This window comes from Candidatus Omnitrophota bacterium (assembly GCA_041649175.1).
In the GTDB taxonomy this organism is placed as follows: Bacteria; Omnitrophota; Gorgyraeia; order Zapsychrales; family JBAZNR01; genus JBAZNR01.
Window position 1 is genome coordinate 1038086 of sequence record JBAZNR010000001.1, and the last position, 57547, is coordinate 1095632.

Below are 57547 nucleotides of genomic sequence, written 5' to 3' on the forward strand. Positions count from 1 at the left end.
TTACATGGAACACCTCGTCCCAAATACGGAAATTTTGCTCCCGTTTATTGCAAGTCTGGCGTCGCGTGCTTCGCGCGTGATCTGGAATCTTCCAAACAAGTTTGGTCTTCCATTGAAGGTTATCCGGGAGATTATTTGTACCGGGATTTTTACCGCGATGTTGGATTTGACCTAGAATTTGAATATATCAAGCCCTATATCCATCCGGACGGAATTCGTATCAACACGGGTATTAAATATCACCGTATTACCGGTCCGACCAATGAGAAACAGGTTTATTTAAGAAAAGCGGCTCTGGATAAGGCCGCTGATCATGCCGGGAATTTCCTTTTTAACCGGCAAAAACAAGTTGAATATCTATATGATCTTCTCGGGAAAAAGCCTATTCTGGTCTCTCCGTATGACGCGGAACTTTACGGACATTGGTGGTTTGAAGGCCCGCAGTGGCTGGATTTTCTTATTCGCAAAATTCATTTTGACCAGGATACGCTGCGCATGGTAACGCCTTCAGAATATTTGGCGGAAAATCCGCGCAACCAGGTCGTAACTCCGTCGATGTCGAGCTGGGGCTACAAAGGTTATAGCGAAGTTTGGCTTCAGGGAACGAACGATTGGATCTATCGGCACTTGCATAAAGCATCACAACGCATGACAGAGTTGGCAAAGACGTATAGCAAAAATGGCACCGATGACCTGACAAAACGCGCCTTAAATCAAGCCTTGCGCGAACTGTTATTAGCGCAAAGTTCCGATTGGGCTTTTATTATGGCGACCGGAACGCATGTGGAATATGCCGTCAAACGCACCAAAGAACATTTGTTGCGTTTTACCAATATTTACGAAAGTGTCAAGGCTCATCGTGTTGATCCGATGTGGTTAAGCGACATCGAATATAAAGATAATATATTTCCAGAGATCGATTATCGAGTTCATCAGTAATGCCTGAAAATAATTTACCGATACACGTTGCCATCATTATGGACGGCAACGGCCGCTGGGCGAAGAAAAGAAATTTACCGAGAACCAGCGGGCATTTAGAAGGTGTCAAAAGAGTTGAAGAGATCACGCAAGTTGCCAATAACTTAGGCATCAAAGTCTTAACGCTGTATACGTTCTCGACAGAAAATTGGACGCGCCCGCAAGACGAAGTCTCGATGCTGATGCGCACGCTTATTTCAGCTTTAAACCGAAAAGTGGACGATCTAAATAAAGGCAATATTAAGTTGTCATGGATCGGAAAACAAGACGGTATTCCGGAAGAGGTCTTTAAGACCATTGAGCGTGCGATGGAGCTGACGAAGAAAAATACGGGGCTGATATTAAATCTTGCGTTTAATTATGGCAGCCGCGTCGAGATCCTTAACGCGGTTAAAGCGGTTGCGGCGCGCGTTAAAGAAAATGATCTGGCGGCCGCGCAGATCACGGAAGATATTTTTAGCCGGGAACTCTATACGAAAAACTTACCTGATCCCGATCTATTGATCCGGACTTCAGGGGAAAAACGTATCAGCAATTTTTTATTATGGCAGTTGTCTTACGCGGAATTTTATTTCACCGAAACACTTTGGCCGGATTTTAACGAGGCAGAATTCAAAAAAGCCTTGGATGATTTCAAAAACCGGGAACGCCGTTACGGAAACGTTCCTACAAATTAAATAAAAATGGTCATTAATCGAACGATCAGCGCAGTACTTCTTATTGTATTAGCCGCATTAGCGGTTGTTGTTGATTGGGTTTTTATCAGCGTGATCGTTTTTTTAACGGTCGGCGGCCTCTACGAATTCTTTTATCTGATCAAAAAGAAGGGAATTCCCATTTATAGCTATGTGGGAACATTCATAGGCGCCATGATCCCGCTTTCGATCTATACGCGTTTTGAACTTACAAAGAATTGGGAATTACTGTTTACGGTTTTGGCATTTTTGATCATTCTTTTTATGCAATTTACTCGGCATGATAATAGCAATGCGATCGCCGGGATTTCGACAACACTTTTCGGAGTTCTGTATATTTCTTGGTTCTTTAGTTTTTTGATCAAGATCAGATTCCTTTTGCCCGATATAGAAGGCGTTAAACTTTTGGCCTTTCTTATTTTGGTGACAAAGTCCGGTGATATCGGAGCTTATTTGATCGGCAACCGTTTTGGAAAACATCCGCTGTTGCCGCGCATTAGTCCTAATAAATCCGTAGAAGGTTGTTTGGGTGGATTGGCCTTTAGTCTTTTATGCGCCTTTGCGGCGAAGCCGTTTTTGCCGGCCTCCATTCATTTTCCTATTTGGAATATTTTCTTTATGGGGGCATTTTTTGGCGGAGTCGGCCAGTTGGGCGATTTGTCCGAATCGCTGATCAAGCGTGACTGCAATGTGAAAGATTCCGGGAAGTTATTCCCGGGTATGGGCGGTATCTTAGACGTGATCGATAGTTTGCTTTTCTCGGCACCGGCTTTTTATCTTTATATGAGCGCAGCATTAAGCACTATTAAGGGATGAAATTAATAAGAGTTGCGATATTAGGGTCAACCGGATCTATCGGGATCAATGCGCTAAAGGTTATTGAACGGTTTCCCGAACGATTTAAAGTTACGGCGTTAACGGCATACAATAATTTTGGCTTACTGGAAAAGCAAGTAAGGAAATTTGCTCCTTCTCATGTTGCGGTCGGCTCTTCGGGGCGTAAGTATTTCAAGAAACATCTGAATCTTAAAAAAGTAAAACTTTATGATGCGGATGAACAAATCTCTGAGATTGCCGCGCTCAAGGAAGTGGATATTGTTGTTTTGGCCATACGAGGAAGCGCGGCGTTGCTGCCGTTTTTAAGTGCGGCGCAAGCCGGCAAAAGGATCGCGCCGGCCAATAAGGAAGCCTTAGTTATCGCGGGCGGCCTTATTGTCAAGGAAGTAAAAAAGTACGGCGCATCCATTATTCCGATTGACAGCGAACAAAGTGCTATTTTTCAGTGTTTGCAAGGGCGCGGTAAAAATGAATTAAAGAAAATTTATCTGACGGCATCCGGCGGCCCTTTGTGCGATATCAAGAAAAATCGATTTAGCCGATTATCTGTTAGGGAAGTTTTGCGTCATCCGCGCTGGAAAATGGGAAAAAAGATCACGGTTGATTCCGCTACGCTCATGAACAAAGGATTTGAAGTTTTGGAAGCGCGCTGGCTTTTTGATGTTGATGTGAAGAATATTGACGTTGTTGTTCATCCCGAGGCCGTTATTCATTCCATGGTTGAATTTAACGATGGGTCGATCTTAGCGCAGTTAGGGATCACGGATATGCGGCTTCCTATTCAATATGCTTTGACGTATCCAGATCGGCTTGCCAGCGGCCTTAAACAAATTGATTTTTTCAAATTAGCAAAGCTGACATTTAAAAAACCGGATCTTAATAAATTTCCAGCGCTGTCATTGGCATTTTACGCGGCGAAAAAAGGCGAGACTTATCCGTGCGCGCTTAATGCCGCTAATGAAGAAGCCGTCGACGCGTTTCTTAACGGTTATTTGAATTTTTCGAAGATATACGGCGTTGTGGAGAAAGTAGTTTTAGCTCATCGTCCGGTCAAAGATCCCGGTTTGCATGATATTAACTTGGCAGATCAATGGGCGCGGGATAAAGCGAGAACACTTATATTTAGCGGCCGTTCACAGGCAAGAAAAAATAGTTAAAAGGATCAATAAATGAGTATTTTGATTTTCCTTATTGTCTTAAGCATTTTGATCATTGTTCATGAGCTTGGACACTTTGCGACCGCGAAATCTTTGGGTGTGAAAGTTGAGCGGTTTGCTGTTGGTTTCGGGCCTAAGTTATTTTCCTTTATGTTTCACGGAACTGAGTTTGCTGTTTGCCTTATTCCTCTGGGCGGCTATGTGAAGATGTCCGGCGATGAGCGCAGCGAACATAAAGGAGAAGCTCACGAATATTATTCGAAACCACCCGGCCACAGAGCCTTGATCGTTTTGATGGGCCCGGTGGTCAACTATGTTTTAGCTCTGGTGTGTTTTTATTTTGTTTTTTTATTCGGATATCCTACGCTTTCGGCGAAAGTTGGGGAATTGATCAAAGATTATCCGGCACAAAGCGCGGGCCTTGAGGTCAATGACCAGATCCTTCGTATTAATAATAAAGAGATCAAGAGCTGGGAAGACCTGCAGCAGTATATTTCTACCTCTAAAGAATCCGAATTGAATTTTGTTTTCTTAAGAGACGGAAAAGAGAAACAGCTTGTTGTTAAGCCGAGTGTTGAAGAACTTACCAATATTTTCGGGCAGAAAGAGCGAATTCGTGTTGTCGGTATTCGCCCTCAGGAAGAGATCATCGTTCTTAAACATGGAGCGGGAGAATCGGTTGTAAAATCATTCGAGCGGTTAGGGGAAATTACGGTTACGACGTATAAAGCGCTATATCGGATCGCGACAGGTGCGATGTCGGCTAAGGATTCCATGACGGGGCCGATCGGGATTTTTTATATTATTAAAAAAGCCGCCGAAATGGGGCTGTCTTATCTTTTATATGTCATGGCGATCATTAGCGCGAGTTTAGCAATTTTTAATCTCTTGCCGTTGCCGGTTTTAGACGGCGGGCATCTTTTTTTGCTTGGTATCGAAAAGGTGCGCGGCAAACCTTTGTCAAATAAAGCGGACGAGGCATTAAGCCGTGTTGGGCTTAGCCTGATCCTTTGCTTGGCTGCTTTTGTCTTTTATAGTGACCTGATCCGCTATGGTTGGTTGGATAAAATTATGGGGCTATGGCGACACTTAGGATTATAAAAAAACGGGGGACACATGGCAGATATCATTAAGCGCAAGGTGCAAGAACATCTTATTTCTAAGACTGATTTTTTGTCCGTTAAAGATAAGCTCAATGAGGATCAGCTGCGCGTTTTTGTTTTAAACGCCATTAATGAAGTATGCAAAAAAGAGGAAATGATCCTTACCGAAGACGAGCGTGTTTTACTGATCCGGGAATTGGTAAGCGCTGTTATCAGTTTTGGCCCTTTGCGTCCTTTGATGGAAGATAATTCTATTTCAGAGATCATGGTGAACGGCCCGCGCAAAATCTATATTCAGCGAAAAGGGCACATCGGGTTGGCGGATGCTCGCTTTGACGATGACCGCCATCTTTTGCATACAATTCAAAAGATCTTGGCGATATCCGGTTCCGGGCGCCGCGTGGATGAGTCATCTCCGTATGTGGATTTTTCCTTAAGCGATGGTTCTCGGGTCAATATTATTTTGCCGCCGGTTTCTTTATCGGGCCCGGTCATAACGATCCGAAAGTTTTCATCAGAGATCTCAAAGATAGAAGATCTTTTAGACCGTCAAATGCTCAATAAACAGATGGCCGAATTCTTGGTTGCGTCCATTAAGGCAAAGCTCAACATCGTTTTTTGCGGGGCAACGGGAACAGGTAAAACGACGACATTAAATGTTCTATCGCGGTATATTTCCGAAGACGAACGTGTGATCACTATTGAAGATACTGCTGAGCTTCAGCTTTTGCAGGAACATGTGGTAAAATTACAGTCTAAGCCGACTAATATTGAAGGCAAGGGGGCGATCAGCATTCGGGATCTTTTTATCAATTCGCTTCGTATGCGCCCGGACAGAATTATTATTGGAGAAGTCCGCGGGTCAGAAGCGCTAGACCTTATTCAGGCGATCACCAGCGGGCACACGGGGTCACTCGCCATTGTTCACGCGGATTCTCCCCAGGACTGTTTTAATCGCATGGTAACGATGATCTTGATCTCCGGAATTCAGCTTAGCGTTGATGAGATCCGTAAACAAATCGCTTCGGCAGTTGATCTCTTTGTGCACACCGAATTATTTTTAGACGGAAAAAGAAGGATCACTCATATCACCGATACGCGTTATTTAGCCGGAGAAAATAAAGTTGTCCTGGAAGATGTTTTTCATTTTCGTCAGCAATCCATTGAATCCGACAATCGCATTATTGGTGATTGGGTGATGAACAAAAAGAAACCCTCTTTTTACGAGAAATTTGTTAAAAGAAATGTTAAACTTCCCGATGGGTTTTTCGAATAGGTGAGGAGCCTTAAACGATGTTGTGGTCTAATTTCTTTATTCCGACGTTAAAAGAAGTTCCTTTAGGAACCGAAGCGGTCAGTCACCAGCTGTTGCTGCGCTCCGGCTTGGTGAATATGCTCACCTCCGGTGTTTATTCGTATCTACCGCTGGGCTTAAAAGTGCTTCGCCGCATTGAGAACATTATTCGCGAAGAAATGAATGCGGCCGGCGCGCAAGAATTATTCTTGCCATGTCTACAACCCATCGAACTTTGGCAAAAAACAGGCCGCGACAAAACACTGGCTGATGTTATGATCCGCTTTGAAGATAAACGCGGACGGGCAATGTGCCTTGGCCCGACGCATGAAGAGATCATTACGGAATTAGTTAAAAGTTTTGTGCAGTCGTATCGCCAGCTTCCGGTCGTGCTTTATCAGATCCAAACTAAGTTTCGTGACGAAATGCGTCCGCGTTTTGGGATCGTGCGCGCCTGTGAATTTATCATGAAAGACGCGTATAGTTTTGACCGCGATAAAAAGGGATTAGAAAAGAATTATAAGCTGATGTTTGAAGCGTATCAGAATATCTTTAAGCGTTGCGGCTTGGATGTGGTTACGATCGAGGCCGATTCGGGGGCGATGGGCGGTGATGTTTCGCATGAATTTATGGTTTTGGCCCCCATTGGAGAAGACGCTGTTTTGCTTTGTGAGGCGTGCGGTTTTACGGGCAGCGTTTCGGCAAGTCAAAATGAAGGGTTTGATTGTCCGAAATGCAAAATGGCAAAACTAGCCAAAAAAGTCGCTATTGAAATCGGCCACATTTTTCAGTTGGGAACAAAATATAGCCATGCGCAAGGGGCGCAATTCTTAGACGAAAGCGGAAAACAACAAGATATTATTATGGGTTGTTACGGCATTGGGGTCAGCCGTCTTATTGCGACCATTGTTGAGAAAAATAATGATAGTGCTGGTATTGTTTGGCCTAAAGGCGTTGCGCCGTTCGATGTGGAAATATTACCGGTCCAAGTCAGCGACAGCGGAATTATGGAATTAGCCGACGCGTATTATGAGAGTTTTAAACGGGACGGATTAGATGTTTTATTAGATGACCGCGACGATAGCGCCGGGAGAAAGTTTAATGACGCGGATTTGATCGGCATTCCCCTGCGCGTGGTGATCGGAAAACGGATGCGCTTGGAGGGAAAAGTCGAGATCAAAAACCGGCGTACGGGTGAAGTGGTCGTGGTGGATAAAGATCAAGCGTTGGAAAAAGTAAAAGAACTTATTACTCAGGCTTAAGAGATGATCGACGCATCGCTGGTTGAACGTGTTAAGGAAATTGCCGTGCCATTTTTAGAGCGGCTTAACGTTGAATTAGTGGATTTAACGGTTCGCAGCGAAAGCGGCCGCGTAGTTTTAGAGATCTTGGCCGATAAAACAAGCGGCGGTATTACGCTTGATGAATGTGCGCGGCTTAACCGGGATATTGGCGAAGCTCTTGAAAACGCGAATTTTATAACGAGCGGTTATGCGGTTGAAGTTTCATCACCAGGCCTGGATCGTCCGCTTAAGACAGCTAAAGATTTTTTGCGGGTTTCAAACAAGAAAATACATGTATTTCTTTCAGAGTCGGTTGCAGGTAAAATTGAGTATATCGGCCTTGTTAAGGGAGTTCAAAACGATTCGCTCATACTTGATGTTGGGCCTTGTGAGCTGAGTATTATGCTGAGCACGATCAATAGGGCTAAACAAATCATTAACGATTTTTAACAGAAGGGTTTGGGTATTATGGATAGTGAGTTGCTGGTCATTTTGGAACAGTTAGAGCGCGATAAAGGGATCGATAAAGAAATCCTTATTCAGGCGGTAGAAATGGCTGTTGCTTCGGCAGCAAAAAAAGTCTGTAGCGTCGATAAGGTAGAGGATATTAAAGTTGTCCTGGACCGCAAAACAGGAAAATTATCCGCGTTTGCCGGCGGCCAAGAGATCAAATCGAAAGATTTTGGCCGTATTGCCGCGCAAACAGCCAAGCAGGTCGTTATTCAAAAGATCCGCGAAGCCGAAAAAGATGTTGTCTTTAACGAATATCAGGCTCGCGTGGGGCAAATTGTCAGCGGCGGGGTTTATCGGTTTGAAAAAGGAAGCATTATTGTCGACCTAGGTAAAGCCGAAGGATTCATTCCCAAAAGCGAACAATCTATTAAAGAAGAATTTCGCCAGGGAGATCGCATCCGCGCCTATGTTTTGGATGTTAAAAAAGACCTTAAGGGTCCGCAGATCGTTTTGTCTCGGGCTCATCCGAATTTTGTCCGTAGGCTTTTTGAGCTTGAAGTTCCTGAAATTTATGAAGGCATTATTGAAGTGAAGTCTATTTCTCGCGACGCGGGCGAACGCACCAAGATCGCTGTTTATTCAAAAGATGAGAAAGTAGATTGCGTGGGAGCATGCGTAGGGATGCGCGGTGCCCGTGTTAAAAGTATTGTTTCCGAACTTCACGGAGAAAAGATCGATATTGTCCGGTATTCCGATGATATGAAAGAATATATTCAAGCGGCGCTTTCTCCGGCGGAGCTAAGCCAAATCATTTTAAACAAAGAGAATAAAAGAGCTCAAATTCTTGTTGCGGACGATCAGCTGTCTTTATCAATTGGAAAACATGGACAGAATGTGCGCTTGGCGTCCCGGCTTATCGGGTGGGAGCTGGATATTCGCTCAGCAGTTCAGGTCCAGGAAGAATCTGCTCGTGAAGTCGCGGAGGAAGCCATGGACCCCAAAGAAAGCGCGAAAGACGAGGGGCATTCGCTTTCGGAGTTGTCCGGTGTGGGAGAGAAACTTGTAGAGCTTTTAGAAAAGTCTGGATTTGACAGCTTGGAAAAGATTGCCGAGGCAACGATTGACGGCTTAACTGAGATTAAAGGCGTCGGCAAAGTGAAAGCTGAAAAGATCATTGAGCAGGCAAAAAAAATTATTAAAGGCAAGAAAGCCTAAAAGAAAGAGTTGTGTCAATGCGCGTATCGGATTTAGCCAAAGAATTAGGGGTCAATAGTGATGTTATTTTAGCCAAATTAAAATCACTTCATTTGAAAGCCAAAGATAGTAAACAAGAGATCAATGACGCGGTGATGGTGGTTTTGCGCCGCGAATTAGGCAAGGGAATACGGGTTTCGCCGAAAACGAAAGCGGTAGAAAAATCTGAGCCTGCCGCAAAGATATCAGCTAAAGAAAAAAAGATAAAACCCGAGCCTGTTAAAAAGGCGGAGTCGAAAGCTGTTTCTAAGAGCAAGAAATCGGAAAAAGAAGAAAAGCCTAAGAAAACATCAAAATTTACAAAAGTTATCACTGAAAAAAAAGCGGCTAAGTCATCCGTTAAAGCTTCCGAGAAAACCGTACCGACCGCAAAAACTTTGCCTCCTGTAAAAGAATCTCCGGCCGCAGAAAAGCCTCATGCAGTTCTTTCGGAAAAAGAAACCGCTCAAGTTGATAAGAAAATCGTTGAGGCTCCTCCAAAGCAGGAAGCCCCCAAGGCATTTGTTTCAAAACCATTTCCACCCCGATTTGATCCTAGGGCGAGGCGGCCGGCGTTTGTCGATTCAAAACCAAAGCCGGAGATCAAAGAAGAGCCAATAAAGCAACTCGGAGAACTTGAAATTCAGATCCCTATTAGCGTTAAGGATCTTGCTTTTAAAATTCAACAAAAACCCGGCGTTGTCCTAAAACATCTTTTGCAAATGGGGGTTTTTGCCAATATTAATCAGGCATTGGGTGAAGAAGTTATCCAAAAGCTTTCAACTGTCTTTGGGTTTACCTTATCTAAGGTGAAAACCCAGGAAGAGCAGCTATTAGATTTTCATCAAGTTCCGGAAGATCCCGCGCTTTTAAAGCCGCGGTCTCCCGTTGTAACGTTCATGGGGCATGTCGATCACGGTAAAACGTCTCTTTTGGATAAGATCCGAAAGAGTAAAGTGGTGGACCGGGAACATGGCGGCATTACTCAGCATATCGGTGCTTACTCTGTTAATATCGCGAAGGGGAAGATCACATTTCTTGATACGCCGGGCCATGAAGCTTTTACTTCAATGCGTGCGCGAGGAGCCTTGATCACCGATTTAGTTGTGTTAGTTGTCGCCGCCGACGAAGGCATTATGCCGCAAACAGAAGAAGCTATCAATCACGCGCGCGCGGCCAATGTTCCTATCATTGTCGCTTTAAGCAAGATAGATAAACGTAATGCGGATGTCGACCGTATTAAAAAAGAACTTGCCGACCATGGGCTCATGTCTGAAGATTGGGGAGGAAAAACAATTGTGGTCGGTGTTTCCGCAGTGACCGGAGAGGGCATTGATACTCTTTTAGAGATGATCTTACTTGAAGCAGAAGTCTTGGAGCTGAAGGCCAATCATGAAAAGAAGGCCTCCGGTATTGTGGTGGAAGCCCAGCTTAGCCATAATCGCGGTCCCGTCGCGACGGTGATCGTGCAAAATGGAACTTTACGCGAAAATGATATTGTTATTGTAGGGCCGCATTCGGGAAGAATTAAAGCTATGTTTGATGATCGGGAACGCTCTATCAAAGAGGCCGGCCCGGCACAGCCTGCGGAAATCCTAGGCCTTTCCGGAGTTCCGGAAGCGGGCGATATGTTCTATGCGGTCGATGATGAAAAGCAGGCCAAAGAGATTGTGTCCCGTCGTCAGGCGCAAATCAAAAACCAAAAGATGCAGCCTATTTCGCGTGTGACTTTGGAAGATCTGTCCGCGCAAATCCAAGCTGGAAAGATCAAAGAGCTTAATGTTATTATTAAAGCGGATGTGCAAGGTTCTTTGGAAGCGCTTAAAGTTTCTTTAGAGAAGATCCCTTCCGATGAAGTGAAATTGAAATTTATCCATATTGGGATCGGTGAGATCAATGCCTCGGATGTTATTCTTGCCGGGGCTTCTAACGCGATCATTATCGGTTTTCATGTGGAAGCAGAAACGCGGGCAAAAGAAGAATTAGAAAAACGCCCCGTCGACATCAGAACATATCGCATTATTTATGACGCCATCAATGATGTAAAAAATGCGCTGTCCGGATTATTGGAGCCAAAGACAAAAAAGAAAACTATCGGGCGAGTTGATATTCGCCAAGTCTTTAACTTGAGCAGATCAGGCATTGTGGCCGGATGTTTTGTGGCGAAAGGCAAAGTGCATCGTAAGGCGAATATCGATATCCTGCGTAACGGCGATCCGGTTTTCTCAGGAACCATTTCGTCTATCAAGCGCTTCAAGGATGATGTTCGCGAAGTAACCGAAGGATTTGAATGCGGAATTACCATTAACGGATTTACCGGCGTTGAGCCCGGTGACGTTATGGAAGTTTATGAATTAGAAAAAATCGCACGGACATTATGAAAAAAATAGTTTTTAGCGGTATGCGCCCCACCGGAAGATTGCATTTAGGGCACTTGGTTGGCGCATTGAGCAATTGGGTTAAGCTTCAGGAAGACCATCAATGTGTTTTTGGTATTGTGGATTGGCACGCCTTGATGGGCGAATACGAACAAAGCAGGGAGATTCCGGAAAATATTCTAGAAATGGCCATTGATTGGATGGCTTGCGGCATTGACCCTAAAAAATCTATTGTATTCGTTCAATCGCATGTTCCCGAACATCTGGAATTGTATATGTTTTTTTCCTGCCTAACGCCGCTAGGATGGCTTGAACGCAATCCAACTTACAAAGAACAGCTCAAAGAAATTACCACGCGTGACCTCCAAACGTACGGATTTTTGGGTTATCCTGTTTTGCAGGCGGCGGATATTTTGCTTTACAAAGCCAATGCGGTTCCCATCGGCGAAGACCAGCTTCCGCATGTTGAATTAACACGCGAGATCGCCAGAAAATTCAATCATTTATACAAAACGAATTTGTTTCCGGACTGTAAAGCGCTGTTAACGCAGTCACCGCGCCTTTTAGGTGTTGATAACCGCAAGATGAGCAAGAGTTATCAAAATGCGGTCAATCTTTCTGATGCGCCGGAAGTAGTCCGCAAAAAGATCCAAAGCATGATCACTGATCCTAAACGGATCAAGTTAACTGATCCGGGGCATCCGGATGTCTGCAATGTCTATGATTACTATAAAATATTTTCTCCCGATAAGAGTTCGGCCGTTCGCGAATGGTGTTCGGGCGCGCAAAAGGGCTGTACAGAATGCAAAAAGATATTAGCCGATGACATTCTGGAGCGGTTAAAACCTATTGAAGAAAAACGTAAAGCTTTAAGCGAGAATAAACGTCAGGTTATTGAGTTATTGGAAGATGGCGCAAGCCGTGCCCGCGCGATAGCGCAAAAAACCATGGCCGAGGTAAAAAAGGCGGTGTTTGGTTAAATGAGCGGTTATAAAGTCAAATTAGATATGTTCGAAGGCCCGTTAGACCTTCTTTTGTACCTTATTAAAAAAGATGAAGTGAACATTTACGATATTCCGATTGCTCAGGTGACTCAGCAGTATATGGAATATATCGAGATGATGAAGCTTCTTAATCTTGATGTCGTTGGAGACTTCATCGTGATGGCGGCAACACTTTTACAGATCAAGTCACGGATGCTTTTACCGCCGGATCCATCAACGGAAGAAAAGCCAGAAGAAGATCCACGCGATGAATTAGTGCGCCGGCTTTTGGAATATAAGAAGTTCAAGGAAATTGCCGACGATCTGCGCAGTAAAGAAGTTGCCCGACAGGATCTTTTTTCCCGTATCGTGGACCAAGAAAAAACCAAAGAACTTAAAGAAGACGCTAAGGAAACCTATTTTGAAGCCAGTCTTTTTGATCTGATTTCGGCGCTCACTCAGGTGTTAAAAACTGTTCCGCGTGAAGTATTTTACGAAGTCATGAAAGAGGAGTTTACCGTCGATAAGAAGATCCATGACATCTTGCATATGCTTTTAGACACATCGCGCATTTTATTGGTTGACCTTTTTAAAATGTCGAAAAGCCGTTTGGAAATCATTGTAACGTTCATTGCGGTCTTAGAGCTTATCCGGCTTAAAGAAATTTTAGTTTTGCAAAAGCGAGTTTTTGGCGATATTGAAGTGGTGCGCAATCGCGTTAATATCGCGGCTAATTCTGAACAGGATCCTAGCGAAGAAAATACTGAAGCAGATACCCAAGAACAGCCTGCCGAAGAGCAGCAAAAAGCCGAAGAGATTCAGCAAAACCAAGAAAGTCCTGCTCCTTCGCAGGATCAAGGACAAGATAATGTCGACGACGGATCCAAGACACAAACTGCTCCTGACCCAGGAAACTGAAGAAGACGCAGTTATCAGCCTGTCTTTACGCCCTGCCAAATTGACCGATTTTATCGGCCAGAAAGATTTAGTCGAAAGCCTTAAAGTCTCTATCCAGGCGGCTAAAGAACGTAGTGAGCCGATCGAGCATATGCTTTTTTCCGGCCCACCGGGCTTAGGGAAAACCTCTTTGGCGTATATCGTCGCCCACGAAATGAATGCCCGCATCACGGTAACATCCGGCCCAGCTATTGAACGCGCGGGAGACTTAATTGGGATCTTAACGAACTTAGAAAAAGGGGATATTCTTTTTATTGACGAGATCCATCGCCTTTCAAAAACAGTAGAAGAATTTATGTATCCGGCGATGGAGAATTTTCAAATTGATTTTGTGGTGGATAAAGGCCCTTATGCCAAAACGATCAAATTTAACTTAAAACCGTTTACGCTGATTGGAGCAACGACCCGTAGCGGGCTTTTAGCGTCTCCTTTACGTGACCGTTTCGGGATTTTTCATCATTTGGATTTTTATAACCCTCAGGAGTTATCGGTGATCGTTCGCAATTCTTCGCAAAAATTGAATTTAGCCATCGAACCTGACGCGGCTGAAGAGATCGCACGGCGCGCCCGGGGAACGCCGCGGGTAGCTAATCGACTGCTTCGTCGCGTACGGGATTACGCGCAAGTTAAAACAGAAAATAAAAAGATCAATAAAGCCGTCGTTGAAAAAGCGATGGGAACATTAAATATTGACGAAGCCGGGCTTGACGAATTCGATCGAAAATTCATTAAAGTCATTCAAGATTTCTATCGCGGAGGGCCGGTAGGTATTGAAACACTTGCGGCGACTCTTAACGAAGAGATCGATACCCTTGCTGATGTTGTAGAGCCGTTTTTGCTTAAAATAGGGTTTCTAAAACGGACATCGCGCGGGCGTGAATTAGGCGAAGCCGCTCTCAAATATCTTAAAAACCTTCCTCTCAAGGATTCAAAGCCCCCAAAAGAATCCTAAAACAATATTCTATAGAGTTTATTCGCAGATTTTGTATTGCAGAGGTAGATAAGATGGATACAGGAAAAGCTTTTATCTTGGTTGGCGCCGGATTGATTTTGCTGGGAATCTTTCTTTGTTTTTCCGGAAAAATTCCGTGGATAGGAAAATTGCCGGGAGATATTATCATCAAGAAAGAGAACTTTACATTTTACTTTCCGCTGGCGACGAGCATTTTGATCAGCATTGTTTTAAGTGTTTTCTTATTTCTATGGAACCGAAAATAACCCGACTTCTTACGATCTTTTGTTTTGTATTTATTTTAGCCACCGGCTATTTGCGGGCGGCGCCGGAGCCTACGTATGCCTCGAAAGCAGTTCGCGTGGCTATTTTGCAGGATAAAAAGGAATTTAAGTTGGCGATCCACGGGAAATTTTCGATTCACGATGATAAAGATCATCAAACTCTTTTCGAAGATCGATTATTGCGCAAGGCCAATGTCAAAGTGACCGAGTATGGTTTTTTGATCGGAGACATGCCTTATTCTCAAAGGAAGATTAGGATCATTTCCGCCAAAGATGCCACCATTGATATTGACGGGCGCCGTTATCGCGGAGAAATCGATATTTTGCGCGATAGCAACAATCGCCTTTTAGTCATCAACATTGTTGGCTTGGAGGACTACGTTAAAGGCGTCCTTTATCACGAGGTTTCGCACCACTGGCTTTTGGAGGCCTTGAAGGCTCAGGCTGTGGCCGCCAGGACTTATGCGCTTTATCGCATGGAGCTTTCCAAGAATAAAAGCTATGATTTAACAAGTGATATTTATTCGCAAGTTTACGGGGGAAAGAATTCCGAACGGTTTCGTACCAATTTAGCCGTCGATAAAACGCAAGGATTGATCCTGACTTTTAAGGGAAAGATCTTGCCGGCATATTATTCGGCAACATGTGCCGGAGCAACAGAAGATGCCGCTGAACTCTGGAAGGAAAATTTACCGCCTTTGAAAGGTGTTGTTTGTGACTATTGCAAGAACTCCCCTCACTATTTTTGGGTGAAAAACTTTAGACTTAAAGATATTCAGGATAAACTCAATGCCCGCGGTTATGAGCTGGGATTGATCGAAACGATCACTATACTGGAGCGCAATGAAAGCGGGCGCATCAAAACCTTAGAGATCAAGACTCGAGACGGGAAGGTCATGAATATTTCGGGAAAAGATTTTCGTAATATCGTCGGGCCGAATGCGATCAAGAGCAATAATTACGCGATCGAAATGAAAGGTTATTATATGGATCTGGTTGGAAAAGGATGGGGACATGGCGTGGGCTTATGCCAGTGGGGAGCGCATTTTATGTCCCAGGCCCGTTTTACTTATGAGCAGATCTTAAAATATTATTATCCCGGGGCGGAGATTGTTTCGTATGAAGCTAAGGGATTTTGATTATGATCTACCCAAAGAGCTGATTGCGCAAGAGCCGCTTTTAAAGCGTGATCAAGCGCGGCTGATGATCGTTGATCGCAAGGCAAAAGAAATTCGACACGATGTTTTTGCCAATATCGGAAAATATTTACCCCCCTTGAGTACGATCGTTGTTAATGATAGTAAAGTTATTCCTGCCAGGATTTTCGGGAAAAGGGAAACCGGAGGAAAAACTGAAGTTTTTTTGTTGAATCGTTTAAGCGATGGATATTCTTTTGAGGCATTGATTCGCCCCCTAAAGCGTTTAAAAATCGGAGAAAAAATTTATGTGGGCCCAAATGGCTCCGAGAGAGCCATTTGGGCCCAACTTATTGACCCTCATAGAAAAATAGTCCGCTTTAATAAGAAAAATATTTTTCCCTATTTAAACAAAATCGGCCATATGCCCTTACCGCCGTATATTAAAAGGGAAGACACAAAGCAGGACCAAGAATATTATCAAACTGTATACGCAAAAAATGCCGGCTCAGTCGCATCGCCGACGGCAGGATTGCATTTCACCAGAACTTTATTGTCAGATCTAAAGAAAAGCGGGCATTCCTTAAAGAAAGTGACGCTTCATGTGAACTTCGCGACGTTTAAAGCCGTTGAAGAAGAAAATATCACAAGCCACCAAATGCATTATGAAAGTTATTCTTTGTCATCGGCGACCCTTGCCTCTATTCAGAAAACGAGATCAAACGGAAGAAAAATTGTTGCCGTTGGAACAACCAGCTGCCGTGTTTTAGAAACGGTGGCTCAGAAAAAGAAATTAATGGGTGATACAAATATCTTTATTTATCCGGGCTATCAATTTCAAATGACGGATTGTTTGATCACCAATTTTCATCTTCCCAAAACAACTCTTTTTATGCTTGTTTGCGCCTTTGCCGGAAAAGACCTTATGCAACACGCATACCAGGAGGCAATTCGGGAGAAATACAGATTCTTTAGTTATGGCGATTGCATGTTTTTAGCTTAGGGCAGTTTTGTCACTTTTTTATTGACAAAATTTATTTTTGGTAGATAATCGCATATAGATATGCTATTATTGATCAAAGACAAGATTTGAGAAGAGACCATGCTAAATAAAACAAGCTTGCAAACCGTTAAAGCACTCATTGAACTTGCCAGGCTTCCTCGCGGCCAATGGGAAGGAGCCGCGAGTATTGCCAAAAAGATCCGTGCCCCGCAAAATTATTTGAGTAAAGTTTTGCAGTGGCTTTGTAGTAAGAAAATCGTTGAATCTCAAAAAGGGTTTGGCGGAGGGTTTCGTTTAGCTCGTGACGCCCGCAAGATCTCTTTATTTGATGTTGTAGAGCCCATTGAAAAGGTGAGCCGTTGGGGAGGTTGCTTCTTAGGAAAAAGGAAATGTTCTGATACTGCTCCTTGCTCGGCTCATCATGAATGGTCAGGCGTGCGAGAGAAGTATCTGGAGTTTTTAAAAATAACGACTTTAGCCGATTTGCTGGACTAATTTTTTTACGCATAAATAGCATACAAATATGCGATTACAACCCAAGGAGGCGATATGAATACATTCAAGAGAGTGGCATCCTTTTTTCGATTGGGATCTTTATTTTTTGTATTTTTCTTTATCTTAACGGGATTAAGTTTGGCTCAGGGGAAAATGCATCTACGTTTACCGGCTTTAACCGAAAAGGCTATTTTGACCTTTGCTCCGGAAGTGCCGCCGCCGATCACCAGAAAAAAACCGGCGGTGGTTGAAGTTCGCTTAAATTCCAGCGTGGAAACAGCGGAAATCAAAACAGGCCTGCAATATAAATATTGGACCTTTAACGGCCGTGTGCCGGGGCCTTTTATCCGAGCGCGTGCCGGCGATGTGCTTGAAATTCATCATACCAGTAGTGACGCCAGCGGAATGCCGCACAATGTTGATTTTCATGCGGTAACAGGGCCTGGGGGTGGCGCACCGGTGACAACAGTTGTGAAGGGGGAAGAGCGGGTGGCGTGGTTCAAGCTTTTAACTCCGGGGCTTTTTATCTATCATTGTGCCGCGCCGCCGGTGATGGACCATATCGCCAATGGTATGTATGGGCTTATTTTGGTTGAGCCAGCGCAAGGTTTACCAAAAGTTGACCGTGAATTTTATGTTTTACAAAGTGAGTTTTATACCAATAAAACTGAGTCGATGGAAGCAAAACCCGTCGATCATGAGAACATGGACAAAGAAGGACATCAAGATGATTTTTGGGGCGAAGAGGCAGGAAAAGAAACGGGGCCGACTTTGTTGCAATTTTCGCATCAGGCCGGGCTTGATGAGCATCCGACGTTTGTCGTCTTTAACGGAAAGTACAATTCGCTTGTGGGAGGAGGGGCTTTAAAGGCGAAGGTTGGTGAAAAGGTGAGAATTTATTTTGGAAATGCCGGCCCCAATTTGATATCTTCTTTTCATGTGATCGGGGAAATCTTTGACAAAGTTTATCGCGAGGGAGATCTGCTTTCTTCGCCCGGACGCGGTATTCAGACAACGCTGGTTCCGGCTGGTGGATCGACGGTGGTAGAATTTGCGTTAGATGTTCCCGGAACGTTCACATTGGTTGACCATGCTATTTTTCGCGTAGAAAAAGGGGCTGTTGGGTTTCTAGATGTCGAAGGCAAAGTAAATCCCGAAATCTATACTTCTGATCAGGATGCGGTGGTTTGCAAGGGATGCATGGTTCATCCATAAGGGAAAAGCATGAGTAAAAAATTTAGCAATTGGTGGGAAGCGGCTTGCCGGGAACCGTACCGGATCTTTTTTCCGTTGGGAGTATTGGCGGGAACGATCGGGATAGGGCATTGGCTTTTTTATGCGTTTCATTGGCTGCCGAAATATTCGGGATTTTTTCATTCGTCCATTCAAATGATGGTTTATATGAATTGTTTTGTGGCCGGGTTTCTGATGACGGCTATTCCTCGTTTTACCGGCACTCCAACCGCCGAATCACGTGAGGTGCTTAGCTTTCTATTGATCTTAGGCGGTATGGCCACGTTTCTTTCCTTGGAACAATGGATCGTCGCGGAAGGGATGTTTATCGTCTGGCTTGTTTTATTGATGGCATTTGTAGGAAAGCGCATTGTGGCGCGGATCAGAGCCGGTTCGTCTGGCCAAAAGCCTCCGCTTGAAATGATGTGGGTTCCTTTAGGGATGATGACCGGGATAAGCGCGACGGCTTTACTGATGTTGGGGCAATTAGAGATCCTTCCTCGCTGGTCTTTGACGATTGGTAAACCGATGATGGATCAAGGATTTTTGCTTTGTGTGGTTTTGGGGATAGGCGGCTTTCTTATTCCTAGAGTTATGGGGACATATGCGCCTTTGCCATCTTCCGGACGTCTTTACGCCACCTTGTTCTTAGTTTTTATATTTACTTTTATTTTGGAGGGAATGCAGTTGTTTTCTTGGGCTTACGGCTTGAGAGCTTTTGTGATGACGGTTGTTTTTATTCGCGCTAGAATTATCTCTAAACTGCCGGTTGCGAGAAGTTTTTATATCCGCTTGGTTTGGATTTCTGCGTGGATGACGGCCTTAGGATTATGGGGTGCGGCTTTTCTCCCGGATTATCGCATTGTTTGGTTACATGTGACATTTATCGGCGGATTTAGCCTCATGGTTTATGCTATTGCTACGATGGTCATTATGTCGCATGCCGGCGAGGGAGAACGATTACAAAAACCTCTGTGGATTTTCTGGATGATAGGCTTAGGAACGGTGATCGTTCTTATCAAGAGGTCTTTCGTGGCGTTTTTTCCGGATCAATATTTTCAATTTTTAGGGATGGCAGCTGCTGTTTGGCTTATCGTCGCAACAAGCTGGTTTGTTTTTATTATTCCGAGCATTCTAAAAATTCCCCGAGAAGATGAATTCGGGAAAATGCATGAGCGAGCCGTAAGAGAAAAGTAGGTTTTTTTCGCTTTTAAGAATATTGCTTTGATCATGAAATGATGTTTTTTAGAGGGCGTCCTTGACGTCTTGTGAAACAAGACGTCAAGGACGCCCTTTTTGCTTTCTATATTTCTCATTGACAGCCCAGGGCTATATTGTATGCTACTATGCATCTTAAAAAGAAAATTGAACAATCCTTAGATTACCGATGAATATTTTAAATAAAATATTTTCCTCTGCGCAAACACAGTCAAGTGCCGGCAGCTGTTGGTCGCTTGAGCGTGTAGATTTCAAGACAAAAGCACGTTTGGGGTCTTTAAAGACCGCTCACGGCGTTATGGAAGCTCCGTTTTTTATGCCGGTGGGGACGAACGCGACCGTTAAAACACTTTCTTCTGAAGATCTTTTGGAAGCAAAAGCCCAGATCGTTTTATCCAACACCTATCATTTGTTCATTCGTCCGGGAATGGAAGTTATGGAAAAGTGCGGTGGATTGCATAAATTCATGAATTGGGATAAACCGATCTTAACCGATAGCGGCGGTTACCAAGTTTTTAGTTTATCAAAATTTCGCAAGATCAAAGATGATGGCGTGGAATTTCAATCGCACCTAGATGGAGCAAGCCACTTTTTTACTCCGGAGAGAATTGTAGATATCCAAAGGATCTTAGGCTCAGATATTACAATGCCTTTAGATGAGTGCGTTTCGTATCCTTGCGATCATCATCATGCCAAAACGGCTGTGGAAAGAACGACGCTTTGGGCCAAACGGGCTAGAAAATATTTTCTTCAGACACAAAAACCTGATAAGAAACAGATCTTGTTTGGCATCGTTCAAGGTTCGATGTATAGTGACTTAAGAAAAATGTCGGCAGAACAACTGACCGATATCGGGTTTGACGGTTATGCGATCGGGGGATTGAGCGTCGGAGAACCGGTTGATCTGATGTTTGATACCTTAGCGGAAGTTGTGGAGCATTTGCCAAAAGATAAACCGCGTTATATGATGGGCATTGGCATGCCGGACCAGATCGTGCGCGCGGTTGGTTTCGGGATCGATATGTTCGATACGTGTATTCCTACGCGTTATGGCCGTAACGGAACTGCGTTTACCAGCAAGGGTAAGCTTGTCGCCCGAAACGCGCCGTATATATTTGATCAAAGGCCTTTGGATGAGAAATGTAATTGCACGACGTGCCGCAATTACACGAGAAGTTATATTCGGCATTTGGTCAATTCCGGAGAAATTTTAGGGCTCTATTTATTGACCTATCACAATGTTTATTTTTACCTTAATTTAATGCGGCAGATCAGGCAAGCGATTAAAGAAAATCGGTTTGCGGAATTTCAAAAAGAGTTCTTATTATGTTACGAATCGACGTCATAACTATTTTTCCTAGAATTTTTCCGGATATTCTAAGCGAATCGATCTTAAAGCGCGCTCAGGAAAAAAAGAAAGTAAAAATTTCCGTGCACGATTTGCGTGATTTTACGTCGGATAAACATCGCAGCGTGGATGATAAGCCTTTCGGCGGCGGGCCGGGAATGGTTTTAATGGCGCAGCCTATTTTTGATTGTGTTAAAAAGGTCAAAGGCAAAACAAAGGCCAAAGTGATCTTGTTGTGCCCATCCGGAAAAAAGTTCACACAACAAAAGGCGAGAGAATTATCCAAAGAAAAACATTTGATCCTTATTTGCGGCCATTATGAAGGCGTGGATGAGCGCGTGCGCGAACATTTGGCGGATGAAAGTATTTCTATCGGTGATTATGTATTGACCGGAGGGGAAATTCCGGCTTTGGTTATCATTGATTCCGTTACAAGGCTTGTTCCGGGTGTTTTAGGAAAGAGCGAATCGCTTTCGGTTGAATCTTTTGACGGCAATTTGCTGGAATATCCGCAATATACGCGCCCCGCAAATTTTCGTGGCATAAACGTGCCTGATGTGCTATTATCTGGGCACCATAAAGCAATTGAAAGCTGGCGAAAAGCACAATCCCTGCAGAAAACAAAGAAGCTTCGTCCGGACCTACTCAAAAGCAAATAAGAATATTAAGATTATCCCAAAAGAAACGGGATTCATTCAAGGAGGTTGGATTAAATGGCTGGTAGCGTGGTAGAAAAAATAAAATTAGTTGAACAAAGCTTTGTTAAAAAAGTCCCTTCTTTTAACGTCGGCGATACCGTTCATATGATGGTTAAGGTTGCCGAGGCTGACAAAGTGAGATTGCATCCTTTTGAAGGAACGATCATCGCGAAAAACGGAACCGGTATTAAGGCATCGTTTACGGTAAGAAAGATCTCATTTGGTGAAGGTGTTGAACGGGTATTTCCTCTTTATTCTCCCATGATCGAGAGCATCAAAGTTGTCAATAAGGGTATTGTGAAGCGCTCCAAGCTGTATTATTTGCGCGGTAAGGCCGGTAAAGAAAGCCGCGTTAAAGTTGAGCAGCAATCCTCCTCTTAAGTAAGTGACGGATGTTCTATCACGAAAACAAAGCTAAAGAAAACGGGTTTGAGTTTATCGTTGGTATTGACGAAGCCGGGCGAGGCCCTCTGGCCGGTCCGGTCGTAGCTGCCGCTGTTCTTCTAAAAACACAAGAATTCCAAAATAAAATTCGCGATTCAAAGAAATTAAGCGCTTCTCAGCGTGAAAAGGCATTTGTGGAAATTCGCAATAATGCCTACGTTGGTGTGGGGATCCTTAACGAGGGGATCGTTGATTCGCTTAATATCTTGCGCGCGTCTCATCAGGCCATGTCGATCGCTGTTTCCCAGCTTATTGAAAAACTGCCGAAAACCGAAACCTTACGAAAAGACTTTGAGCAAAAGGTTTTTCTCTTGATAGACGGAAATTCTTTTGATTCGGATCTGCCTTATGCGTACCAGCCGATCGTCGGCGGAGATAGTTTGAGCTGCTCGATCGCCGCGGCTTCTATTATTGCCAAAGTCACCCGAGACAGGATCTTGAATATTTATGACCGCATTTTTCCTCAATATGGATTTAAAAAGCATAAAGGTTATCCGACTCAGGCTCATCGGCTGGCAATCCAGCAATTTGGGCTATCTAGAATTCATCGAAAAACATTTAAACATTTATAAATGAGTTTTCAAACGATTGCCCGAGGACGTTACGGGGAAGATGTTGCCGCTCAATTCTTGGTCAAAAGCGGCTATCGTATTTTAGAAAAAAACTTTAAAACACGACTAGGGGAAATTGATATTATTGCCAAAGACGGGCGAACCATCTGTTTTGTGGAAGTGAAAATGCGGCGAACAAAGCAACAAGGTTCGCCCTTAGAAGCCGTTACAAAGAAAAAACAGCTGAAACTTTCGCGTTTGGCGCTCATTTATCTTAAAAATAAAGATATGATGGACCAACAAGCACGTTTTGACGTGGTGGCGGTTTCTAAAAACCAAAATGGGGACGATGAGCTTACCTTAGTTAAAGATGCTTTTGAGCTGTCCGGCGGTTATTCTTACTAGCGAAATTTGGGTAAAAAAATGTAAGAAGATGTTGAAAAATATTTTTCTTAAGGTTATGATTAATCGTAGGTTAGATACTGTTGTTGCCTAAAAATAAGTTTTAAAACCAATCCTTCCGGAAAATTTAAAGGTTAAGTTCTCATCTTTTAGTTTACCTTTCATGAAAAAGTTCAAAAATCACACACTGCAAGAGTATCTAAAACAGCTTTCCTTAAAGGTTCCTGTTCCGGGCGGCGGTTCGGCTGCTGCGCTCGTCGGCTCATTAGGGGCGGCGCTTATCTCGATGGTAGCGAATTACTCTATCGGAAGAAACAAGCCCAAAGACGTTGAACGTAAGATCAAGGATATTTTGAAAAAGAGCGAATCTATTCGCTTACGATTGATGGAATTAGTTGACCTAGATGCGCAGGCGTATTTAAAGGTTGTGAAAACCCGTCATGCGAGCCCTCAAATTAAAAAAGCCGCTCTTAAGAAAGCCGCGGGGGTTCCGGCTGAAGTTTGCCGTTTATGTTATGAGGCGATTTTGCTCACGCCATTTTTAGTGGAAAAAGGCAATCGTTATTTAGTCAGCGACATCCAAGTTGCCACCGAAATGCTCTTGGCCGCTTTTAATTCCGCCATTATCAATGTTGAGGTCAATCAATGAGCGCCAAGCTTTTAGACGGAAAGCTTCTCGCCGCCAACTTAAAGCAATCGTTAAAACAGGAAATTGAAACGCTCAAAAAAAAGACAGGAACAGCGCCTTGTATCGCTAATATCCTTTTGACGGATGATCCGGCTTCTTTAGCGTATGCCAATTCTCAGAAGAATGCGGCTGAATCCGTCGGTATTCAATATCGGATGATCAATGTTGCCGCCAATTCTTCCCAAAAAGAATTAGAAATTCAGATACAAAAACTTAATCAGGATAAAGCGATCCACGGGATCATGCTTCATAAGCCTGTTCCTGCGCAGATCAATTATTCAGCGGCTGTTAATGGCATTGATCCCGTTAAAGATGTTGAAGGGATGGGTGTTGCCAATATCGGAAAATTAGTTTTAGGGACAACGAAGATCATCCCGTGTACGGCGGCCGCGGCCATGGAGCATATCCGCTCAACGGGCGTTGCTTTACGCGGCAAGGAAGCCGTTATCGTCGGGCGAAGTGAGATTGTTGGCAAACCGCTAAGTTTATTATTACTGGCTGAATCGGCGACCGTTACCATTTGCCATACCGGAACGAGCCAGGCCGGCACATTAGAAGCCCATGTAAAACGAGCTGACATTGTTGTAGCGGCTGTCGGAAAGCCGGGATTTGTTAAAGGCGAATGGATCAAAAAAGGTGCTATCGTTATCGATGTCGGCATTAATAAGATTGACGGAAAAATAGTAGGCGATGTTGAATTTGAAGCGGCTGCTGGGAAGGCTGCGTTCATTACGCCTGTTCCCGGAGGCGTTGGGCCTGTAACCGCGGTGATCATCATGAAAAATACTTTAGAGGCTTTTAAAGCTCAAATGGGAATTTAATGGCAGAAATAAAAAAAATCCTTATTTTAGGGCAGTCGGTAGCCGGTGCGGCGTTCATTGAACGATTAAGAGCGGTGGATACCGAAAGCTCCGTTACGGTTATTTCGTCCGGAAACTCTTTAGCGGCGAAGCGCGAATTGTTTGCGGCATTTTTGGCTAAGGAGATCAAGGAAGACCAGGTACTTTTTAAAGCGAAGAATTTTTACGAGCAGAATAAGGTTCAGCTTGTCTTCGGGAAAAAAGTGATCCGCGTTGATTTTAAGCGTAAGCGTGTTGTTACGGAAGAAAAAGAGCAATTTGACTTTGATATCCTGATCATAGCGGATCTCGGAATTCGCTTTCCGGAAATTAAGGGAGTGAATAAAGCGGGTGTTTTTAGTTTACGCAATCTCGATGCTGTTAAGGATGTGGTCGATCTGTTACCACTGGTCGAATCGGTAGCTATCGAGGATGATAGTATCTGGGCAGTTCAAACTGCTTTAGCTTTCGCGAAAAGGGGCAAAGAAGTTATTTTTGTCGTTTCTTCCAATGATATTCTCGCGTCTATGGTCGAGGAGGAGGCTTCGCGGGTTTTAGCTCAGCAATTAGAGAAAAATAATGTCAGGATCATTAAAGAAAATAAAATTCAGGAGATCTTAGGAGAAGGTGAAGTAAAAGCCGTTCGCCTTAAAACCGGAAAAGTCTTGGCTTGCCAGATCGCTATTATCGGAAATACAAAAACAGATCTGCGTTTGTTTGCCGAGTCAGTGTTGCAAATCCAAAATGGAATTTTAACTAATGGTGAGTTCCAAACAAATCTGGAAAATGTTTTTGCGGCAGATACGGTTTGTGAATCTGAGGCATCGGCATTGCCCTTGGAGGAGCAGGGGCGTATGATCGCGCAAAAAATAAGCGATCAGGAAATATCGGCCAAGCCGTTATTAAGAACAGAGGTATTTGACCTTTTGGGATGTCCGGTTGCCTTTATTGGAACGACACGGTCATCAGCGGACACGCAGAAATTTACGGTTCACAATGAAGCGATGGGAAGCTTTGCCCAAATATTTTCTTCGCAAAATATTTTAGTCGGAGCAGTTTTGATCAACACAGCCTTATCTCAAGAAAAAATTGTCCGCTTGATCCAGGAAAAAATCGATATTTCCGGATCGGAAGAACAGATCTTTAATGATCAGAATAGTTATGAACACATTGTTAGCTTGTCACAGGAAAAACGCGCTTGCGCGCAGCCTGAACAGGAAACTTTTGCTGCTACCCAAACCGATCAAAAACCAGAAAGCCTATGAAAATTTTACTTGCCAAACAGCCCTTTGTATATTATCTTCACTACCAGAAGGAGTTTGCAACAATTACTCGAATCTTCAAGTCATTCCTCATCTTCTTCTTTGTGTTTTTTGCCTTTCAGTCTGTTGTCTTTGCGGGATCCAAGGAAAGCTCAGCTAGGGAATATCACCTCAAAGGCTACGAAGCTCAGCAAAAAGGTAATCTGCAAGATGCCTTATCTTTTTATATTAAGGCTGCTTCTTTAAGTGAAGAAAATCCTGCTATCCTCAATGATGTCGCGATTTGTTATGAAAAATTGGGGATGCCTGAGAAAGCCGAAGAAAATTACTTAAGGGCTATTGCGGTTGATCCGGATTATTTGCCGGCTTATTCGAATTTAGCGTACTTTTATGCCAGGCAAGACAATATTCCTCGGGCCATAGAATTTTTTAAACAGCGTATTGAGCTGGGCGATGCGGATGACCCTTGGACGCAAAGGGCCAAAGACGATCTGTTGTCGGTCGGGGAAGATTTTCCCGTCGTAAAAAAGTGGTTATTGCAGCAAGAGGCAGTCGAACTAAGCCAAAAGCTCATTGAAAAGTCACGGAAAGATTTCTATAACAATGTTGAACAATCCCAGAAATGTGTTCAAGCGGCTCAAAAGCTTGAGCTGAAAAAGAAATACAGGGAAGCAGTTGAACAGTACAATAAGGCGCTCTCATTTACTCCGGAAAATCCCAAAATTATTAAAGCAAAGAAGCGGGCCATGCTTCGCATGGCCCAGGAAGAGATTGCGCAGCACTACGGCCTAGCCATGAAATCATTAGATATGGGAGATACGGCTTCCGCCCTTGTTGAATTTCGTTATATACTCACCTTGATCCCGAACGAACCTGTTCAAGTATCTGAATAAATCAATCAATGGGCCTGACCAATATTCCTTAAGACTTAAAACATGCCGAATTCTAAATTATTCCTGATCGATGCCCACGGTTTATGCTACCGAGCGTATTTTGCTGTTAAAAATTTATCAACTAGCTATGGCCAAGCGACTAATGCCGTCTTTGGGTTCACCAATATTCTAAAGAAGATCTTGCGTCAGCATAAGCCGGAATATATGGCTGTATGTTTTGATGTCGGTAAAAAAACACATCGTCAGGAAAAATTTGCGGAGTATAAAATTCATCGGCCAGCCATGCCGGATAGCTTAATCAGCCAGATACCGATCATTAAAGATCTTGTTTCCGCTTTCAACCTCCCGATGTTTGAGCTTGAAGGTTTTGAAGCCGATGACCTTATCGCGACGATCACCGAAAAGGTTAAAAAGGACAATCTAGACATTGTGATCGTGAGTGGTGATAAAGATATGATCCAGCTGGCAGAAAAAAACGTGAAGATCTTTAATGTCCGTAAAGACGAAGTCAGCAGTTATGAAGAATTAAAAGATGCTTTTGGCATTGATCCCGAAAAAATCGTCGACTACATTGCCTTGGCCGGTGATCAAAGCGACAATATTCCCGGTGTTGTCGGGATCGGCGAAGTGACGGCGCGGCAATTGATCAATCAGTTCGGCAGCTTAGAGGATATCTTAGCGAACGTGGACAGAATTGAATCATCAAAAGTTAAAGAAAAGCTTATGGCGCAAAGAGAGCAGGCGGTCTTTAGTAAAGAATTAGCGATGCTTGACCGCAAGGTTCCTATTCGGTTCGATCTTAAGTCTTTGAAAGTGCCCGAGCCTGACACGCGCAAGCTTTTTGAACTTTTTCAAAAATTAGAATTTAGAAAGTTTGCCGAAGAAATTTCCGGAGAAGTTTTGACAACGGGGAAAGAAGAAAAGGCCGCCAAGCCCAAAAATCTGGCAAGCTCTAGCGATTTTGAGAATTTTTATTCAAAGGCTCAAAAAAAAGGTGATATCGTCTTTCTTTTAGACCGCCCCGAAGAATCTCAGGATATTTTGTTTCCCGGTTTAATGGCCGCCATTGGTAAAGAGTTATTCTTTATTTCGGAAGATAAAATTGGTGAAGCGAAGGCTGTTTTTGAAAGTCCGGATATTGTTAAAATTACTCATGATGTCAAAGAGGCTATGAAGTTTTTATCCAGGCACGATATTTCTATCCATGGCGAGATCTTTGATTGTATGCTGGCCGGATATTTATTAGCTCCGGCGCAAACCTCGTTTGATATCGCAACGCTATCGTGGAATTATCTTAAAACGACCATTTCTTCCGATGGGAATTTGGCAAAGAAAACAGAAGCTATTTTAAAGATATTTCCGGTCTTAAAAGAAGAATTGGTATCAAAATCGCTTTTAAAATTATTTCAAGAGATCGAAATTCCTTTGGCGTATGTTTTGTTTAAGATGGAAGAGCAGGGTGTGTGCATTGACGAAGCCTTATTAGGTGAGCTTTCCAAAGATGGTGATGCCAAGATCCAGGAATTAACGGTCAAGTTGTTTGAAATGGCCGGGGTAGAATTTAATTTAAATTCTCCTAAGCAGTTAGCTCAGATCCTCTTTGAGAAATTAAAATTACCCGTTGTTAAGAAAACAAAAACAGGATTTTCAACCGATGAAGGTGTTTTGGCGAAATTAGCCGAAAAACATCCGCTTCCGGCGCTTATTTTAGAATACCGTCAATTAGCAAAATTAAAGTCAACCTATATTGACGCTTTGCCAAAATTGATCAACCGCAAAACCGGACGTGTTCATGCTTCGTTTAATCAGGCCGGGACAGAAACAGGGCGATTAAGCTCCAATAATCCGAATTTGCAAAATATCCCTATTCGCACAGAGCTAGGGCGAAAGATCCGTAAAGCTTTTGTGGCATCTCAAAAAGACCGCATCATTGTTTCGGCCGATTATTCGCAGATCGAATTAAGGATCTTAGCTCATCTTTCTCAGGATAAAAATCTTTTTAAGGCATTTAAAAGCGATCAGGATATCCACGCTTATACCGCGGCGCTTATTTTTGACGTGAAAGAATCTGCAGTCACCTCTGAGATGCGCAATACCGCCAAGAGGGTTAATTTTGGGATCATTTACGGAATCAGCGCGTTTGGCTTAGCCAAAGACTTAAAAATTTCTCAAACACAGGCGCAGGATTTTATTGATAAGTATTTCGACCGTTATCCGGCTGTTAAGCAATTTATGGATGACGAAATAAAGAAGTGTGAGAAAAATGGGTTTGTCCTGACTTTGCTTAATCGGCGCCGGTATTTGCCGGAAATTCACAGCGATAATGCCAATATCAAGCAATTTGCTCAGAGACAGGCGATCAATACACCGGTTCAAGGTTCGGCGGCGGATCTGCTCAAGCTTGCCATGATCAATATTCAAAATGAGCTTGAAAAGAATTGTTCGGAGTCAAAAATGATCATTACGGTCCACGACGAGCTTGTCTTTGATGTTGTCGAAAAAGAGCGCGAAGCGTTGACGGTGATGATCAGAGATAAAATGGAACATGCCTTATCGTTGTCTGTTCCTTTAAAGGCAAGCGTTAAGATCGGACGAAACTGGTTGGACATGCAAGAAATATGAAAATACTTTTTTGTTCAGCGGAAGTGGCACCCTTTGCGCAAACGGGTGGGCTAGGAGAAGTTTGCGGAGCTTTGCCGTTGGCTTTGGAAAAGCGGGGAATTGATGTCAGCATCATTTTGCCTCGGTATCGATGCGTTGATGTAAAGAGATTTGCTATCGAGCGGCTCAATAAGGATATTTCAACGGCAACGATCGGCAAAAATATCAAAGTTTACTTTATTGAGAACGACGCCCTTTATGACCGCGACGGAATTTACGGAGATAAGTGGGGCGATTATGTGGATAATTTAGACCGTTTTTCTTATTTTTGTAAAGCGTCCTTGAACGCTGCCAAGCAACTTAATCTAAGGCCGGATGTTATTCATTGCCATGATTGGCAGGCGGCGCTTATCCCGGTTTATTTAAAATCAATTTACGCGAATGACGCGTTTTATAAGAAGACGAAATCTATTTTAACGATCCATAATTTGGCTTACCAGGGTATTTTTGATAAAGAGGAATTTGATTCGTTGGAACTTAATGAAAAATTATTCAGCATTGAAGGTTTTGAATTTTATGACTACATCAACCTTTTAAAAGGGGGAATTCTATTCAGCGACTTGGTGACCACTGTTAGCCAGCAATACGCCAAAGAAATTCAAACAGATGAATTTGGCTGTGGTTTAAACGGGGTTTTAGGCAGTCGTCCTTTTCCGGTTACCGGTATTTTAAACGGCATAGATTATGATGCCTGGAACCCGCAGACAGATTCTCTGATCGCTAAGCGCTATTCGGCCGCGACATGGGAAGACAAATATGCCAATAAGAGCAAAGTGCAGCAAGAATTCAAACTTAAGGTTGACCGCAATATTCCTTTATTTGGTTTTGTGGGTCGTCTTTCGGCGCAAAAAGGCATCGATCTTCTTTATAGGTCCATTGATGCTATTGCGAAATTTGATCTGCAGATCGTTTTCTTAGGCGTTGGCGAGGAAAAATACTACAAAATGCTGGAGAAGATGTCGGAAAAATATCCTCGAAAAATTTCCTCCGTTCTAAAGTTTGACGAAACACTTTCGCACAAGATCTATGCCGGAGCTGATATTTTCTTGATGCCTTCGGTCTATGAGCCTTGCGGATTAAGCCAGATGATCAGCCTTAAATACGGAACAATTCCTCTGGTTTTCAAAGCCGGCGGGTTAGCGGAGACGATCATTCCTTTTGATCCGGTAAGCGGCCAGGGAAATGGTTTTGCTTTTGAGAGGTATGAAAAGGTTGATTTGGTAAAAACTGTTAAATTAGCCGTTGATACATATCGTCAAGCGGATGTTTTTAAACGTTTGGTTCGAAAAGCTTTTGATTATGATTTCTCCTGGGGAAAATCCGCGGCAGAATATGAGAAGATCTATAAACAATGCTCATCGTCGGTATAACAGGAAGTTTGGCGACCGGAAAAACAACGGTTGCGAAAATGTTCAAAAGGTATGGCGCAAAAATTCTTGATGCCGACCAAATGGCGCATCAGGCCCTTGATTCAAACAGGCAATGTTTTCTTTCCATTGTAAGATATTTTGGGAAAGAAATCTTAGACGGCAAACGCATTGATCGAAAGAAGTTAGCGGATATTGTTTTTGAAGATCCTAAAAAGTTAAAAAAGCTTGTATCGATCATTCATCCGGTTGTTGTAAAAGAGATCAGAGCGCAAGTTACTCAATTAAAAAAAAGCAAGAAATCCGGCGTGCTTGTTTTAGATGTTCCGCTTTTGATCGAGGCTGGTTTACATAAATGGGTTGATTTTCTTATTGTGGTCAAAGCAGGACAAAAAAAGCAAGTTGAGCGGGCGGTTAAAGGAAAAAATATTGCCTCGCAGCAAGCCGTTCAAAGGATCAAATCTCAAATGCCGTTAAGCGAAAAGATAAAATTAGCCGATATTGTTATTGATAACAATAAAAGTTTAACCGAGACAAGAAGGCAAGTTAGTGCGATCTGGGCAAGATTGCGCAAAAGCCAGACAAGTCAAAACTAAGGGGGAAACAAAGCATGGAAGATAAGATAGTTGAGCAGTTGGACATTACGAAGCTTAAGGACATGAAAATGTCCGAGCTTAACAAAATAGCCAAAGACATGAATGTCAATGGCTTAAGCGGAATAAAGAAGCAGGATCTTATTTTTAAGATCCTGCAAGGCCAGGCCGAAAAAGAAGGATTGATGTTTGGCGAAGGGACTTTGGAAATCTTGCCTGAAGGGTTCGGGTTTTTGCGTAGTGCTAATTATAATTATCTGCCGTGCCCGGATGATATTTATATTTCTCCATCTCAGATCCGAAAGTTTGACTTGAAAACCGGCGATAGTGTCAGCGGCCAAATTCGTCCGCCCAAAGAAGGTGAAAAGTATTTTGCTCTTTTAAAGGTTGAAGCGGTCAATTTCGAAAATCCGGAAAAGTGCAAAGACAAGATCCTTTTCGACAATTTAACGCCGCTTTATCCCAATCAACGAATTCTTCTGGAAACGAACAACGAAGAAATTTCAACGCGCGTTATGGATTTGCTTACCCCCTTAGGCAAAGGCCAGCGCGCTTTGATCGTTGCTCCTCCGTATAGCGGCAAAACGGTTCTGTTGCAAAAAATTGCCAACGCGATCACCACCAATCATCCGGATACTATTTTGCTCGTTCTTTTGATCGATGAGCGTCCCGAAGAGGTGACCGACATGCAGCGCGGTGTCAAAGGTGAAGTTATTTCTTCCACTTTTGATGAACCTGCCGAGCGTCATGTTCAAATTGCCGAAATTGTTCTGGAAAAAGCCAAACGCCTGGTGGAGCATAAGCGTGACGTGGTTATTTTGCTCGATAGCATTACTCGGTTGGCCCGCGCATATAATACGGTGGTTCCTCATAGCGGAAAGATCCTTTCCGGCGGTGTTGACTCCAACGCGCTTCATAAACCAAAAAGATTTTTTGGCGCCGCGCGCGGCGTGGAAGAGGGTGGGAGTTTGACGATCATTGCCACCGCTTTGGTTGATACCGGAAGCCGTATGGATGAAGTTATTTTTGAGGAATTCAAAGGAACCGGTAATATGGAATTGCAGCTCGATCGGTCGCTTTTTCAGCGCCGCATCTATCCGGCTATTGATATTCGCCGTTCCAATACCCGCCACGAAGAATTGTTGATCGAAAAGGATGAATTGCAAAGAATTTGGCTTTTACGCAAAGTCCTTAACGATCTTAATTCGGCCGAGGCGATGGAGCTTTTGATCGAAAAGCTCAGTAAGTCTAAATCGAACGCAGAGTTTTTAAAGAACATGAACAAAGGATAATTGATCAATAATTTAATAAGACACAAAAGGAGAGAAGAGAAATGAAAGACAAGATCCATCCCTCATATGAGGAAACAACCATTACCTGCGCGTGCGGGGAAGTTATTCATACGCGCTCAACACGGAAAAATATCCGCGTTGAAATTTGTTCCAAATGCCATCCCTTTTTTACCGGAGCGAAAAAGTTCGTTGATAGCGCCGGACGCATTGACCGTTTTGCGAAGCGTTATGGCAAGAAAGGCTAAGCATGTTAAGCAAGCTTGCGACAGTCGAGAAGCGCCTCGAAGAATTAGAGGGATTGCTTTCTGACCCGAAGATCATTTCGGACCAGGGGCAATATCAGAAGTTCGCTAAGGAACTTTCGGATATTACGCCGGTTGTCACAGCTTTTCGTGCTCACCGTAAAGTTATTGCGCACATTGATGAACTTAAAGAATTGCTCAAAGAAAAACACGATAAGGATTTTGAGCAGTTGGCGAAAACTGAATTGGAAGATCTCTCCAACCGCAAAGCAGAACTAGAGAGTAAAATAACCGAGCTGCTTAACCCGGTTAAAAAAGAAAAGGATCTTGATATTATCATTGAGATCCGCGCCGGAACAGGCGGAGCCGAAGCTAGTCTCTTTGCCGGAGATCTTTATCGGATGTACACCAAATACGCGGTAACGAAGGGCTGGAAAGTAGACTTGATGAACAGCCATCCTGCGGAGGCTGGTGGGTTTAAAGAAGTTGTTTTTGGCGTTAGCGGACGGGAAGCTTCCCGTCGTCTTAAATGGGAAAGCGGAGCTCATCGTGTTCAACGCGTTCCGGCGACGGAGGCTTCAGGGCGAATTCATACTTCGGCGGCGACAGTTGCGGTTTTGTTTGAGCCGGAAGAAGTAGAATTGACCATTGATCCAAAGGATCTGAGGATCGATATCTTTCGTTCTTCGGGGCCGGGCGGGCAGAGCGTTAATACGACGGATTCGGCTGTTCGGCTTACACATTTACCGACTGGAACAGTTGTTATTTGTCAGGATGAGCGTTCTCAGCTAAAAAACCGTATCAAGGCTATGCGTGTTTTACGCGCGCGTATTTTGGATAAAATGCAATTGGATGCTTTGAATAAGGCTTCGAAAGAAAGAAAGTCACAAATTGGCACGGGTGATAGAAGTGAGAAAATTCGTACCTATAACTTTCCCGACCGAAGAATTACGGACCATCGCATTGGATTTACCACGCATCAATTGGTGAATGTTTTAGACGGCAACATGGACGAGCTTACGGATGCGCTTTTAAAAGCGGAAGCAGAGCTTCAGGTGCAAAGCAAATGACGGAGCAAGAACTTATTCTAATCGATCTTTTAAAGTGCCGCCGCGTTGATCTGTACGCCAGGGATGTGGATCTTACGCAAAATCAGGAAGAACAATTATCTAAAATTCAAGATCGTCGGAAGTCAGGCGAGCCTTTGCAGTATATTTTAGGGCGAACAACATTTTTAAATACAGAACTTTTGGTTGATGCGCGTGTTCTTATCCCTCGTCCTGAAACGGAATTGCTGGTAGAAGCGCTGATAAAGAAATCAAGATCATTTAAGCGAGATTTAAGAATTCTTGATATTGGGACTGGCAGCGGGAATATCGCCATTGCTTTGGCTAAAAATATTCCAAATGCTTTTTTGACAGCTGTTGACATTTCTTTGGACGCTTTAGATTTGGCAAAAGTTAATGCGCAGCTTAACGGCGTTAGTGATAAAATAAATTTTACTCAAAGTGATCTATTTTCAGGATTAGAGCAAGAGGCGATCAGCGAGAAATTTGATATCATTGTTTCCAATCCGCCGTATATCAAAAAAGAAGATATTGGCCGATTACCGGCAGATGTGCGAAGAGAACCGGTGATAGCCTTAGACGGTGGAGAAGACGGGCTTGAGTTTTATAGAAGAATTATCGCCCACGCGCAGGGTTTTTTAAATCCCGGCGGGTTCTTAGCGCTGGAGATGGGAGATGGGCAAAAATTTTTTCTGGAAAAAATTTTTGCCCAGCATAAAAATTTTCAAGTAACAGAATTCATTAAAGATTATGTCAATACGGATCGTATCATCATCGCGGAGCTAAAAATTTATGGATAAACTTATCATTGAGGGCGGCAGGGCTTTAAAAGGCGAAGTGAATATCAGCGGGGCAAAAAATTCAGCCTTACCGATCATGGCGGCAACACTTTTGACCGATGACACGTGCATTATTCGCAATGTGCCAAGGTTGCGTGATACCTTAACCATGGCGCGATTACTACGGTCTTTAGGAAAGAATGTGGATATTACTGCCGATAAAGTGACCATTTCTTCCAAAGGAGAACATCAGTACATCGCCGATTACAAGTTAGTTTCTACCATGCGTGGGTCATTTTGTGTTTTAGGGCCGATTCTCGCAAAACTTAAGAAAGCCAAAGTATCTTTACCCGGAGGTTGCATTATCGGTGTTCGCCCGGTCGATCTTCACATCAAAGGATTAGAGGCTTTAGGCGCGAAAATCACCGTTGAAAATGGCTATGTGACCGCCAAGGCGAATCAGTTAAAGGGAACAAGCATTTATTTGGGTGGTTCGTTCGGTTCATCAGTTTTGGCGACGGCCAATGTCATGATGGCGGCAACATTAGGCAAAGGAACAACGGTTATTGAGTCGGCGGCTTGTGAGCCTGAAGTTGAAGATCTGGCTAACTTCCTTGCATCCATGGGCGCCAAAATAAAAGGACAAGGCTCTCCTCAAATTTCGATCACAGGTGTTAAGAAACTTCATGGCACGGATTATAAGATTATTCCCGACCGCATTGAAACCGGAACATTTGTTTTATTTGCTGCCGCAACGAGAAGCAATATTGTGATCAAAAACGGTTGTTACAATCATATTTTAGCTTTAGTTGATCGGCTTCGCATTGCCGGAATTGATGTCATTGAAGAAAATAATTCCATTAAGATAAAATATCGTAAAGATATAAAGCCCGTCAGCCTTTCAACGTATCCTCATCCTGGTTTTCCAACGGATCTGCAGGCGCAATTTATGGCGCTGATGGCGATGATCCCCGGAGTAAGTGTTATTACCGATAAAGTTTATCCGGATCGCTTCATGCATATTGCCGAGCTTATTCGTATGGGAGCGAATATCCGCCGTGAGGGTAGCAGTGCTATTATTCAGGGAGTTTCATGTTTGCGCGGTGCTCCAGTTATGGCTTCTGACTTAAGGGCTTCCGCGGCTTTAGTTTTAGCCGGTTTGGCGGCCGAGGGAAAAACAGAGATCGGCCGCATCTATCATCTTGACCGCGGCTATGAATTGATCGATGAGAAATTAACAAAACTTGGCGCCAAGGTGCGCCGGGAAAAAGAATAAAAAGAGCAGACAATGATCCTTGTTATTGATAATTACGATTCGTTTACATATAACCTTGTTCAATATTTGGGTGAATTGGGCGCTGATCTAAAAGTCTATCGCAACGATAAAATTTCTGTTGAACAAATAAAGAAACTTAAACCCGACCGCATTGTTATTTCTCCCGGGCCAGGCCGCCCCGAGGATGCCGGAATTTCTGTGGCTGTCATCAAAGAATTATCCGGAAAAATCCCTATCTTGGGTGTTTGCTTGGGGCATCAGGCTATCGGTTTCGCCTATGGCGGAAAAATCATTCAAGCCAAGAAATTGATGCACGGAAAAACCTCGCAGATCTATCATGATAAAAAAAGAATTTTCTCAAAAATAGATAATCCTTTTGAAGCAACGCGTTATCATTCCTTAGTGATCGAGAAAAAAAGTTTGCCGTCGTGCCTGACTGTGACCGCTTGGACAAAGGACGAAGAAATTATGGGAGTTGTTCATAAAGATTTTCCGCTGTGGGGCGTTCAATTCCATCCTGAATCAATCTTAACCAAGTCAGGATTGGGTTTACTCAAAAATTTTCTTACCCTTTGATGAATAACTACATTGATAAGCTTCAGAAAAAACAGAACCTTACATCCTTAGAGATGGAAGAGGTGATGCGCTCTATCATGTCGGGAAAGGCTTCTCAAAATGATATCGCATTATTTCTAATGGCGCTGCGTGATAAAGGCGCGACGGTTGATGAGATCACCGGAGCCGCCAAGATCATGCGGCAGTTTGTGGTCCCTGTCCAAAGTAAGCACGCTGTCATTTTGGATACTTGTGGCACCGGTGGAGACCGCCTGCGAACATTCAATATATCGACGATCGTTGCTTTCGTTGTGGCGGCCGCGGGGGTAGCGGTGGCGAAACACGGCAATCGCTCGGTTTCCAGCAAATGCGGAAGCGCCGATCTTCTTGAAGCCTTAGGTGTTAATCTTGACGCGGAATCAAAAAACTTAAGCACTTGTTTAGATAAGATCGGTATTGTATTTTTATTCGCTCAGAAGCTTCATCCCGCTATGAAACACGCCGCACCGGCACGAAAACAATTAGGCGTTGAAACGATCTTCAATGTCTTAGGCCCTTTGACAAATCCGGCTCAAGCGACGCATCAGATGATGGGCGTTTATCAAAATGACCTGACGGAGCCGATGGCGCAAGTTCTCAAGAATTTGGGATTGAAGAAGGCATTGGTGGTCCACGGCGCTGATGGATTAGATGAAGTCACCACAACACGTGAAACATTTGTCAGTGAATTTAACGGAAAAGATATTAGTTCGTATACGATCGACCCCAAAGAATGCGGAATAGCGCTTGCCTCCCTGGAAAACTTAAGAGGCGGCGATGCGTCGACCAATTCTCGGATCGCTTTAGAGATTTTGAAAGGAAAAAAAAGCGCTAAACGCGATATTGTTGTTTTTAACGCGGCTTGCGCGCTTTATATCGCGGAAAAAGTCAAGGCGATCCCCGATGGAATAAAAATAGCCGAGGATATGATCGATACAGGGAAGGCTTTAGACAAGTTGGAGGCTTTAAAGGAATTTACGCATTATGCCCAATGACTTTTTAAAACAGATCATTGAATATAAACAAAGCCTTCTAAAAGAAAAGAAGGCATTCTATGAGACTCTTAAAAATAAGATCAGGAAGGAAAAGCTATCCCGTTATTGTATTTTTAAGAAAGCTATTTCTGCGCCCGGGCAAGTTAATTTGATCGCCGAAATAAAGAAAGCCTCGCCTTCCAAGGGAATTATCCGCCCTAATTTTGATTGCTTGCAACTGGCAAAAGTTTATGTCAAAAATGGCGCGGCGGCCTTATCGATCTTAACGGAAGATAAATTTTTCTTAGGTAAAATTCCGTATTTGCGCCAAGTAAGCGAGAATTTAAGCGTTCCGGTCTTAACGAAAGATTTCATCATTGATGAAGTGCAAATCTATGAAGCGTTTTATTTCGGAACAAGCGCTATTCTTTTGATCGTTGCCATCCTGGACGACAAACAACTAAGAAACTTGATGAATGTGGCGGCCGATCTGGATTTAGATTGTTTAGTCGAAATTCACAATGAAAAAGAACTAAACCGTGCTTTAAAAGCTAAAGCGGAAATTATCGGGGTCAACAACCGAAACTTGCGCACCTTTGAAGTGGATTTAAAGGTCAGCGAGAAACTTATTCCCCAAATCCCCAAAGACAAGGTTATTGTGGCGGAAAGCGGGATCAAGGCTCATCAAGAAATAAAGGTTTTAGAAAAACTTGGGGCTCATGCGGTTTTGATCGGAGAAACATTCTTACGCGAAGCGGATGTAGCAGCTAAAGTGAAGGAAGTGATGCATGGCGAATAAAGTTAAAGTTAAGATTTGCGGCATAACTAATGAGTCGGATGCTCTTTTTGCGTGTGAACTTGGCGCTTGGGCGCTGGGGTTTGTTTTTCACAAGAAAAGTCCGCGCTATATTTCTCCGTCGAAGGCAAAAAGAATTATTGAGGCGCTTCCTCCGTTCGTCACGCCAGTCGGCGTTTTTGCCAACTTAAGAGAAGGCGCGGTAAGAGATATCGCGCGGTTTTGTTCGTTACGAACTTTGCAATTCCACGGGAATGAAACGCCGCAGTATTGCGGGCGCTTTAGGGATCATTCCGTCATAAAAGCGTTTCGTGTCGGGAATGATTTCGATATTAGTAGCTTAAGCCAATTTAAGACATCAGGTTATTTGTTCGACACTTTCCAAGAAGATGTTCAAGGCGGAACGGGAAAGACATTTAATTGGGACATTATCAAGGATAAAAAATTTACGCGGCCGGTTATTTTGTCGGGTGGCTTAAACCCCCAGAATGTTGCGCAAGCCATTGGAGAGATCAAGCCTTACGCGGTTGACGTTAGTAGCGGCGTTGAGCAAACGCCGGGTAAGAAAAGCGGAAAATTGTTGATAGAATTCTTTCAAATTGTTAATTCTCTTAATTAAGGAAAAGAAGCTATGAGCAAAGTGATCTTTGATGTGGAAACGGTGGGGCAGGATTTTGAAACCTTGGATGATACGTCAAAAGAGTATTTCTTAAAATTCGCCGAAACCGACGAAAAAAAAGAAGAAGCCAAGAATTCCTTAAGCTTTTATCCTTTGACCGCGCAAATTGTTACCATTGCCATGCTGGACGCCGAAACCCAAAAAGGATTTGTCTATTTTCAGAACAAGACAGGTAAGCCGGAGAAGTTTGTTGAGGGCGAAACACTTTATTTGGCGGGTACCGAACAGGATATTCTTAATAACTTCTGGGTCCAAATAAGAAAATATACGCATTTTATAACGTTCAACGGAAGGGTTTTTGATTGTCCGTTCGTGATGTTGCGTTCGGCCATAAACGGTATTCGTGCCGGTAAAAATCTTATGCCGTATCGTTATAGCCACACAGAGCATATTGACTTGAGCGATCAGCTGACATTTTATGATGCGATGCGGCGTAAATTCAGCCTACATATGTGGTGCCAGGCTTTTGGCGTTAAAAGCCCAAAAGAAGAGGGAATTACCGGGCTTCAGGTCAAAGACCTCTTTAAAGAAGGGCGTTATCACGATATCGCGCGCTATTGTTTTCGTGATGTTCAGGCAACAAAAGAGCTTTATCAGTATTGGGAAAAAAACCTTAGGTTTTAGTTTTATTTTTCAGCCTCGTCGATAGAAAGCCCTTTCTTGAGCGCGGGTAGCCACCTTGTCGAGTTTAGAAAAGTATGCTATATTCTTATTAAGCCGATAAAGGTAAACCCGTTGAAAGACGGGGACGCAAAGCCTACAGACCTAATGTGTCGGATGCTCAAAGAGGCTCGCGGTGGTGCTGGCGGGCGACAAAAGCCGGGTACGGCTTATGGCTGACGACAAGATGGTGGCTGGGTTGCCGAAGTGACGCGGGAGCGATATCCCGATCTTTGTCGGCTTCTTTTTTAAACACCTTTTAAAACCCTCTTCAATGAGGGTTTTTTATTTTTATGCCATCCTTAAGCTAATCTTTCTTCTGCATTCTTTTTGTTGTGAAAAATCATTTTCTAGGCAATAGGTTATGGTATAATTGTGCCCAATGAATATCAAATTTTTAAGGGTTTTTAAACGCGTTGATGTCGACGATGTCAAGGGGCATCTATTGATCTGCGGAGACCTTTCGGCCAGCTGTTCGAAATGCGCGGCTGTAGGGATAAAACTTGATAGCAGCAAGTGCCCTGAATGCCAAACAGATTTTCGTTATGTTACTTTCCGAAATATAAAAGAAAATATGCCTAAAGTTCAAAGGTTAAGCGAACCTCCATTGGCTTTGTCGGTCATTGATTTTGATGATTATAAGAAAATTACCGGAGCGCAAAAAGCTGAGGATTTCTTTAGATGATCAATAAAAAAAGATTAACGGCATTAACTCAAAAGCTGATCGGGATCAATTCTGAAAATCCTCCGGGACGAGAATGGGACATAGCCGAATTTATCCGTAAAGATATGCTGTCTTTAGGGCTGGATGTTAAGACATATACATTCCAAAAGAAGCGGCCGAATATTGTGGCGACTTTGCGGGGCAAATTGCCCCGCAAAGTCGCCAGCTCTCAAGCTATCTTGCTTTCGCCGCATATTGATACGGTTCCGGCGGGCAAGGGTTGGCGATTTGGTCCGTTTTCCGGGAAAATCCACCAAGGGAAAATTTATGGGCGTGGGGCTAGCGATGATAAGGGTAATTTAGCTTGTTGCATGGAAGTTTTAAGAAGCTTGATGGAAGACGGTGTTTCTTTCCAGAAAGATATTATCATGGCCGCAACGGCGGATGAGGAAACGGGGAGCCATTTTGGCATTGTGCCGCTTTTGGCTAAAAAGATCCTGAAGCCAAAAGCGGCACTCATCATGGATTCCGACGAATTTCATTCTATTATCGCGCAAAAAGGGCTTATCCACTGCCGGGTTCAGATTTTTGGGAAAAAAGCTCATGGCGCTTATAACTGGCGCGGTATTAATGCCATTGAACAAGCCGGCCGCATAATCAATCAAATAAAACAACATAAGTTTTCTTTTAAAAAACATACGCTTTTGCACGCGCCGACGGTCAATGTTGGGACGATCAAAGGCGGAGACAAAGTCAATATGGTCGCGGATTTCTGCGAATTTTCTTTAGATTTTCGTTATTTACCCGGCACAGATCCAAAATCTGTTTTAAATATTCTTAAGAAAACCATTCGATCCGAGGCAAAGAAATTCAAGATCATCATCGACGATCTTCAATATCCTTATGAGATTGATACTGATCATTCCCTGGTTAAAACTTTTTCTGCTACCTGTAAGAAAATGGGATTTAAATCGCAACTAACTGGCAGTGAAGGCGCAACAGTCATTTCGTTCTTTAAGCGTTTTGGTATTCCGGCTATTGCAACAGGTTTTGCGGCGGAAGGCACAGCGCATATCACGGATGAATATGCGGTGGTGAACGATCTGTATCATGGCTCGCAAGTCTTAGAACAGTTTTTAAAGGACTATGACCAAATATGAGTCCGGCGAAACATGTGATTGCTTCGGGTGTTACCAGTGTTGTTTTTATGGTTTTGTTTAAATCCTGGGCGGGTGCCGTGGCGTGTTTTTTAAGCGGTATTTTGATCGACGTGGATCATCTTTGGGATTTTTATTTAGGAACTAAGAAAATCAGCTTTAGTGTTCAGGAGCTGGATGATTTTTGTTCCCGCGATGAAAAAGGAGGAAAGCTTTATCTTTTTTTTCACTCCTATGAGTTTTTAGCGGTATTATGGGGCATTGTATTTTATTCTCAATTTTCTCCCGTTTTAACCGGTATTGTTCTTGGAATGAGCGTTCATTTGTTGCTTGATCAAATAACTAACGCAGTTTATCCTTGGGCATATTTCTTTTTTTATCGCGCAAGGTTTGGCTTTCCGCAGGAAGTTTTCTTTAAGGAACGGTTTTTGAAAAGATTTGTTTGCGCAAACGAGACCTCATATGAGAAATAGTAAAATATTTTTAACGGCTCTATTCTTTCTGCTTGGATCGATGACTTCTTGTTCATCTGAATCCGATCATTTCTCGCAAAATCAAAAAAACAAAGAAGCATTCAACCAAGGCCAACAAACATTTTCTCCTTTTCTTCCTGGTGAAACGATCAAGTATTCCATAAAAAATCTTGGCATTAATGCCGGAGAAGCGACGATTACTTTTGAGGGGATCAAGAAAATTAACGGCAAAGATTTTCTCCTGATTGTTTTTAAGGCCAATGCCATTAATTTCTTTGACGAGGAAAAGATATATTCCGATCCGGAAACTTTTTATCCTTTGATTGTTGAGCGTGATTTGAATATTTTCGGGAAGAAAGAAAAGATCACTGAGGTCTATGATCAGAAAAATGGTGTTATCAGAATTATCAAGAAAGCGGGCGGAAAAACGACGGAACAAACGATCAGCAAACAAGGTGCTATTGATAACATCTATTGTTTTATTTATCGTTACCGGCAATCAGGAAAATTTCAAGTTGGCGAATCATTTTCTGTCAAGCTTCCCACAAAGGATGTTATTATAAACCTAGTGAAGGAAACGAAGATTAAAGCAGCCGGGAAAGAGTACAGTAGCTATTATCTCCAAACAAATCCGGCGCAATATAAGGTGTGGATCGATACAAGTGAGAAAAAAGTTCCTTTGCGTATCAATGGGGCAGTTGGGGTCAGTTCAACAGCGATGATCATGAACGCATATCAAGACGGAAAATAAAATGAGTTTACCAGATAAGCAAGGACATTTCGGAGAGTTTGGCGGGAAATTTGTTCCTGAGACGCTGATGTCGGCTTTAGCGGACCTAGAAAAAGTTTTTTACGCTCTAAAAAAGAACAAAAAATTCAAAGAAGAGTTTAATTTCTATCTTCGTGAGTATGCCGGACGGCCGACTAATCTTTACTTGGCCAAGCGGCTTAGTCGTCATTTAAAACATCTCAAGGTTTATCTCAAGCGCGAAGATCTTCTTCATACTGGCGCGCATAAGATCAATAATACTTTAGGTCAAATTCTGATCGCCAGAAATATGGGGAAAACCCGTATTATTGCTGAGACGGGTGCTGGTCAGCATGGTGTGGCGACCGCGACCGCTGCGGCTTTGTTCGGCTTGAAATGTGAAATCTATATGGGCGAGGAAGACATCGAACGTCAGGCGCTTAATGTTTTTAGAATGAAACTTTTGGGCGCGAAAGTTATTCCGGTCACTAGCGGCTCTAAGACGCTTAAAGACGCGATGAATGAAGCTATTCGCGATTGGGTGACGAATGTGGCCAATACTTTTTATATTATCGGTTCCGTTGCCGGCCCTCATCCGTATCCGGTGATGGTGCGTGATTTTCAATCCGTGATCGGACGGGAAGCCCGAAAGCAAATTCTAGCCAAAGAACATCGTTTGCCGGATTGTATCGTCGCTTGTGTTGGCGGCGGTAGCAATGCTATGGGGCTTTTTCATTCTTTCTTTAACGATAAAAGCGTAAAGATGATCGGCGTAGAAGCGGCTGGATTAGGGATGAATACGCGCATGCATGCGATCTCTCTGGGGAAAGGGAAAACGGGGGTTTTGCATGGAAGTAAAAGCAGTCTTTTGCAAGAAAACGATGGCCAGGTCAAAATCGCCCACTCCATTGCGGCCGGATTAGATTATCCCGGAGTCGGGCCGGAACACGCGTATTACAAGAAAATTGGCCGGGCAAATTATGTTTCCGTGACAGACCAAGAAGCTATTAAGGGTTTAAAACTTCTTTCACAAACGGAAGGGATCATTCCTGCCCTGGAATCGGCACATGCAATCAGCTATTTAGAAAAATTAGCAAGGAAAGTTAAGGGAAGCGCCACCGTTATTGTTTGTTTGTCAGGGCGCGGTGATAAAGATGTCAGTTCGATCAAAGATTTGATCTAGTGAAAGAACAAATATGAATCGCATTGATAAAAAATTTAAAGAGCTTAAGATTGGACGAAAGAAAGCTTTCGTTGCATTTATCACGGCTGGCGATCCGGATCTGAAAACGACCGAAAAATTAGTTTTGGAATTTGAGAAATCCGGCGTTGACTTGATCGAATTAGGCGTGCCTTTCTCTGATCCATTAGCCGACGGCCCGACTATTCAAGCCGCTTCTTTTAGAGCGCTTAAAAAGAAAGTTACTTTAAAGAAGATCTTTGAATTGGTGCGTTGTATCCGTCGGAAATCCCAAATCCCTATTTGTTTGATGGGTTACTATAATCCCGTGTTTCATTTTGGCGAAGAGAAGTTTATTAAAGAAGCAAGTCGTTTTGGCGTTGATGGTGTGATCATTCCTGACCTGCCTCCGGAAGAAGCCGGCCGGTTAATTTCTGCGGCGCAAAAATACAATGTGGCAACTATTTTCTTTTTGTCGCCGACAACCACAAAAAAACGGGCTGAAAAAGTTATTCGCGCTTCCAGCGGTTTTATTTACTATGTTTCCTTGGCAGGGGTGACGGGCACGCGCAAGGCTTTGCCGAAAACAATTATCAAGAATGTTCGCGCGGCAAAGCAGTTAACTAACAAGCCGATCTGTGTTGGCTTTGGTGTTTCCAATCCTTCTCAAGTGAAGTTGATCGGCACCATTGCCGATGGTGTTATTGTCGGAAGCGCGATCGTTAAAGAGATTGAGCGAAATGCAGGAAAAAAAGATTTAGTGAAAAATGTTTCGCGTTTTGTGAAGAAGTTAGCCGTATCTCTGTAAAATGAATTTAAAGGCGGTTGAGGCGCATGCGCCTCAACCGCCTTTGACTAAACGAAAGGTTTTTATGTATCAAAAGACAGATTTGCCTAATGGGCTTCGTGTTGTCAGTTATGAAATGAAAGACCGAGATAGTATTTCTATAGGAATTTGGATCAATGCCGGCGGCCGCTATGAAGAAGATAAGGTAAAAGGCGCCGCGCATTTTTTAGAGCATATCCTCTTTAAAGGAACTAAGAATTATTCCTGCGAAGCGATCAAAGAGCTTATTGAAGGTGTGGGCGGAATGCTCAATGCCTTTACCTCCGAAGAAAATACCTGTTATTTTGCCAAAGTTCCGGCCAAGCATTTAAACCAGACTTTTGATGTTCTGGCGGATATGGTTTTATCGCCGCTGATCACTAAAGAGGATGTTGATAAAGAGCGCGGTGTTATATTAGAAGAAATAAAGATGTACCATGATCTTCCGCAGCATTTCGTTTTAGAGCTTTTAGACGAACTGGTGTGGCCTGACCACCCTCTGGGAAAGAATCTCGCTGGAAGCTTTGAAACCGTTGGGCAGATGAGCGAAAAAGATCTGCAGGGATTTCATCGAGGCCAGTATATTTCCAAAAATATTGTCGTGGCGGCCTGCGGAAAGTTCAAGCATAAAGATTTATTAAAACTTGTTACGAGGAAATTTCGTAATCAGGCAAAAAAACAAACCGAAAGTTTCCTTAAATTCGAGAACAGGCAAAATAGTCCGCAAGTTAAATTATTTCGTAAAGACATTGAGCAAATGCATTTAGCTTTAGGAATGCATGGGTTGCCTTACGATCATAAGGATAAATATATCTTAAATCTGCTCCATGTGATTTTGGGGGCTAATATGTCCAGCCGCCTTTTTGACGAAGTTCGGGAAAAGCGAGGGCTTGCCTATGCTATCGGCAGTTCCGTTAAATCTCTCCAGGATACGGGCCTTTTTATGGTTCGTGCCGGCGTTGATAATAAAAAGATCGTTGAGGCGGTTAAAGTTATTCTAGAAGAGTTATCCAAGATCAAAAAAGAGAACGTCACGAAAGATGAATTTACGCGCGCCAAAGATTATTATTTAGGACAAATTCTTTTAGGATTGGAAGATACACTAGAACATATGCTTTGGTTAGGGGAGTCGGTGACAGCTCTTAATAAAACGCGTACTTTAAAAGATATTCTTAAAGAAGTAAAGAAGATCGAAATATCCGATATCCGGCGGGTTGCCGGTCAGATCTTAAACGAAAATCATTTCAACCTTTCCGTGGTCGGACCATTGGCTGAATCCCAGGAAAAAGACCTGCGGCGATTAGTGGGTGTTTCTGGTAGTTAAAACTGCTTTTAACGTCACGTTGATATGAAACGATTATTTCTGATTTTGATCACGATATTTCTGGTCAATTTTTTCATTAATCCGCAGGCTGGCCTTTACGCCCACGAAGAGGAAATCCAAACAACCAAAGAAGGCATTCAGTACGCTGTTCGTTTTCCGGAGAAATTTAAGGAAAGCGAGAGCTATCCGGTGCTTTTTTGTTTTCATCATCGCGGAGACGGTGTTGAAACAACCCGTATTTTCTCCTACGCGGCTTATAAGTTGAATTGGTTCATCGTAGGATTTAAAGATATTGTTTTTTCTGACCTGGATAAAGAAACCTGGCCCAAAGTGATCAAAGCCCAAGAATCCGTTTTGAAAGATGTCCGAAATAAATATAATGTCCGCAATAACCGGCTTTATGCGGCAGGTTTCGCTAACGGAGCAACGATGGCCTATGATTTTGCTTATCGTCATCCGGAGAAGTTCAGGGCCATCATTGCTTTTGGCGGCGGCCTAGGATTGGATAAGCCCACATATTCGGTGGCGGTCTATCAGGCTGTCGGCGAAGATGATTTTAATTTAGACCAGGTTCAGCGCGCGGACAGCAAGTTAAAAGTTTTAGGAGTTAAGTCGCAGTTGCGTATTTTTAAAGGCGGCTATGGATGGCCGCCCGAAGAAATCGTCAATGAAGCCCTTGAGTGGATCAGCCGGATAAAATAATTTCGTATTTTGAATAAAAATCCAAATATTTACATACGAATATATTGACAAAGAAATGAATATCAGCTAGACTCTTATTTGTCTTTCGGTAAGTTTCCGGCAAGAAGGAGAATTGCGGATATGCCCTAAGATGAAGTAAACGGACTAATATATTCACGGTTAAGTTCAATCATCTAACCACAAGGAGAGAAACAGATGCCAGAGTTAGAATTTTATGATGTGAAGTCCAAATCGAAATTTAAGTCGTCTGATTTCAAAGTAAGAGAAAAGAGCGGACGTTTCTTCGCCGTGACCAAAGCCAAAAGCGGCCCGCATGAATGCTGGCGTGTTTTGTCGAAAGACCAAGCAGCAAAATTGAAGTAAGGGTTCAGCAAGCCTCTTGTGTTTTTATGTCTCAAGGGCTTAAAATCTAAAACGGATTTGCGATTAAAGAAAACCTTCTTTAGTAACTAAAGAAGAGTTTTCTTTTTTAAAAGAATTCATTTAAAAGGTTTATTCTGCCATTAAAAAAACTCGCGTAAACTTAACCTCTCGTAATTTAGCCAAATTAATCGCAGGATTTGCGCTGGATACAAAAGCGGACGATATCCTTGTTTTGGATATGCGCAAGTCAGTTAATTTTTGTGATTATTTTGTTATTTGTTCTGCGACTTCCGATCGAAGAATTCGTGCCATTGCCAGTAGCATTGCTGATGAATTAGCCAAGTATGGCGTTAATGCAAGCTATCGGCCCGGCTTTGAAAGCCTCACATGGCTTTTAGTGGATACGGGGGATGTGGTGGTCCACATTTTTGAAACGAATGCGCGAGAATTCTACGGCCTCGAACATCTGTGGCAAGCGGCACCCAGGATCAATTGGAAAAATAAGTCCCGCTAACCGATTCAACGGTCTACTCTTCATGCTGCCAGATCTAGAACTGCACCTGCAAAAATCCATTGAAAAAGCTCTTCGCGAACTTTATCCGTCCTTAGAAAAACTTCCGCCGATTAACTTAGAAGTCCCCAGCGATAAACAGCATGGTGAGTTTTCCTGCAACATTGCTATGCGCTTAAGCGCTTTGTTGAAGCAAAATCCTATTTCCATAGCCTCAACCATTGAAAAAAACCTTTCTGCGTCTGCAAAAACCGGTTTACTCAAAGAAAAAATAAACAAGATCGAAGTTAAAGCACCCGGTTTTATTAATTTTTTCTTAATGCCTAGTGCTTTATGCAATGTTCTCTATGAGGTTTTCTCAAAAGGCGAGAATTTTGGCCGTTTGGATGAGGGAAGGGGTGAAAAAGTTCAAATTGAATTTGTCAGCGCTAATCCGACGGGGCCTTTAAGCGTTGCTCATGCGCGTCAAGCTGCGGTCGGCGATGTTTTAGCGAATATCCTCAAATTTAGCGGCTATGACGTAAAAAAAGAATTTTATGTCAATGATGAGGGTAATCAGATCAATATCCTCGGACGATCCATTGAGCTGCGCTCCAGAGAAATTTTAGGAGAGAAAATTGAATTTCCCGAGGACGGATATCAAGGAGATTACATTCGCGACATGGCGCAGATTTTCATGAAAGAGCATCAAGTCAAAACAACGGATGATCTTGGCAAAATCGATGCGGTCGTTTTTGCACAATTTGGCGCGAGCTATCTTCTGGCGGTTATCAAAGAAGAGTTAAAAGATTTTGGGGTCAATTTTGATACTTGGTCGCACCAATCTAAAGTTGCCGCGGCAAAAAATGTTGAAACGACCTTGGAATCGCTAAAAACAGACGGTTTTGTGTATGAAAAAGATGGGGCTTGGTGGTTTCAGTCAACACGGTTTGGTGACGATAAAGATAGGGTTGTTAAGAAATCCGATGGAAGTTTTACGTATTTAGCCCCGGACATTGTCTACCATCAGAATAAATTTGATCGTGGATTTAATCGCGCCATTAATATTTGGGGCCCGGACCATCATGGATATATTCCGCGCATCAAAGCTGCTGTTCAGGCGCTGGGAATTGATCCAAAGAATTTGGAAGTTTTGATCGTGCAGTTAGCGACGATCTCTAGAGGTGGCAAGCCGCTCTCGATGTCTACGCGCCGCGGCCAATATATTAGTCTTCGAGAAGTGCTTAATGAAGTTGGCAATGACGCTGCCAGGTATTTCTTTTTGATGCGCCATATTGAAGCACATTTAGATTTTGATCTGGAGCTTGCCAAAAAAGAAACAGCTGAAAATCCGGTCTATTATATTCAGTATGCTCACGCGCGTATTTACAGCATTCTTGATGTTGCCCAGCAATCAAAGCTGAAGTCAAAACATGACAATTTGGATCTCTTAAAAGAAGGCTCCGAGATGGATTTGATCAAAAAGATCGGGTTTTTTCCGGATGTTATTTTGTTGTGTTCTCGCCAACGGGATCCATTTGCGCTGGCCAGCTACTTACTGGAATTAGCAGGATGCTTTCATAAATTTTATGACCAATGCCGCGTTATTAGCGATGATAAAGAATTATCATCGCAAAGGCTTGCCCTCATCGACGCCTCCAAAATCGTTTTTGCTAACGGCCTTAAGCTTTTAGGGGTCAGTACTCCTCAAAAGATGTAAATCAATGCAAAAAAAATGGAATATCAAGCACCCTAATCCAAAACTTCAAGCCGATCTCAGCAATTCTCTTTCACTTCATCCCATTGTCGCTCAGCTTCTTTTAAATCGCGGCATCAGCACTTCGCAAGACGCCAAAGACTTCTTATCAATTAATTTGTCATCTTTGCACGATCCGCTTTTGTTCGCGGATATGGATAAAACATTAAAACGCATCCATAAAGCCAAGGAAAAGAAAGAACGGGTCCTTATTTTTGGTGATTATGATGTGGACGGGATCACTTCTTCGGTTATCCTGAAAAATATTCTGCAAAAAATAGGTCTAGATGTCATCAACTACATCCCGCATCGTATCAACGAAGGCTATGGTTTAAATCATGCGATCGTTGATTTCGCGAAAAAAAGAGATGTTAGATTGATGATCGCCATTGACTGTGGCATTACGGCATTCAGCGAAGTCGATGCTTTAAATAATGCTGGTATCGATGTGATCATCATGGATCATCATGAGCCGCCGGAGAAAAAACTTCCCAACGCGGTAGCCGTCATAAATCCAAAACGCCATGATTGTAAGTATCCTTTTAAGGGATTGGCTTCCGTTGGTCTAGCGTTTAAGCTTGCTCAGGCATTATTGGGGAAGGCGTGCGAAGACTACCTTGATCTGGTGGCGCTAGGGACGGTGGCAGATGTGGCTGAACTTTTAGGAGAAAATAGGGTTTTTGTTAAGTTTGGATTAGAAAAATTGAGCCACACCAAAAATAAAGGTTTAATGGCTTTAATGGATGTGGCGCGCATCAAAGGGAAGAAATTAAAGCCGCATTCGATCGGATTTGTTTTGGGCCCGCGGATCAATGCCAGCGGCCGCATGGGGTCAGCAGAAAAATCTTTACAGCTTTTGCTAAGCGAAGAAGAACATGAAGCGTATTCATTGGCTAAAAGCTTGGAAGAAGAAAATCAGAAACGCCAAAAAATGCAAGGCAATATCATTGAAGAAGCCTTAAGCGTTGTTGAACGAGAAATAAATTTTAAAGATCATCGCATTATTGTTTTGAGCAAAGAAGGCTGGCATCGGGGCATTGTGGGTATTGTCGCTTCGCGTATTATGGATACATTCTATCGGCCGACCATTGTTATTTCGCTGGAAGATGGGCTTGGAACCGGTTCGGCACGATCGATTGACGGCTTTCATATGTATGAAGCTTTAAAACACTGTGAAGCTTTGTTAGAAAATTTTGGCGGACACGAACACGCGGCGGGGTTGACGATCAAAAAAGAGAACATTGAGAATTTCAACAATTTGATCAATCAATTTGCGAAAGATCATATGGATGTCCAGAGTTTAATTCCAACACTTGATATTGATTGCGAGATCTCATTATCCAGCTTGACCTTAGAGCTTGTCGAGGCGGTTAAATCTTTGGAGCCCTTTGGTGAAGGAAATCCCTCGCCGGTTTTCTGTTCAAGGCAGTTAACAGTCAAGACGCCGCCCGTCATCTTAGGGCGCGATACCATTAAATTCTGGGTGAGTGACGGGAAAGTTGTTCTTCAAGCGGTTGGATTTGGACTGGGAAGATTCTTTGACCTGGTTTCCGGAGGCACAAAATTAGATCTGGCGTACGCGGTTTCCACTGATGATTGGAATAAAGACCCTATTATACAATTGGAAATAAAAGATATTAAAGAGGCTGATTAAGACTTGAAACTTCGCTGGGCTTTAGTTATTTTTCCGGCTTTGATACAGCGGCTGCAGACCAAAGCGGTTTGAACGGTACCGTTAAGAATGATCTTAACTTTTTGCAGATTAGGTAAATAGTGGCGCAGGGTCTTTCCGGTGATCTTTTGACCGGCGCCGCCTTTGGCTTTCGCCATACCGCGTCGGACGTATTTGTTTCCCCGTATAGAACCTTTGTTGCAGATTTTGCAGAATTTTGCCATAGTTTTTTCGTGTTTGTAGGTTTTAAAAAATATTTGAACGACGAACTGATGAAGTATACTTGAAAATAGAATTTTGTCAATAATATTTTACGGGCGGCTTTCGCTCGGAATTTCTCCGGGGATCGTAAATCAGGCTCATAAAAAGTTCTGTGGTATTCTTTAGAAGAGATATAATACGTTAAATGGCTAATCCCATCCTAAAAGATCTTAATCCTCAGCAAAAAAAATCCGTTATCCACGAGCAGGGGCCGCTTCTTATCATTGCGGGAGCCGGCACGGGGAAGACAACGGTCATTACGCATCGTATCGCGCATTTGATCGTTGATAAGAAGATCCGTCCCGACCAGATCTTGGCCCTTACGTTTACCGATAAGGCGGCATTTCAAATGCAGGAAAAAGTTGACATCTTAGTGCCGTATGGATTTACGGATACCTGGATCTATACGTTCCATGCCTTCGGAGACAAGATTTTACGCGAAAATGCTTTGGAATTAGGTATGAACCCTGATTTTAAAGTTTTGACCCGTCCCCAAACTGTTGTTTTTTTTAGGGAAAATTTATTTAAATTTCCGCTGAGCTACTATCGCCCCCTAGGAACGCCGACGAAATTCATTGATGCGATGATCTCACTTTTTTCGCGCGCCCGCGACGAAGACATTTCTCCTCAAGAATATCTCGGGTATGCCCAAAAACTTCTCATAAAAGCCCGAGAAGGCACGGACAATGCGCTTACTGAAGAGGCGATGCGGGAAATGGAATTGGCAAAATGCTACGAGCAATATCAAGAATTATTGTTAAAAGCCAACAAAATCGATTTTGCCAATCAATTCTATTTAACGCTTAATTTGTTTCGCCAGCGGCCCAGTGTTCTTCGGCGTTATCAAAACCAGTTTAAATATATTCTGATCGATGAATTTCAAGACACGAATTATGCGCAATTTGAGCTCGTGAAGCTTTTAGCGGGAAAAGATTGTAACTTAACGGCTGTGGCCGACGATGATCAGTCTATCTATAAATGGCGAGGAGCTGCCGTCAGTAATATTTTAAACTTTATGAAGGTGTATCCTAAAAGCGAGAAGATCGCCCTGACAAAGAATTATCGCTCGGTTCAGCCTATTTTAGATTGCGCTTATCGTATCATTCAAAATAATAATCCGGACCGTTTTGAAGTGCAGGCCAAGATCAATAAGCGCCTGATCGGGATTTCCAAGAAGGGAAAGCCGGCCAAGCATATGCATTTTGATACCTTATCTTCGGAAGCGGATTGGGTGGCGGAATGTATCGAAAAAAAAGTTAAATCCAAGAAAAATGATTACTGTGATTTTGCTATTTTGGTCCGCTCTAACTCTGACGCGGATGCGTTTTTACAAGCACTTAACATGCGCGGGATCCCTTGGCAGTTTAGCGGTAATCAAGGGCTTTATTCGTGCGACGAGATTCGCTTGTGTATTGCGTTTTTACGGCTGATGATCAACCCATCAGATTCTCTGAGTTTGTATTTCTTATCGACATCCGCTTGTTATCAGCTCCCGATCGTTGAACTGACCAGGGTAATGAATCTAGCTCAACGCAAACAATGGGACCTTTTTTATATTTTACAAAAACCAGAAGCGCTAAACGGGGCCGGAGAGTTGTCCGGCGAGTTTTTATCAGCGAAAACAAAAATTATTAAGGATATTTCCAGCTTTTTAGAATTATCCAAGACACATTCGGCAGGGAAACTACTATATCTTTTTTTAACACAAACAGGGTTTATCAAAGATCTTGCGCAAGATCAAAACGCGGACAATGAACAAAAAATAAAGAATCTGGCAAAGTTTTTTGACATCATTAAAGAATTTGAGTCCGTTTCCGGTGAGAACCGGGCGATCGCCTTTGTGAATTATTTGGACATGCTGATCAATGTTGGCGATGACCCACCGGTGGCGCAAGCTGACTTGGATGCGCGCGCGGTCAACATCCTGACGATCCATAAAGCCAAGGGTTTGGAATTTCCGGTTGTTTTTATGGTGTCTTTAGTGGAGCGCCGCTTTCCGTGGCCTTTACGCCGAGAGCCTATTGAAATTCCGGAAGACCTGATCAAAGACATTCTTCCTGTCGGTGATTTTCATATTCAAGAGGAGCGAAGACTTTTTTACGTCGGAATGACACGCGCCGAAAAGGAACTGTATTTGACCTCAGCCTCGGATTACGGAACAAAGCGTCCTAAAAATGTCAGCCGTTTTGTCTTGGAAGCGGTGGCGGACAAAAGGCTAGTTCAAGCTATAAAGAAAAGTGCTTTAGAAGCCATTGAACGCAATGCTCCCCGCGCTAAAGCGCAAGCATTGGCTTCGTCGTCGGTCATTGATGACGAACAGATCCTTAATCTAAGTTATTTCCAGATCGATGATTATTTGACTTGTCCGCTAAAATATAAATATGTCCATATTTTACGCGTGCCGATCATGGCGCATCATACAGTTCTTTACGGCAAAGCTCTTCACGACGCGGTGCAGTATTATCACCAAAATAAGATCAAAAATTTACCAATTTCGGAAGATGATGTTGTTAAGGTTTTCGAAGAATCATTTCGCCGTGAAGGGTTTTTGTCGAGAGAGCATATTGAGTTGCGTTTAAAATCCGGCACGCAGGCGATCAGGAATTTTTATCAGGATCAAGAAAGGTCAAAAGTCACTCCGGCTTATGTTGAAAAGGATTTCTCTTTTCTTCTGGGAAATAACCGGATGATCGGGCGCTGGGATAGAATTGATATTGTTGACGGGCAGGTCATTATTATTGATTTCAAATCTTCAGCGGTAGAAACGCAAGAAAATGCTGATCGCCAGGCAAAAGAGAGCTTGCAACTTTCCTTATACAGCTTGGCGTATGAAAAAATATTCGATCAAATTCCTTCCTATAAAGAGCTTCATTTTCTTGAAACCGGATTAGTAGGGCGGGCGCAGGTTGCCGCGGTAAATGCGGAAAAAGTTACCGAAATAGTTTTAAAGGCATCTTCCGGTATCCGTTCGGCGGATTTTGCGGCCAAGCCAACGCGCATGGCTTGTCTTTTCTGCGCGTATAATCAGATCTGTCCGTCTGCGGAAATCCATGAAAGATAAGCGGGACATTCTCTCTTACGATTTGCAGCGGCATTTTTTCCGTATCTCGTAGAGATAAAACGTGATAGTAAAACTTTTGCAAAGGGGCTTCACGAAATATATTGACAGAAAGTTGTCCATAGCTATAGAATAAGGCAAATCCTGAAGAAAGGAGCATCAATGGCTAAGATCGATCTTAAAGAGTTATTGAAGGACAAGAGAGTTGTCGAAGAGATCAACCGACATCTCTGGATTGAAAGCGAAAAGGCCGGCTATGATATTGGTTTTGAAAAGGCGGCTGAAGACTGGCTCAAGCGTTTTTCCGCAGAATGGGTCAAGTTTCACGCGACTAACGGGGCTGACGCAAAAAAGGCACGTAGCGCAAAATCGTATTTCAAATAACAGCCTGTTGTACCGAATTTTTCTTAGGATATTGTTTTTCTTATTTTTGTCAATCATCCCGCCTGTAGGTTATGCCCACTTTAAAAAGATTTAAAATAATCTCTTTTTATGATTACGGCATAAAATAGATACGCCAGATTTGAATATCAACAGCAGCATGAAATCTACGAGGAAATTTAATGTCATTTAACTTATCAAAATTAAACAATTTCAAAACAAGGCCTGGTCCGCTTTTATTGATCATCTTAGACGGAGTTGGCTTAGGAAAACGCGATAATTCCGACGGAGTTTTTATGGCGAAAACGCCGTGCTTAGATGAGCTTATGAAAGGCAAGTTATATACAACGCTTAAGGCTCATGGAACAGCTGTTGGAATGCCCAGCGATGAAGATATGGGCAATAGTGAAGTTGGCCATAATGCTTTAGGGGCGGGGCGGGTTTTTGCGCAAGGCGCTAAACTTGTCAGCGAGGCGATTAACGCGAAGCGAATATTTCAAACACCTCTCTGGGGAAAGCTTATCGCGCAAGCCAAGCATGATAACAAGTCTCTGCATTTCATCGGCCTTCTTTCTGACGGCAATGTTCATTCGCATATCGATCATTTGTTCGCGCTTTTAAATCAATGCGTTAAAGAAGAGGTAAAAAAGGTCAGGCTTCATATTCTTCTTGACGGACGCGACGTTGGGCAGAAATCCGCGCCGATCTATTTAGAAAAAACCGAAAAGCTTTTAAGCGAGATCAGCAAGCAAAAAGGTTTTGATTACCGCATTGCGTCCGGCGGCGGGCGTATGGTAACTACCATGGACCGCTATAATGCCGACTGGACCATTGTCAAGCGCGGTTGGGATGCTCACGTGCTTGGAAAAGGGCGTCAGTTTTCTTCGGCAATGGAAGCCGTTTCAAAATACTATGAAGAAGATGAAAAAATTACGGATCAATATCTAAATGCTTTTGTTATCGCGCAAAACGGACAACCCATTGGAGAAATTAAAGACGGTGACGCGGTTGTCTTTTTTAATTTTCGTGGTGACCGGGCGATCGAGATATCCCGCGCGTTTGAAGAAAAAGATTTTAACGAGTTCGATCGAGAGCGCTATCCAAATGTCCTATATGCCGGAATGATGCAATACGACGGCGATTTGATGATCCCGAAAAATTATTTGGTCAGTCCGTCTCAGCTTGACAAAACTATCAGCGAATATTTGTGCGCTAATAAGATCAGTTCTTTTGCGATCTCTGAAACGCAAAAATTCGGGCATGTGACTTATTTTTGGAACGGAAATAAATCCGGTTATATTGACAAAAGCCTGGAAACCTACGTTGAAGTTCCGTCGGACAAGATCCGTTTTGACCTAGCGCCAAAAATGAAGGCTTTTGAAATTACCGAGAAAACCATTGAGCTTTTGAAAAGCGGAAAATACCGTTTTGGCCGCCTTAATTTCCCTAACGGAGACATGGTCGGGCATACAGGTGTTGAAAAAGCTATCATTACCTCGGTTGAAGCCGCCGATGTTTGTACGGCGCGTCTTATCGCGACTGTTAACGAACTAAAGGGAATTACTGTCATCTTGGCCGATCACGGCAATGCCGACGAAATGTTTGTTGTTAAAGACGGCAAAAAAGTCGTCAAGACGTCCCATTCACTTAATCCTGTTCCGTTCGCTATCGTTGATTCGCAGTATAGCGGCGAATATGAAATGGCCAAATTAGAAAAGCGCGGGCTCTCTAACGTAGCAGCGACCTTGCTTAATCTTCTTGGTTTTGAAAGCGTTAAAGAATATGATCCGTCGCTGGTCACCTTTAAATCATAATGGTTCAATGACCACTGAAGAAAAAATTCAGAAAATTGAAAAGTTACGCGCCCAGATCGCGAAATGTCAGCGTTGCCGTTTGCATCAAACCCGTACCAATACTGTTCCCGGCGAAGGCGATGTAGAGGCAAAGATCTTATTTATCGGAGAAGCCCCCGGGCGTAACGAAGATTTGCAGGGAAAGCCTTTTGTTGGGCGAGCGGGAGATGTTTTTGACCGGCTTTTAGAGTCCATCGGACTTACCCGTCAGACCATTTATCTTTGTAATATCTTAAAATGCCGCCCTCCGGAAAATCGCGCTCCTTTAAGCGATGAAATACAAGCCTGTGTGGGAAGCTTAGATATTCAACTAAAAGTCGTTGACTCGCCGGTGATAGCCCCGATGGGAAATTTTGCCGTGACGTATATTTTTCAGAAATTTTCTATTCCGTTCAAGAAGATCAGCGATGTTCACGGAAAAGTATTTCAAGCCGAAACACCGTTTGGCGTAAAAAAAGTTGTTCCTTTATTTCATCCGGCAGTTGCGACATATGACAATAAGAAAATTGATATTTTATTGAAAGATTTTCAGGTTCTTAAAGATTTTCTCGTAAAGGAAATTGCTGCTTAATGGATATCAGCTTATCTCTGATCGTTAAAATTATTTTCGGATTGGGATTTCTTGTTTTTATCGTTGCTTCGTTCTGCGTTTTCTTCGATCAAGCTGTCTTGACCCGTAAGGAAACGATCTACCGCGTTAAAACTCCCCAAAAAAGAATCGCGCTTACCTTTGATGACGGTCCGTCTCCGGTTTGGACGCCTCAAATATTAGATGAATTAAAAAAAGCTAACGTTAAGGCTACTTTTTTTATGATCGGCCATCATGTTAAAAAATATCCGGATATTGCCAGACGGGTTGCCG

Annotated in this window: 59 protein-coding genes and 1 riboswitch (2 of these 60 cut by a window edge); of the genes, 58 read left to right on the plus strand and 1 reads right to left on the minus strand. The window is 43.1% G+C overall.

The features are described 5' to 3' along the window. From WC676_04305 to recJ, 53 genes are all read left to right on the plus strand, one after another. On the plus strand, positions 1-939 hold the 3' portion of the coding sequence (locus tag WC676_04305; GenBank protein ID MFA5059828.1) for a 1,4-alpha-glucan branching protein domain-containing protein. Its footprint begins 645 nt before the window's first position; only the last 939 of its 1584 coding nucleotides appear in the window; its start codon lies off the left edge, out of view; it ends in the stop codon at positions 937-939. Beyond that, on the plus strand, positions 939-1655 hold the full coding sequence (locus WC676_04310; protein MFA5059829.1) for an isoprenyl transferase: 717 nt from the start codon (positions 939-941) through the stop codon (positions 1653-1655). The genes WC676_04305 and WC676_04310 overlap by 1 nt, the downstream gene beginning before the upstream one ends. Positions 1656-1661: 6 nt before the next feature. Next, positions 1662-2489 carry a phosphatidate cytidylyltransferase gene (locus WC676_04315; GenBank protein ID MFA5059830.1) on the plus strand — a complete coding sequence of 276 codons (828 nt, stop codon included), beginning with the start codon at positions 1662-1664 and terminating at the stop codon, positions 2487-2489. Next, a complete protein-coding gene (locus tag WC676_04320) occupies positions 2486-3667 on the plus strand; it encodes a 1-deoxy-D-xylulose-5-phosphate reductoisomerase (protein MFA5059831.1) in 1182 nt (393 codons plus the stop codon). The genes WC676_04315 and WC676_04320 overlap by 4 nt, the downstream gene beginning before the upstream one ends. 12 nt (positions 3668-3679) lie before the next feature. Next, positions 3680-4768 (plus strand): RIP metalloprotease RseP, encoded by a 1089-nt coding sequence (gene rseP, locus WC676_04325; protein MFA5059832.1) that lies wholly within the window; start codon positions 3680-3682, stop codon positions 4766-4768. Positions 4769-4783: 15 nt separating this feature from the next. Next, positions 4784-6046 carry an ATPase, T2SS/T4P/T4SS family gene (locus WC676_04330; protein MFA5059833.1) on the plus strand — a complete coding sequence of 421 codons (1263 nt, stop codon included), beginning with the start codon at positions 4784-4786 and terminating at the stop codon, positions 6044-6046. 17 nt (positions 6047-6063) lie between these two features. Then, positions 6064-7326, plus strand: coding sequence for a proline--tRNA ligase (gene proS / locus WC676_04335; protein ID MFA5059834.1), 1263 nt, complete (start codon positions 6064-6066; stop codon positions 7324-7326). A gap of 3 nt (positions 7327-7329) precedes the next feature. After that, complete coding sequence (locus WC676_04340) at positions 7330-7797, plus strand: hypothetical protein (GenBank protein MFA5059835.1); 468 nt, start codon at positions 7330-7332, stop codon at positions 7795-7797. 18 nt (positions 7798-7815) lie between these two features. After that, positions 7816-9015, plus strand: coding sequence for a transcription termination factor NusA (gene nusA / locus WC676_04345; protein MFA5059836.1), 1200 nt, complete (start codon positions 7816-7818; stop codon positions 9013-9015). 17 nt (positions 9016-9032) lie between these two features. Continuing rightward, the gene (gene infB, locus WC676_04350; protein ID MFA5059837.1) at positions 9033-11414 is read left to right on the plus strand and encodes a translation initiation factor IF-2; all 2382 of its coding nucleotides are present in this window, start codon (positions 9033-9035) and stop codon (positions 11412-11414) included. Then, entirely contained in the window at positions 11411-12391 is a 981-nt protein-coding gene (gene trpS, locus WC676_04355; GenBank protein ID MFA5059838.1) for a tryptophan--tRNA ligase, read from the plus strand. The genes infB and trpS overlap by 4 nt, the downstream gene beginning before the upstream one ends. Then, positions 12392-13312 carry a segregation/condensation protein A gene (locus tag WC676_04360; protein MFA5059839.1) on the plus strand — a complete coding sequence of 307 codons (921 nt, stop codon included), beginning with the start codon at positions 12392-12394 and terminating at the stop codon, positions 13310-13312. It abuts the gene before it with no gap. Continuing rightward, on the plus strand, positions 13263-14303 hold the full coding sequence (gene ruvB, locus WC676_04365) for a Holliday junction branch migration DNA helicase RuvB (protein MFA5059840.1): 1041 nt from the start codon (positions 13263-13265) through the stop codon (positions 14301-14303). The genes WC676_04360 and ruvB overlap by 50 nt, the downstream gene beginning before the upstream one ends. Before the next feature lie 53 nt (positions 14304-14356). Beyond that, complete coding sequence (locus tag WC676_04370) at positions 14357-14569, plus strand: DUF2905 domain-containing protein (protein ID MFA5059841.1); 213 nt, start codon at positions 14357-14359, stop codon at positions 14567-14569. Continuing rightward, a complete protein-coding gene (locus WC676_04375) occupies positions 14554-15726 on the plus strand; it encodes a SpoIID/LytB domain-containing protein (GenBank protein MFA5059842.1) in 1173 nt (390 codons plus the stop codon). Before WC676_04370 ends, WC676_04375 begins: the two co-directional genes overlap by 16 nt. After that, positions 15707-16726: a tRNA preQ1(34) S-adenosylmethionine ribosyltransferase-isomerase QueA gene (queA, locus tag WC676_04380; GenBank protein MFA5059843.1), complete on the plus strand. Its 1020-nt coding sequence runs from the start codon at positions 15707-15709 to the stop codon at positions 16724-16726. Before WC676_04375 ends, queA begins: the two co-directional genes overlap by 20 nt. 99 nt (positions 16727-16825) lie before the next feature. After that, a complete protein-coding gene (locus WC676_04385; GenBank protein MFA5059844.1) occupies positions 16826-17221 on the plus strand; it encodes an Rrf2 family transcriptional regulator in 396 nt (131 codons plus the stop codon). Positions 17222-17275: 54 nt separating this feature from the next. Beyond that, positions 17276-18436 (plus strand): copper-containing nitrite reductase, encoded by a 1161-nt coding sequence (gene nirK / locus WC676_04390; protein MFA5059845.1) that lies wholly within the window; start codon positions 17276-17278, stop codon positions 18434-18436. Positions 18437-18445: 9 nt separating this feature from the next. Beyond that, positions 18446-19651: an NnrS family protein gene (locus tag WC676_04395; protein ID MFA5059846.1), complete on the plus strand. Its 1206-nt coding sequence runs from the start codon at positions 18446-18448 to the stop codon at positions 19649-19651. A gap of 190 nt (positions 19652-19841) precedes the next feature. Next, positions 19842-21020, plus strand: coding sequence for a tRNA guanosine(34) transglycosylase Tgt (gene tgt, locus WC676_04400; protein ID MFA5059847.1), 1179 nt, complete (start codon positions 19842-19844; stop codon positions 21018-21020). After that, positions 20999-21679, plus strand: coding sequence for a tRNA (guanosine(37)-N1)-methyltransferase TrmD (gene trmD, locus WC676_04405; GenBank protein ID MFA5059848.1), 681 nt, complete (start codon positions 20999-21001; stop codon positions 21677-21679). The genes tgt and trmD overlap by 22 nt, the downstream gene beginning before the upstream one ends. Positions 21680-21733: 54 nt before the next feature. Beyond that, positions 21734-22099 (plus strand): 50S ribosomal protein L19, encoded by a 366-nt coding sequence (rplS, locus tag WC676_04410; GenBank protein MFA5059849.1) that lies wholly within the window; start codon positions 21734-21736, stop codon positions 22097-22099. A gap of 11 nt (positions 22100-22110) precedes the next feature. Continuing rightward, positions 22111-22734 (plus strand): ribonuclease HII, encoded by a 624-nt coding sequence (locus WC676_04415; protein ID MFA5059850.1) that lies wholly within the window; start codon positions 22111-22113, stop codon positions 22732-22734. Then, positions 22735-23118 (plus strand): YraN family protein, encoded by a 384-nt coding sequence (locus tag WC676_04420; GenBank protein MFA5059851.1) that lies wholly within the window; start codon positions 22735-22737, stop codon positions 23116-23118. A 160-nt stretch (positions 23119-23278) separates the two neighbouring features. Then, positions 23279-23764: a cyclodeaminase/cyclohydrolase family protein gene (locus WC676_04425; GenBank protein ID MFA5059852.1), complete on the plus strand. Its 486-nt coding sequence runs from the start codon at positions 23279-23281 to the stop codon at positions 23762-23764. After that, positions 23761-24624, plus strand: coding sequence for a bifunctional 5,10-methylenetetrahydrofolate dehydrogenase/5,10-methenyltetrahydrofolate cyclohydrolase (locus WC676_04430; protein ID MFA5059853.1), 864 nt, complete (start codon positions 23761-23763; stop codon positions 24622-24624). The genes WC676_04425 and WC676_04430 overlap by 4 nt, the downstream gene beginning before the upstream one ends. Further along, on the plus strand, positions 24624-25907 hold the full coding sequence (locus WC676_04435; GenBank protein ID MFA5059854.1) for an FAD-dependent oxidoreductase: 1284 nt from the start codon (positions 24624-24626) through the stop codon (positions 25905-25907). The genes WC676_04430 and WC676_04435 overlap by 1 nt, the downstream gene beginning before the upstream one ends. Next, positions 25904-26797 (plus strand): tetratricopeptide repeat protein, encoded by an 894-nt coding sequence (locus tag WC676_04440; protein ID MFA5059855.1) that lies wholly within the window; start codon positions 25904-25906, stop codon positions 26795-26797. The genes WC676_04435 and WC676_04440 overlap by 4 nt, the downstream gene beginning before the upstream one ends. Positions 26798-26839: 42 nt before the next feature. After that, complete coding sequence (gene polA, locus WC676_04445) at positions 26840-29419, plus strand: DNA polymerase I (GenBank protein ID MFA5059856.1); 2580 nt, start codon at positions 26840-26842, stop codon at positions 29417-29419. Then, positions 29416-30828, plus strand: a complete 1413-nt coding sequence (gene glgA / locus WC676_04450; protein ID MFA5059857.1) for a glycogen synthase GlgA — start codon at positions 29416-29418, stop codon at positions 30826-30828. Before polA ends, glgA begins: the two co-directional genes overlap by 4 nt. Beyond that, positions 30810-31421 (plus strand): dephospho-CoA kinase, encoded by a 612-nt coding sequence (coaE, locus tag WC676_04455; protein ID MFA5059858.1) that lies wholly within the window; start codon positions 30810-30812, stop codon positions 31419-31421. The genes glgA and coaE overlap by 19 nt, the downstream gene beginning before the upstream one ends. Before the next feature lie 14 nt (positions 31422-31435). Then, positions 31436-32710, plus strand: coding sequence for a transcription termination factor Rho (gene rho, locus WC676_04460; GenBank protein ID MFA5059859.1), 1275 nt, complete (start codon positions 31436-31438; stop codon positions 32708-32710). 41 nt (positions 32711-32751) lie between these two features. Next, positions 32752-32955 (plus strand): 50S ribosomal protein L31, encoded by a 204-nt coding sequence (gene rpmE / locus WC676_04465; GenBank protein ID MFA5059860.1) that lies wholly within the window; start codon positions 32752-32754, stop codon positions 32953-32955. 2 nt (positions 32956-32957) lie between these two features. Then, positions 32958-34022: a peptide chain release factor 1 gene (gene prfA, locus WC676_04470; GenBank protein MFA5059861.1), complete on the plus strand. Its 1065-nt coding sequence runs from the start codon at positions 32958-32960 to the stop codon at positions 34020-34022. Further along, a complete protein-coding gene (gene prmC, locus WC676_04475; protein ID MFA5059862.1) occupies positions 34019-34819 on the plus strand; it encodes a peptide chain release factor N(5)-glutamine methyltransferase in 801 nt (266 codons plus the stop codon). Before prfA ends, prmC begins: the two co-directional genes overlap by 4 nt. Continuing rightward, positions 34812-36074, plus strand: coding sequence for a UDP-N-acetylglucosamine 1-carboxyvinyltransferase (murA, locus tag WC676_04480; protein MFA5059863.1), 1263 nt, complete (start codon positions 34812-34814; stop codon positions 36072-36074). Before prmC ends, murA begins: the two co-directional genes overlap by 8 nt. A 12-nt stretch (positions 36075-36086) precedes the next feature. Continuing rightward, positions 36087-36650, plus strand: coding sequence for an aminodeoxychorismate/anthranilate synthase component II (locus tag WC676_04485; GenBank protein ID MFA5059864.1), 564 nt, complete (start codon positions 36087-36089; stop codon positions 36648-36650). Next, the gene (gene trpD, locus WC676_04490; GenBank protein MFA5059865.1) at positions 36647-37663 is read left to right on the plus strand and encodes an anthranilate phosphoribosyltransferase; all 1017 of its coding nucleotides are present in this window, start codon (positions 36647-36649) and stop codon (positions 37661-37663) included. The genes WC676_04485 and trpD overlap by 4 nt, the downstream gene beginning before the upstream one ends. Further along, entirely contained in the window at positions 37653-38441 is a 789-nt protein-coding gene (gene trpC / locus WC676_04495) for an indole-3-glycerol phosphate synthase TrpC (GenBank protein ID MFA5059866.1), read from the plus strand. The genes trpD and trpC overlap by 11 nt, the downstream gene beginning before the upstream one ends. Continuing rightward, on the plus strand, positions 38431-39057 hold the full coding sequence (locus WC676_04500) for a phosphoribosylanthranilate isomerase (GenBank protein ID MFA5059867.1): 627 nt from the start codon (positions 38431-38433) through the stop codon (positions 39055-39057). The genes trpC and WC676_04500 overlap by 11 nt, the downstream gene beginning before the upstream one ends. 12 nt (positions 39058-39069) lie before the next feature. Next, on the plus strand, positions 39070-39741 hold the full coding sequence (locus WC676_04505; protein ID MFA5059868.1) for a ribonuclease H-like domain-containing protein: 672 nt from the start codon (positions 39070-39072) through the stop codon (positions 39739-39741). 91 nt (positions 39742-39832) lie between these two features. After that, positions 39833-39984, plus strand: a riboswitch (cyclic di-GMP riboswitch). A gap of 175 nt (positions 39985-40159) precedes the next feature. Next, entirely contained in the window at positions 40160-40462 is a 303-nt protein-coding gene (locus tag WC676_04510) for a hypothetical protein (GenBank protein ID MFA5059869.1), read from the plus strand. Beyond that, the gene (locus tag WC676_04515) at positions 40459-41601 is read left to right on the plus strand and encodes an ArgE/DapE family deacylase (protein MFA5059870.1); all 1143 of its coding nucleotides are present in this window, start codon (positions 40459-40461) and stop codon (positions 41599-41601) included. Before WC676_04510 ends, WC676_04515 begins: the two co-directional genes overlap by 4 nt. Then, positions 41598-42071 (plus strand): hypothetical protein, encoded by a 474-nt coding sequence (locus WC676_04520; protein ID MFA5059871.1) that lies wholly within the window; start codon positions 41598-41600, stop codon positions 42069-42071. Before WC676_04515 ends, WC676_04520 begins: the two co-directional genes overlap by 4 nt. Then, positions 42061-42822 carry a DUF3108 domain-containing protein gene (locus WC676_04525; GenBank protein MFA5059872.1) on the plus strand — a complete coding sequence of 254 codons (762 nt, stop codon included), beginning with the start codon at positions 42061-42063 and terminating at the stop codon, positions 42820-42822. The genes WC676_04520 and WC676_04525 overlap by 11 nt, the downstream gene beginning before the upstream one ends. A 1-nt stretch (position 42823) precedes the next feature. Then, positions 42824-44002 (plus strand): tryptophan synthase subunit beta, encoded by a 1179-nt coding sequence (gene trpB, locus WC676_04530; GenBank protein ID MFA5059873.1) that lies wholly within the window; start codon positions 42824-42826, stop codon positions 44000-44002. A gap of 13 nt (positions 44003-44015) precedes the next feature. After that, positions 44016-44807, plus strand: a complete 792-nt coding sequence (gene trpA / locus WC676_04535; protein MFA5059874.1) for a tryptophan synthase subunit alpha — start codon at positions 44016-44018, stop codon at positions 44805-44807. Between the two features lies 1 nt (position 44808). Beyond that, a complete protein-coding gene (locus WC676_04540; protein MFA5059875.1) occupies positions 44809-46149 on the plus strand; it encodes a pitrilysin family protein in 1341 nt (446 codons plus the stop codon). Positions 46150-46173: 24 nt separating this feature from the next. Continuing rightward, positions 46174-46851 (plus strand): dienelactone hydrolase family protein, encoded by a 678-nt coding sequence (locus WC676_04545; GenBank protein MFA5059876.1) that lies wholly within the window; start codon positions 46174-46176, stop codon positions 46849-46851. Positions 46852-47046: 195 nt separating this feature from the next. After that, positions 47047-47214 (plus strand): hypothetical protein, encoded by a 168-nt coding sequence (locus tag WC676_04550; GenBank protein MFA5059877.1) that lies wholly within the window; start codon positions 47047-47049, stop codon positions 47212-47214. Between the two features lie 187 nt (positions 47215-47401). Continuing rightward, complete coding sequence (gene rsfS / locus WC676_04555; GenBank protein ID MFA5059878.1) at positions 47402-47728, plus strand: ribosome silencing factor; 327 nt, start codon at positions 47402-47404, stop codon at positions 47726-47728. 22 nt (positions 47729-47750) lie between these two features. Further along, a complete protein-coding gene (gene argS, locus WC676_04560; protein ID MFA5059879.1) occupies positions 47751-49424 on the plus strand; it encodes an arginine--tRNA ligase in 1674 nt (557 codons plus the stop codon). 4 nt (positions 49425-49428) lie between these two features. Beyond that, a complete protein-coding gene (recJ, locus tag WC676_04565) occupies positions 49429-51114 on the plus strand; it encodes a single-stranded-DNA-specific exonuclease RecJ (GenBank protein MFA5059880.1) in 1686 nt (561 codons plus the stop codon). Here recJ and rpmB read toward each other — a convergent pair. Beyond that, on the minus strand, positions 51111-51356 hold the full coding sequence (rpmB, locus tag WC676_04570; GenBank protein MFA5059881.1) for a 50S ribosomal protein L28: 246 nt from the start codon (positions 51354-51356) through the stop codon (positions 51111-51113). The two genes, recJ and rpmB, sit on opposite strands and share 4 nt — an antisense overlap. Before the next feature lie 182 nt (positions 51357-51538). On the opposite strand from rpmB, the gene WC676_04575 reads away from it, so the two are divergent. From WC676_04575 to WC676_04595, 5 genes are all read left to right on the plus strand, one after another. Continuing rightward, the gene (locus WC676_04575; protein MFA5059882.1) at positions 51539-54454 is read left to right on the plus strand and encodes a UvrD-helicase domain-containing protein; all 2916 of its coding nucleotides are present in this window, start codon (positions 51539-51541) and stop codon (positions 54452-54454) included. Positions 54455-54613: 159 nt separating this feature from the next. Next, positions 54614-54835 (plus strand): hypothetical protein, encoded by a 222-nt coding sequence (locus WC676_04580; GenBank protein ID MFA5059883.1) that lies wholly within the window; start codon positions 54614-54616, stop codon positions 54833-54835. Between the two features lie 179 nt (positions 54836-55014). Next, positions 55015-56646: a 2,3-bisphosphoglycerate-independent phosphoglycerate mutase gene (gene gpmI, locus WC676_04585; protein ID MFA5059884.1), complete on the plus strand. Its 1632-nt coding sequence runs from the start codon at positions 55015-55017 to the stop codon at positions 56644-56646. Positions 56647-56653: 7 nt separating this feature from the next. Continuing rightward, positions 56654-57256, plus strand: coding sequence for a uracil-DNA glycosylase (locus tag WC676_04590; protein ID MFA5059885.1), 603 nt, complete (start codon positions 56654-56656; stop codon positions 57254-57256). Continuing rightward, positions 57256-57547 carry the 5' portion of a polysaccharide deacetylase family protein gene (locus tag WC676_04595; protein ID MFA5059886.1) on the plus strand. It continues 443 nt past the right edge of the window, so the window shows 292 of its 735 coding nt (coding positions 1-292); its start codon is at positions 57256-57258; its stop codon lies off the right edge, out of view. The genes WC676_04590 and WC676_04595 overlap by 1 nt, the downstream gene beginning before the upstream one ends.

What these genes read in the sequence shown, in the direction of transcription:
- WC676_04510 (MFA5059869.1), top strand. Translation starts at nt 40,160, where the DNA reads ATGAATATCAAATTTTTAAGGGTTTTTAAACGCGTTGATGTCGACGAT.
- ruvB (MFA5059840.1), top strand. Translation starts at nt 13,263, where the DNA reads ATGTCGACGACGGATCCAAGACACAAACTGCTCCTGACCCAGGAAACT.
- polA (MFA5059856.1), top strand. Translation starts at nt 26,840, where the DNA reads ATGCCGAATTCTAAATTATTCCTGATCGATGCCCACGGTTTATGCTAC.
- gpmI (MFA5059884.1), top strand. Translation starts at nt 55,015, where the DNA reads ATGTCATTTAACTTATCAAAATTAAACAATTTCAAAACAAGGCCTGGT.
- nirK (MFA5059845.1), top strand. Translation starts at nt 17,276, where the DNA reads ATGAATACATTCAAGAGAGTGGCATCCTTTTTTCGATTGGGATCTTTA.
- trmD (MFA5059848.1), top strand. Translation starts at nt 20,999, where the DNA reads ATGTTACGAATCGACGTCATAACTATTTTTCCTAGAATTTTTCCGGAT.
- WC676_04540 (MFA5059875.1), top strand. Translation starts at nt 44,809, where the DNA reads ATGAATTTAAAGGCGGTTGAGGCGCATGCGCCTCAACCGCCTTTGACT.
- WC676_04575 (MFA5059882.1), top strand. Translation starts at nt 51,539, where the DNA reads ATGGCTAATCCCATCCTAAAAGATCTTAATCCTCAGCAAAAAAAATCC.
- WC676_04370 (MFA5059841.1), top strand. Translation starts at nt 14,357, where the DNA reads ATGGATACAGGAAAAGCTTTTATCTTGGTTGGCGCCGGATTGATTTTG.
- WC676_04360 (MFA5059839.1), top strand. Translation starts at nt 12,392, where the DNA reads ATGAGCGGTTATAAAGTCAAATTAGATATGTTCGAAGGCCCGTTAGAC.
- rpmB (MFA5059881.1), bottom strand. Translation starts at nt 51,356, where the DNA reads ATGGCAAAATTCTGCAAAATCTGCAACAAAGGTTCTATACGGGGAAAC.
- rho (MFA5059859.1), top strand. Translation starts at nt 31,436, where the DNA reads ATGGAAGATAAGATAGTTGAGCAGTTGGACATTACGAAGCTTAAGGAC.
- WC676_04590 (MFA5059885.1), top strand. Translation starts at nt 56,654, where the DNA reads ATGACCACTGAAGAAAAAATTCAGAAAATTGAAAAGTTACGCGCCCAG.
- queA (MFA5059843.1), top strand. Translation starts at nt 15,707, where the DNA reads ATGAAGCTAAGGGATTTTGATTATGATCTACCCAAAGAGCTGATTGCG.
- WC676_04545 (MFA5059876.1), top strand. Translation starts at nt 46,174, where the DNA reads ATGAAACGATTATTTCTGATTTTGATCACGATATTTCTGGTCAATTTT.
- WC676_04515 (MFA5059870.1), top strand. Translation starts at nt 40,459, where the DNA reads ATGATCAATAAAAAAAGATTAACGGCATTAACTCAAAAGCTGATCGGG.
- trpA (MFA5059874.1), top strand. Translation starts at nt 44,016, where the DNA reads ATGAATCGCATTGATAAAAAATTTAAAGAGCTTAAGATTGGACGAAAG.
- WC676_04430 (MFA5059853.1), top strand. Translation starts at nt 23,761, where the DNA reads ATGAGCGCCAAGCTTTTAGACGGAAAGCTTCTCGCCGCCAACTTAAAG.
- murA (MFA5059863.1), top strand. Translation starts at nt 34,812, where the DNA reads ATGGATAAACTTATCATTGAGGGCGGCAGGGCTTTAAAAGGCGAAGTG.
- argS (MFA5059879.1), top strand. Translation starts at nt 47,751, where the DNA reads ATGCTGCCAGATCTAGAACTGCACCTGCAAAAATCCATTGAAAAAGCT.
- WC676_04580 (MFA5059883.1), top strand. Translation starts at nt 54,614, where the DNA reads ATGGCTAAGATCGATCTTAAAGAGTTATTGAAGGACAAGAGAGTTGTC.
- WC676_04340 (MFA5059835.1), top strand. Translation starts at nt 7,330, where the DNA reads ATGATCGACGCATCGCTGGTTGAACGTGTTAAGGAAATTGCCGTGCCA.
- WC676_04425 (MFA5059852.1), top strand. Translation starts at nt 23,279, where the DNA reads ATGAAAAAGTTCAAAAATCACACACTGCAAGAGTATCTAAAACAGCTT.
- WC676_04375 (MFA5059842.1), top strand. Translation starts at nt 14,554, where the DNA reads ATGGAACCGAAAATAACCCGACTTCTTACGATCTTTTGTTTTGTATTT.
- WC676_04320 (MFA5059831.1), top strand. Translation starts at nt 2,486, where the DNA reads ATGAAATTAATAAGAGTTGCGATATTAGGGTCAACCGGATCTATCGGG.
- tgt (MFA5059847.1), top strand. Translation starts at nt 19,842, where the DNA reads ATGAATATTTTAAATAAAATATTTTCCTCTGCGCAAACACAGTCAAGT.
- WC676_04310 (MFA5059829.1), top strand. Translation starts at nt 939, where the DNA reads ATGCCTGAAAATAATTTACCGATACACGTTGCCATCATTATGGACGGC.
- rpmE (MFA5059860.1), top strand. Translation starts at nt 32,752, where the DNA reads ATGAAAGACAAGATCCATCCCTCATATGAGGAAACAACCATTACCTGC.
- nusA (MFA5059836.1), top strand. Translation starts at nt 7,816, where the DNA reads ATGGATAGTGAGTTGCTGGTCATTTTGGAACAGTTAGAGCGCGATAAA.
- WC676_04330 (MFA5059833.1), top strand. Translation starts at nt 4,784, where the DNA reads ATGGCAGATATCATTAAGCGCAAGGTGCAAGAACATCTTATTTCTAAG.
- rplS (MFA5059849.1), top strand. Translation starts at nt 21,734, where the DNA reads ATGGCTGGTAGCGTGGTAGAAAAAATAAAATTAGTTGAACAAAGCTTT.
- coaE (MFA5059858.1), top strand. Translation starts at nt 30,810, where the DNA reads ATGCTCATCGTCGGTATAACAGGAAGTTTGGCGACCGGAAAAACAACG.
- WC676_04500 (MFA5059867.1), top strand. Translation starts at nt 38,431, where the DNA reads ATGGCGAATAAAGTTAAAGTTAAGATTTGCGGCATAACTAATGAGTCG.
- WC676_04415 (MFA5059850.1), top strand. Translation starts at nt 22,111, where the DNA reads ATGTTCTATCACGAAAACAAAGCTAAAGAAAACGGGTTTGAGTTTATC.
- WC676_04505 (MFA5059868.1), top strand. Translation starts at nt 39,070, where the DNA reads ATGAGCAAAGTGATCTTTGATGTGGAAACGGTGGGGCAGGATTTTGAA.
- WC676_04520 (MFA5059871.1), top strand. Translation starts at nt 41,598, where the DNA reads ATGAGTCCGGCGAAACATGTGATTGCTTCGGGTGTTACCAGTGTTGTT.
- prmC (MFA5059862.1), top strand. Translation starts at nt 34,019, where the DNA reads ATGACGGAGCAAGAACTTATTCTAATCGATCTTTTAAAGTGCCGCCGC.
- WC676_04485 (MFA5059864.1), top strand. Translation starts at nt 36,087, where the DNA reads ATGATCCTTGTTATTGATAATTACGATTCGTTTACATATAACCTTGTT.
- WC676_04395 (MFA5059846.1), top strand. Translation starts at nt 18,446, where the DNA reads ATGAGTAAAAAATTTAGCAATTGGTGGGAAGCGGCTTGCCGGGAACCG.
- trpB (MFA5059873.1), top strand. Translation starts at nt 42,824, where the DNA reads ATGAGTTTACCAGATAAGCAAGGACATTTCGGAGAGTTTGGCGGGAAA.
- WC676_04550 (MFA5059877.1), top strand. Translation starts at nt 47,047, where the DNA reads ATGCCAGAGTTAGAATTTTATGATGTGAAGTCCAAATCGAAATTTAAG.
- infB (MFA5059837.1), top strand. Translation starts at nt 9,033, where the DNA reads ATGCGCGTATCGGATTTAGCCAAAGAATTAGGGGTCAATAGTGATGTT.
- trpS (MFA5059838.1), top strand. Translation starts at nt 11,411, where the DNA reads ATGAAAAAAATAGTTTTTAGCGGTATGCGCCCCACCGGAAGATTGCAT.
- WC676_04440 (MFA5059855.1), top strand. Translation starts at nt 25,904, where the DNA reads ATGAAAATTTTACTTGCCAAACAGCCCTTTGTATATTATCTTCACTAC.
- WC676_04435 (MFA5059854.1), top strand. Translation starts at nt 24,624, where the DNA reads ATGGCAGAAATAAAAAAAATCCTTATTTTAGGGCAGTCGGTAGCCGGT.
- WC676_04525 (MFA5059872.1), top strand. Translation starts at nt 42,061, where the DNA reads ATGAGAAATAGTAAAATATTTTTAACGGCTCTATTCTTTCTGCTTGGA.
- recJ (MFA5059880.1), top strand. Translation starts at nt 49,429, where the DNA reads ATGCAAAAAAAATGGAATATCAAGCACCCTAATCCAAAACTTCAAGCC.
- trpC (MFA5059866.1), top strand. Translation starts at nt 37,653, where the DNA reads ATGCCCAATGACTTTTTAAAACAGATCATTGAATATAAACAAAGCCTT.
- proS (MFA5059834.1), top strand. Translation starts at nt 6,064, where the DNA reads ATGTTGTGGTCTAATTTCTTTATTCCGACGTTAAAAGAAGTTCCTTTA.
- glgA (MFA5059857.1), top strand. Translation starts at nt 29,416, where the DNA reads ATGAAAATACTTTTTTGTTCAGCGGAAGTGGCACCCTTTGCGCAAACG.
- WC676_04420 (MFA5059851.1), top strand. Translation starts at nt 22,735, where the DNA reads ATGAGTTTTCAAACGATTGCCCGAGGACGTTACGGGGAAGATGTTGCC.
- WC676_04315 (MFA5059830.1), top strand. Translation starts at nt 1,662, where the DNA reads ATGGTCATTAATCGAACGATCAGCGCAGTACTTCTTATTGTATTAGCC.
- rseP (MFA5059832.1), top strand. Translation starts at nt 3,680, where the DNA reads ATGAGTATTTTGATTTTCCTTATTGTCTTAAGCATTTTGATCATTGTT.
- prfA (MFA5059861.1), top strand. Translation starts at nt 32,958, where the DNA reads ATGTTAAGCAAGCTTGCGACAGTCGAGAAGCGCCTCGAAGAATTAGAG.
- WC676_04385 (MFA5059844.1), top strand. Translation starts at nt 16,826, where the DNA reads ATGCTAAATAAAACAAGCTTGCAAACCGTTAAAGCACTCATTGAACTT.